Origin of the sequence: Dyella sp. C11 (assembly GCF_003121485.1) — a bacterium.
In the GTDB taxonomy this organism is placed as follows: Bacteria; Pseudomonadota; Gammaproteobacteria; order Xanthomonadales; family Rhodanobacteraceae; genus Dyella.
This window is the reverse complement of the sequence record NZ_QAVX01000010.1, coordinates 1-55,920: the sequence shown is the minus strand read 5'-3', so window position 1 is coordinate 55,920 and position 55,920 is coordinate 1. Positions and strand designations below refer to the sequence as shown.

General features: G+C 63.4%; 55 protein-coding genes and 5 tRNA genes (1 of these 60 only partly in view). 43 read left to right on the top strand and 17 right to left on the bottom strand.

Annotated elements, in window-relative coordinates; genetic code table 11:
- The 3 genes in view from DK366_RS11305 to DK366_RS11295 are tightly spaced (at most 60 nt apart) and all read right to left on the bottom strand, a layout consistent with a single transcriptional unit that may run on beyond the window.
- Nucleotides 1-264 carry the beginning of a DUF998 domain-containing protein gene (locus tag DK366_RS11305; protein ID WP_157956504.1) on the bottom strand. Its footprint begins 306 nt before the window's first position, so the window shows 264 of its 570 coding nt (coding positions 1-264); its start codon is at nt 262-264; its stop codon lies off the left edge, out of view.
- 60 nt (nt 265-324) lie between these two features.
- The gene (locus DK366_RS11300; protein WP_109125660.1) at nt 325-1,866 is read right to left on the bottom strand and encodes an MDR family MFS transporter; all 1,542 of its coding nucleotides are present in this window, start codon (nt 1,864-1,866) and stop codon (nt 325-327) included.
- Nucleotides 1,863-2,318: a MarR family transcriptional regulator gene (locus DK366_RS11295; protein WP_109125659.1), complete on the bottom strand. Its 456-nt coding sequence runs from the start codon at nt 2,316-2,318 to the stop codon at nt 1,863-1,865. The genes DK366_RS11300 and DK366_RS11295 overlap by 4 nt, the downstream gene beginning before the upstream one ends.
- Before the next feature lie 863 nt (nt 2,319-3,181).
- Here DK366_RS11295 and DK366_RS11290 point away from each other — a divergent pair.
- The 14 genes from DK366_RS11290 (at nt 3,182) to DK366_RS11225 (ending at nt 16,283) form a co-directional block, all read left to right on the top strand.
- Complete coding sequence (locus tag DK366_RS11290; RefSeq protein WP_109125658.1) at nt 3,182-3,517, top strand: YerC/YecD family TrpR-related protein; 336 nt, start codon at nt 3,182-3,184, stop codon at nt 3,515-3,517.
- Nucleotides 3,514-4,407 carry an ATP phosphoribosyltransferase gene (hisG, locus tag DK366_RS11285; RefSeq protein ID WP_109125657.1) on the top strand — a complete coding sequence of 298 codons (894 nt, stop codon included), beginning with the start codon at nt 3,514-3,516 and terminating at the stop codon, nt 4,405-4,407. Before DK366_RS11290 ends, hisG begins: the two co-directional genes overlap by 4 nt.
- 27 nt (nt 4,408-4,434) lie before the next feature.
- Nucleotides 4,435-5,742, top strand: coding sequence for a histidinol dehydrogenase (hisD, locus tag DK366_RS11280; RefSeq protein WP_109125656.1), 1,308 nt, complete (start codon nt 4,435-4,437; stop codon nt 5,740-5,742).
- Nucleotides 5,739-6,845, top strand: a complete 1,107-nt coding sequence (gene hisC / locus DK366_RS11275) for a histidinol-phosphate transaminase (protein ID WP_109125655.1) — start codon at nt 5,739-5,741, stop codon at nt 6,843-6,845. Before hisD ends, hisC begins: the two co-directional genes overlap by 4 nt.
- A complete protein-coding gene (gene hisB / locus DK366_RS11270; RefSeq protein WP_109125654.1) occupies nt 6,842-7,906 on the top strand; it encodes a bifunctional histidinol-phosphatase/imidazoleglycerol-phosphate dehydratase HisB in 1,065 nt (354 codons plus the stop codon). The genes hisC and hisB overlap by 4 nt, the downstream gene beginning before the upstream one ends.
- Complete coding sequence (gene hisH / locus DK366_RS11265) at nt 7,906-8,496, top strand: imidazole glycerol phosphate synthase subunit HisH (RefSeq protein WP_109125653.1); 591 nt, start codon at nt 7,906-7,908, stop codon at nt 8,494-8,496. The genes hisB and hisH overlap by 1 nt, the downstream gene beginning before the upstream one ends.
- On the top strand, nt 8,493-9,221 hold the full coding sequence (gene hisA, locus DK366_RS11260; RefSeq protein ID WP_109125652.1) for a 1-(5-phosphoribosyl)-5-[(5-phosphoribosylamino)methylideneamino]imidazole-4-carboxamide isomerase: 729 nt from the start codon (nt 8,493-8,495) through the stop codon (nt 9,219-9,221). The genes hisH and hisA overlap by 4 nt, the downstream gene beginning before the upstream one ends.
- Complete coding sequence (hisF, locus tag DK366_RS11255; RefSeq protein ID WP_109125651.1) at nt 9,215-9,985, top strand: imidazole glycerol phosphate synthase subunit HisF; 771 nt, start codon at nt 9,215-9,217, stop codon at nt 9,983-9,985. The genes hisA and hisF overlap by 7 nt, the downstream gene beginning before the upstream one ends.
- A 31-nt stretch (nt 9,986-10,016) precedes the next feature.
- Complete coding sequence (gene hisIE, locus DK366_RS11250; protein WP_109125650.1) at nt 10,017-10,649, top strand: bifunctional phosphoribosyl-AMP cyclohydrolase/phosphoribosyl-ATP diphosphatase HisIE; 633 nt, start codon at nt 10,017-10,019, stop codon at nt 10,647-10,649.
- Between the two features lie 294 nt (nt 10,650-10,943).
- A complete protein-coding gene (locus tag DK366_RS11245; protein ID WP_109125649.1) occupies nt 10,944-12,338 on the top strand; it encodes an FAD/NAD(P)-binding protein in 1,395 nt (464 codons plus the stop codon).
- A gap of 129 nt (nt 12,339-12,467) precedes the next feature.
- Complete coding sequence (locus tag DK366_RS11240) at nt 12,468-13,469, top strand: sulfate ABC transporter substrate-binding protein (protein ID WP_109125648.1); 1,002 nt, start codon at nt 12,468-12,470, stop codon at nt 13,467-13,469.
- Between the two features lie 3 nt (nt 13,470-13,472).
- Nucleotides 13,473-14,297 carry a sulfate ABC transporter permease subunit CysT gene (gene cysT / locus DK366_RS11235; protein WP_109125647.1) on the top strand — a complete coding sequence of 275 codons (825 nt, stop codon included), beginning with the start codon at nt 13,473-13,475 and terminating at the stop codon, nt 14,295-14,297.
- Nucleotides 14,294-15,175, top strand: coding sequence for a sulfate ABC transporter permease subunit CysW (gene cysW, locus DK366_RS11230; RefSeq protein ID WP_109125646.1), 882 nt, complete (start codon nt 14,294-14,296; stop codon nt 15,173-15,175). Before cysT ends, cysW begins: the two co-directional genes overlap by 4 nt.
- Nucleotides 15,165-16,283: a TOBE-like domain-containing protein gene (locus tag DK366_RS11225; protein ID WP_109125645.1), complete on the top strand. Its 1,119-nt coding sequence runs from the start codon at nt 15,165-15,167 to the stop codon at nt 16,281-16,283. The genes cysW and DK366_RS11225 overlap by 11 nt, the downstream gene beginning before the upstream one ends.
- A 15-nt stretch (nt 16,284-16,298) precedes the next feature.
- On the opposite strand, the gene DK366_RS11220 is transcribed toward DK366_RS11225, so the two are convergent.
- The 4 genes from DK366_RS11220 to DK366_RS11205 form a co-directional block, all read right to left on the bottom strand.
- The gene (locus DK366_RS11220) at nt 16,299-17,330 is read right to left on the bottom strand and encodes a C13 family peptidase (RefSeq protein ID WP_109125644.1); all 1,032 of its coding nucleotides are present in this window, start codon (nt 17,328-17,330) and stop codon (nt 16,299-16,301) included.
- A 20-nt stretch (nt 17,331-17,350) separates the two neighbouring features.
- The gene (mtnC, locus tag DK366_RS11215) at nt 17,351-18,037 is read right to left on the bottom strand and encodes an acireductone synthase (protein WP_109125747.1); all 687 of its coding nucleotides are present in this window, start codon (nt 18,035-18,037) and stop codon (nt 17,351-17,353) included.
- Between the two features lie 122 nt (nt 18,038-18,159).
- Nucleotides 18,160-18,726, bottom strand: a complete 567-nt coding sequence (locus DK366_RS11210) for an acireductone dioxygenase (RefSeq protein ID WP_109125643.1) — start codon at nt 18,724-18,726, stop codon at nt 18,160-18,162.
- Nucleotides 18,723-19,370, bottom strand: a complete 648-nt coding sequence (locus DK366_RS11205) for a methylthioribulose 1-phosphate dehydratase (protein WP_109125642.1) — start codon at nt 19,368-19,370, stop codon at nt 18,723-18,725. Before DK366_RS11205 ends, DK366_RS11210 begins: the two co-directional genes overlap by 4 nt.
- 163 nt (nt 19,371-19,533) lie before the next feature.
- On the opposite strand from DK366_RS11205, the gene DK366_RS11200 reads away from it, so the two are divergent.
- Nucleotides 19,534-19,866, top strand: coding sequence for a high-potential iron-sulfur protein (locus DK366_RS11200; RefSeq protein ID WP_109125746.1), 333 nt, complete (start codon nt 19,534-19,536; stop codon nt 19,864-19,866).
- Nucleotides 19,836-20,120, top strand: a complete 285-nt coding sequence (locus tag DK366_RS21205; RefSeq protein ID WP_157956503.1) for a hypothetical protein — start codon at nt 19,836-19,838, stop codon at nt 20,118-20,120. Before DK366_RS11200 ends, DK366_RS21205 begins: the two co-directional genes overlap by 31 nt.
- Nucleotides 20,121-20,329: 209 nt before the next feature.
- On the opposite strand, the gene DK366_RS11195 is transcribed toward DK366_RS21205, so the two are convergent.
- On the bottom strand, nt 20,330-21,781 hold the full coding sequence (locus DK366_RS11195; RefSeq protein ID WP_109125641.1) for an amino acid permease: 1,452 nt from the start codon (nt 21,779-21,781) through the stop codon (nt 20,330-20,332).
- A 59-nt stretch (nt 21,782-21,840) separates the two neighbouring features.
- The gene (locus DK366_RS11190; RefSeq protein WP_109125640.1) at nt 21,841-23,346 is read right to left on the bottom strand and encodes an amino acid permease; all 1,506 of its coding nucleotides are present in this window, start codon (nt 23,344-23,346) and stop codon (nt 21,841-21,843) included.
- Between the two features lie 252 nt (nt 23,347-23,598).
- Between DK366_RS11190 and DK366_RS11185 the strand changes: the two genes are divergently transcribed.
- Nucleotides 23,599-24,132: an NUDIX hydrolase gene (locus tag DK366_RS11185; RefSeq protein ID WP_109125639.1), complete on the top strand. Its 534-nt coding sequence runs from the start codon at nt 23,599-23,601 to the stop codon at nt 24,130-24,132.
- A gap of 113 nt (nt 24,133-24,245) precedes the next feature.
- Here the strand turns inward: DK366_RS11185 and DK366_RS11180 are convergent, their stop codons facing one another.
- From DK366_RS11180 to DK366_RS11170, 3 genes are all read right to left on the bottom strand, one after another.
- Complete coding sequence (locus DK366_RS11180; RefSeq protein WP_109125638.1) at nt 24,246-24,767, bottom strand: 3-hydroxyanthranilate 3,4-dioxygenase; 522 nt, start codon at nt 24,765-24,767, stop codon at nt 24,246-24,248.
- A gap of 145 nt (nt 24,768-24,912) precedes the next feature.
- Nucleotides 24,913-26,802 carry a DNA topoisomerase IV subunit B gene (gene parE / locus DK366_RS11175; RefSeq protein WP_109125637.1) on the bottom strand — a complete coding sequence of 630 codons (1,890 nt, stop codon included), beginning with the start codon at nt 26,800-26,802 and terminating at the stop codon, nt 24,913-24,915.
- A gap of 400 nt (nt 26,803-27,202) precedes the next feature.
- Nucleotides 27,203-29,002, bottom strand: a complete 1,800-nt coding sequence (locus DK366_RS11170; protein ID WP_109125636.1) for an aminopeptidase P family protein — start codon at nt 29,000-29,002, stop codon at nt 27,203-27,205.
- 222 nt (nt 29,003-29,224) lie between these two features.
- On the opposite strand from DK366_RS11170, the gene cyoA reads away from it, so the two are divergent.
- The 12 genes from cyoA to truD all read left to right on the top strand — a co-directional run bounded on the left by cyoA (nt 29,225) and on the right by truD (nt 41,628).
- Complete coding sequence (gene cyoA / locus DK366_RS11165) at nt 29,225-30,205, top strand: ubiquinol oxidase subunit II (RefSeq protein WP_109125635.1); 981 nt, start codon at nt 29,225-29,227, stop codon at nt 30,203-30,205.
- A 3-nt stretch (nt 30,206-30,208) separates the two neighbouring features.
- Nucleotides 30,209-32,233 (top strand): cytochrome o ubiquinol oxidase subunit I, encoded by a 2,025-nt coding sequence (gene cyoB / locus DK366_RS11160; RefSeq protein ID WP_109125634.1) that lies wholly within the window; start codon nt 30,209-30,211, stop codon nt 32,231-32,233.
- A 3-nt stretch (nt 32,234-32,236) separates the two neighbouring features.
- On the top strand, nt 32,237-32,869 hold the full coding sequence (cyoC, locus tag DK366_RS11155; RefSeq protein ID WP_109125633.1) for a cytochrome o ubiquinol oxidase subunit III: 633 nt from the start codon (nt 32,237-32,239) through the stop codon (nt 32,867-32,869).
- Nucleotides 32,869-33,243, top strand: coding sequence for a cytochrome o ubiquinol oxidase subunit IV (gene cyoD / locus DK366_RS11150; RefSeq protein ID WP_109125632.1), 375 nt, complete (start codon nt 32,869-32,871; stop codon nt 33,241-33,243). The genes cyoC and cyoD overlap by 1 nt, the downstream gene beginning before the upstream one ends.
- A 349-nt stretch (nt 33,244-33,592) precedes the next feature.
- A complete protein-coding gene (locus DK366_RS11145; protein ID WP_109125631.1) occupies nt 33,593-35,263 on the top strand; it encodes a CTP synthase in 1,671 nt (556 codons plus the stop codon).
- On the top strand, nt 35,260-36,093 hold the full coding sequence (gene kdsA, locus DK366_RS11140; protein WP_109125630.1) for a 3-deoxy-8-phosphooctulonate synthase: 834 nt from the start codon (nt 35,260-35,262) through the stop codon (nt 36,091-36,093). The genes DK366_RS11145 and kdsA overlap by 4 nt, the downstream gene beginning before the upstream one ends.
- Before the next feature lie 201 nt (nt 36,094-36,294).
- Nucleotides 36,295-37,608 carry a phosphopyruvate hydratase gene (gene eno, locus DK366_RS11135; RefSeq protein ID WP_109125629.1) on the top strand — a complete coding sequence of 438 codons (1,314 nt, stop codon included), beginning with the start codon at nt 36,295-36,297 and terminating at the stop codon, nt 37,606-37,608.
- 18 nt (nt 37,609-37,626) lie between these two features.
- The gene (gene ftsB / locus DK366_RS11130) at nt 37,627-37,953 is read left to right on the top strand and encodes a cell division protein FtsB (RefSeq protein WP_109125628.1); all 327 of its coding nucleotides are present in this window, start codon (nt 37,627-37,629) and stop codon (nt 37,951-37,953) included.
- Nucleotides 37,950-38,642, top strand: coding sequence for a 2-C-methyl-D-erythritol 4-phosphate cytidylyltransferase (gene ispD / locus DK366_RS11125; protein ID WP_109125627.1), 693 nt, complete (start codon nt 37,950-37,952; stop codon nt 38,640-38,642). Before ftsB ends, ispD begins: the two co-directional genes overlap by 4 nt.
- Nucleotides 38,643-38,674: 32 nt before the next feature.
- Entirely contained in the window at nt 38,675-39,148 is a 474-nt protein-coding gene (gene ispF / locus DK366_RS11120) for a 2-C-methyl-D-erythritol 2,4-cyclodiphosphate synthase (protein ID WP_109125745.1), read from the top strand.
- Nucleotides 39,145-40,563 carry a magnesium transporter gene (gene mgtE / locus DK366_RS11115; protein ID WP_109125626.1) on the top strand — a complete coding sequence of 473 codons (1,419 nt, stop codon included), beginning with the start codon at nt 39,145-39,147 and terminating at the stop codon, nt 40,561-40,563. The genes ispF and mgtE overlap by 4 nt, the downstream gene beginning before the upstream one ends.
- Nucleotides 40,564-40,611: 48 nt before the next feature.
- Nucleotides 40,612-41,628, top strand: coding sequence for a tRNA pseudouridine(13) synthase TruD (gene truD, locus DK366_RS11110; protein WP_109125625.1), 1,017 nt, complete (start codon nt 40,612-40,614; stop codon nt 41,626-41,628).
- A 148-nt stretch (nt 41,629-41,776) separates the two neighbouring features.
- Here the strand turns inward: truD and DK366_RS11105 are convergent, their stop codons facing one another.
- Complete coding sequence (locus DK366_RS11105; protein ID WP_109125624.1) at nt 41,777-42,325, bottom strand: Smr/MutS family protein; 549 nt, start codon at nt 42,323-42,325, stop codon at nt 41,777-41,779.
- 199 nt (nt 42,326-42,524) lie between these two features.
- Here DK366_RS11105 and surE point away from each other — a divergent pair, with 199 nt between their 5' ends.
- The 4 genes from surE (at nt 42,525) to DK366_RS11085 (ending at nt 45,705) form a co-directional block, all read left to right on the top strand.
- A complete protein-coding gene (gene surE, locus DK366_RS11100) occupies nt 42,525-43,319 on the top strand; it encodes a 5'/3'-nucleotidase SurE (protein ID WP_109125623.1) in 795 nt (264 codons plus the stop codon).
- A 4-nt stretch (nt 43,320-43,323) separates the two neighbouring features.
- Nucleotides 43,324-44,004: a protein-L-isoaspartate(D-aspartate) O-methyltransferase gene (locus tag DK366_RS11095; RefSeq protein ID WP_109125622.1), complete on the top strand. Its 681-nt coding sequence runs from the start codon at nt 43,324-43,326 to the stop codon at nt 44,002-44,004.
- Between the two features lie 31 nt (nt 44,005-44,035).
- Nucleotides 44,036-44,644: a VTT domain-containing protein gene (locus tag DK366_RS11090; protein ID WP_109125621.1), complete on the top strand. Its 609-nt coding sequence runs from the start codon at nt 44,036-44,038 to the stop codon at nt 44,642-44,644.
- A 77-nt stretch (nt 44,645-44,721) separates the two neighbouring features.
- Nucleotides 44,722-45,705, top strand: a complete 984-nt coding sequence (locus tag DK366_RS11085) for a peptidoglycan DD-metalloendopeptidase family protein (RefSeq protein WP_232821008.1) — start codon at nt 44,722-44,724, stop codon at nt 45,703-45,705.
- Nucleotides 45,706-45,746: 41 nt separating this feature from the next.
- Here DK366_RS11085 and DK366_RS11080 read toward each other — a convergent pair whose 3' ends face one another.
- On the bottom strand, nt 45,747-46,124 hold the full coding sequence (locus tag DK366_RS11080; RefSeq protein WP_109125619.1) for an Mth938-like domain-containing protein: 378 nt from the start codon (nt 46,122-46,124) through the stop codon (nt 45,747-45,749).
- 12 nt (nt 46,125-46,136) lie between these two features.
- Complete coding sequence (gene yhbY / locus DK366_RS11075; RefSeq protein ID WP_109125618.1) at nt 46,137-46,433, bottom strand: ribosome assembly RNA-binding protein YhbY; 297 nt, start codon at nt 46,431-46,433, stop codon at nt 46,137-46,139.
- Nucleotides 46,434-46,516: 83 nt separating this feature from the next.
- Between yhbY and rlmE the strand changes: the two genes are divergently transcribed.
- The 8 genes from rlmE (at nt 46,517) to DK366_RS11035 (ending at nt 51,480) form a co-directional block, all read left to right on the top strand.
- Complete coding sequence (rlmE, locus tag DK366_RS11070; protein ID WP_109125617.1) at nt 46,517-47,167, top strand: 23S rRNA (uridine(2552)-2'-O)-methyltransferase RlmE; 651 nt, start codon at nt 46,517-46,519, stop codon at nt 47,165-47,167.
- Nucleotides 47,164-49,113 (top strand): ATP-dependent zinc metalloprotease FtsH, encoded by a 1,950-nt coding sequence (ftsH, locus tag DK366_RS11065; RefSeq protein WP_198651516.1) that lies wholly within the window; start codon nt 47,164-47,166, stop codon nt 49,111-49,113. Before rlmE ends, ftsH begins: the two co-directional genes overlap by 4 nt.
- A gap of 388 nt (nt 49,114-49,501) precedes the next feature.
- Nucleotides 49,502-49,578 (top strand) — tRNA-Arg (locus tag DK366_RS11060).
- Nucleotides 49,579-49,751: 173 nt separating this feature from the next.
- A tRNA-Pro gene (locus DK366_RS11055) sits at nt 49,752-49,828 on the top strand.
- A gap of 27 nt (nt 49,829-49,855) precedes the next feature.
- A tRNA-Arg gene (locus tag DK366_RS11050) sits at nt 49,856-49,932 on the top strand.
- Nucleotides 49,933-49,945: 13 nt separating this feature from the next.
- A tRNA-His gene (locus DK366_RS11045) sits at nt 49,946-50,022 on the top strand.
- 28 nt (nt 50,023-50,050) lie between these two features.
- Nucleotides 50,051-50,126, top strand: a tRNA-Lys gene (locus tag DK366_RS11040).
- A gap of 241 nt (nt 50,127-50,367) precedes the next feature.
- Nucleotides 50,368-51,480, top strand: coding sequence for a helix-turn-helix transcriptional regulator (locus DK366_RS11035; protein WP_109125616.1), 1,113 nt, complete (start codon nt 50,368-50,370; stop codon nt 51,478-51,480).
- Nucleotides 51,481-51,484: 4 nt separating this feature from the next.
- Here DK366_RS11035 and DK366_RS11030 read toward each other — a convergent pair whose 3' ends face one another.
- Nucleotides 51,485-52,441, bottom strand: coding sequence for a class I SAM-dependent methyltransferase (locus DK366_RS11030; protein WP_109125615.1), 957 nt, complete (start codon nt 52,439-52,441; stop codon nt 51,485-51,487).
- A 119-nt stretch (nt 52,442-52,560) separates the two neighbouring features.
- Entirely contained in the window at nt 52,561-53,361 is an 801-nt protein-coding gene (locus DK366_RS11025; RefSeq protein WP_109125614.1) for a glucose 1-dehydrogenase, read from the bottom strand.
- A gap of 346 nt (nt 53,362-53,707) precedes the next feature.
- Between DK366_RS11025 and DK366_RS11020 the strand changes: the two genes are divergently transcribed.
- Complete coding sequence (locus tag DK366_RS11020) at nt 53,708-54,331, top strand: XrtA/PEP-CTERM system exopolysaccharide export protein (protein ID WP_109125613.1); 624 nt, start codon at nt 53,708-53,710, stop codon at nt 54,329-54,331.
- Nucleotides 54,332-54,362: 31 nt separating this feature from the next.
- Nucleotides 54,363-55,841: an XrtA system polysaccharide chain length determinant gene (locus DK366_RS11015; protein ID WP_232821007.1), complete on the top strand. Its 1,479-nt coding sequence runs from the start codon at nt 54,363-54,365 to the stop codon at nt 55,839-55,841.
- Nucleotides 55,842-55,920 lie beyond the last annotated feature (79 nt).

Below are 55,920 nucleotides of genomic sequence, written 5' to 3'. Positions count from 1 at the left end.
CGTAAGGGCAACGACGGGCAGCGCCATGGCGGCAACCAGAAACAGCGCGCTGGGCAGCATGCTTCGGCGCTCTGTTGTCGTGGTGTTGTACGCGAGCCACGCAAGGCAGGCCAAGGCACTGGCCATCAGGTAGTACGCGCTGCGCAACCCGATGCCGCCCGGGCCTCGCAAGTACGCACTCAAGGGTGCGAGCACGGGATCGAGATCCGTTCGCGTCCACTGCAAGGCGCACGCCGTCGTCGCAAACACGACGACGGCGAACATGATCCATGCCGACATCAGTACACGAGTTGGACTGCGCGGCACGGAATTCATCGACATCCTTCAGTCGGCGGCGGGCGCGGGTGCGGTGTGATGACGATCGCTCAGCGGAACTTCCGGCAGCAGCATGATCAACACGAAGGCGCACGCCACGATGCAGGCGCCCACCGTGAAGGTCGATGCGATGGCATGGCGATAGACCATCATCGCGGCGTCGGTGACGTGATGCAGCAGCGGACTCGCCATGGCGCCGCCTTCCGCTGACATGGCGCCCGCCGGGGCTTGCGCCTCACCGCCGCGCAACTGCCACGCGAGGATGGCGCCCGAACCCGCCACGCCGATCAGGCCGCCCAGCGAGCGGAAGAACGTAAGTGTCGCCGTGCCGACGCCGCGGTGGATGGGAGCCAGCGCACTCTGCACGGCGATGGTGACGTTGGGCATCACCAGGCCAAGACCCAGGCCCAGCACGAAGATCGAGGGCTCGATGATGTACAGGCTCTGCGATGTCGCCGCACTCCAGGCGAGCACGCCAAACGCTACGGTCGCCACGGCAAGTCCTGCCACCACGGTGGGCTTGTAGCGACCTGCGCGCATCAGCACGCGGCCGTTGAACAACGCGGTAAGCGCAATGCCGAGCATCATCGGCCCTGTCAGCAGGCCCGAGCGTGCCGGACTCACGCCCATCACCAGCTGGAAGAACAGCGGGAAGAACAGGCTGGCGCCCATCAAGCCCATGAAGGTCAGCGCCATGACGATGCTGGCGACGACAAACAGGCGGTTGTGAAACAGATCCAGCGGCAACACCGGCTCGGGCTCATGCTTCACGTGACGCACGAACAGCACACCTGTGACCAGCGCGAATGCCGCGAGCGACACGATAGGCATGGACGTCCACGCCCATTGTCCACCGCCCAGCGTCAGCACCAGCAGCAGCGCCACGGTGCTTACCGTCATCAGCAGCGAACCCAGGTAGTCGATGCGTCGCGCATGCAGCGGTGTGTACTGGCGCAGCGTCTTGCCGATGATCACCACCGCCACGGCACCCACGGGAAGGTTGATCAGGAAGATCCAGTGCCACGACAACATGTCGGTGATGATGCCGCCGATCACCGGACCCACCACGCTGCACAGGGCGAAAATGCCAGCCACCACGCCTTGGCGTTTGCCACGCTGCGTGGGCGGCACCATGTCGCCAATGATGATTTGCGCCAGCGGAAGCAAGCCACCGGCGCCCGCGCCCTGGATCGCGCGAAACACGATCAGTTCCACCAGATTGCGCGCCGCGCCGCACAGCACCGAGCCAAGCAGGAACGCGAAGATCGCGAAGTACAGCACCGGCTTGCGACCGTACTGATCGCTCAACTTGCCGTACAGCGGCATGGTGGCGGTGGACGCGAGCACATACGCCGTCACCACCCACGACAGATGGCTCATGCCACCCAGGTCGCTGACGATGCGGGGCAGGGCAGTCGCGACGATGCTCTGGTCGATGGCACCCAGCGCCAGCACGATCACCAGGCCCGCGAAGACGCGCCCGATTTCCTTTTCCGTGGGTGGGTGGATGGCGTGTGCCGTACTACTGAGGGTGGCGCTGGGGCTGCTCATGCGTCGAGATCGCCTAATTCAATGTCATTCAAAGCAGGGATGGCTGCGCTCAAGGCAGCACGGGATTCGGGGGAAAGCTGACTCAGCGCGCGGACCAACTGGTCAGTGCGGCGCTTGCGCCGGGACTCGACGTACGCATGCCCTTCGGGCGTCACCACAAGCCCGACGCGTCGTCGGTCGCCCTCGTTGGGCTCGGTACGCTCGACAAGTCCTGCGGCCACCATGCTGTTCACGTGTCCCGTCATCGTGGGACTTCGCAATCCTTCCAGCTGCGCCAGCTCGCCAACACCGATGCCGGGGTTTTCAAGGATGGTGACCAGCAGGGGGATGTGCAGCGGCGAAACCATGTCGTCGTCGGCGTGACGCCGAAGCTGCCGGAACAGGCGGCGAAGAGAGCCGCGAAGTTGTTCGGCGAGTTCGCGGGCTTCGGTGTCGGGGGCGGGGCGGGTCATGGGTGGTTGATAGGTAGGCTACCTATCTAGTTTATACCGATTGTTGGGGATCGGTGGGATCAAAGGGTTTGAGATTCGAGTGAAGCCCGGAAGTAACTAAGGCTAACCAAGGCAGGAGCCCGGCGATCGACCCGCGACGCGATGTGCAGCAAAGCTGCACGAGCCGTCCGCTCGCTCTTGATCTTGGGCCCCCTGTGCGGGCGGTGAGGGGTGGACGAGCAGGCCCCGCAGGGGTGCCTGGCAGGACGCCAGGCACTTTTCGCCCGGGCAGGAGCCCGGTCGAAAAGCCCGGCCGCCCCTCACGAACTGGCCGGCAGGGCCGGCCAGCGCCAAGTGGGGGTGCCTTTTCTTTTGGTTACTTTTCTTTGGGCAAGCAAAGAAAAGTAACCCGCCCTCCGGCAGGAGGGCGGAAGCCCGCCGCAGGCGAGCCAGGTCGCGGTATGCCCTCATAAAAGCCAACAATCGCAAGGCGACAATTCTGCGCAAAGTGACTGGATCCCGGCCTGCGCCGGGATGACGGCCAAATCAGACCGCGGCAGCAGTTTGGAAACCCGCGGCAAGCGAGCCAGGTCGCGGAGGCGCTTCAGTTGGGCGAAAGCGCAACGTCACTGGATGACCAGCCCTTCGGCCGTCGAAAAGCGCCTCCAGCTCTCGCTGGGATGACGGCCAAGCAAGACTGCGGCAGCAGTTCGGAAACCCGCCTCACGGGAGCCAGATCGCCCCAAGCCGTCGATCAGGCAAAGCGTTCCACTTTTGAGTGAGAGCGCAAGAAATCACCCCAAAAACCCAAATCCCATCACCGGTTGCCCCAACCTTGAACGGCGCGTATCATCCTCTCCACTGTATTAATGCATTAGTACATTATGAAGCGCCGATCAATCGACCCCGAAACCCCCGCCGAGTCCGCCGAACTCAGCCTTTGCGAAGCACTGCTCTCGCTCAAGAACGCCGAAGAGATGTCCGCGTTCCTGCACGACCTGTGCACGCCGGCCGAGCTGGAAGTCATGGTGGAGCGCTGGCGGGTGGTGCCGTACCTGCTCGATGGCACGTCGTATCGCGAAATCCACGAACGCACGGCCGTGAGCATCACCACCATCGGGCGCGTTGCGCGTTATCTCAACCAGGGCAGCGGCGGTTATCTGGCCGCCGCTGCCCGTGCCGCGCGTCGTCGCGCGGCCACCAAGAAGGCCAAGGCATGAAACCGCGCGATCGACTGCGCATTGCGATGCAGAAATCCGGTCGGCTCACCGAGCCGGCACTCGAATTGCTCAACCGTTGCGGGCTCACCTTTCGCCAGAGTCGCGACAAGCTCTTCTGTTTCGGTGAAGGCGAGCCTGTCGATCTGTTGCTGGTGCGCGACGACGACATCCCCGGGCTGATTGCGCAAGGTGTGTGCGACCTCGGCATCGTGGGGCGCAATGTGCTCAGCGAATACCAGCTGACAGGCGGTCTCGATGGCCCGGAGCTGGCCGAATGGCGTCCGCTGGGTTTCGGGCGTTGCCGTTTGTCGGTGGCCGTGCCGCAGGAGCTCGACTATCGCGATGCATCGCAACTGCAAGGTCAGCGCATCGCCACGTCGTACCCGGGATTGTTGGGCCAGTGGCTGCGCGAACGCGGCGTGGCTGCAGGCGTGGTGACGTTGGCCGGCTCGGTGGAAATCGCGCCGAGGCTGGGCACGGCCGATGCCATCTGCGATCTGGTACAGAGCGGCGGCACGCTGGTCGCCAACCAGTTGCGCGAAGCCGACGTGCTGCTGGAAAGCGAAGCCGTGCTCGCGGGCCCGAAGACGCTGCCCACCGACGAACGCGGCGACATGATCGATCTGCTGCTCAAGCGTCTCGACGGCGTGATCCAGGTACGCGAGTCGCGCCTGTTGCTGTTGCAGACCTCGCGCGGCGCACTCGATGCCGTCATTCGGTTGTTGCCGGGCGGACCGCAACCGACCTTGCTGCCGGTGGCAGGTCAGCCAGACCAGTTGATGCTGCAGGCGTTGTGCGCCGGCGAAGTGAGCTGGCGCCAGCTGGAAGAGATCAAGAAGGCCGGTGCGCGCGAAATGTTCGTGCTGCCGGTGGAGAAGATGCTTGCGTAATGCAGGCCCGAAGAACGAGTCGAACGAATGAACCGCCTTGACTGGAATGCTTTGGACACACAAGGACGCCGCGCGGCATTGGCGCGTCCCGCCCAATCGCGCGCCGAAAGCCTGCGCACGGGTGTCGAACAGATCATCGCCCGCGTGCGCGCGGACGGCGACACCGCCTTGCGCGAGCTCACGCTTCGCCTTGATCGCAGCACGCTTCATGCGATCGAAGTATCGGACAAGGAATGGCGTGAAGCCGAAACGCGCCTGTCGCTGGAATTGAAAGCCGCCATCGAGGAAGCAGCGTCACGCATCGAGGCCTTCCACCGCGCAGCGGCGCCACAACCGGTAACGCTCGATACGGCAAATGGTGTGCGCGTCGAGCGCATGTTGCGCCCGATCCAACGTGTGGGTCTTTACGTACCAGCGGGCAGCGCGCCATTGCCTTCCACCGCGCTGATGTTGGGCGTGCCCGCGCGCATTGCCGGCTGCACGGAAGTTGTGCTGTGTTCGCCGGTGCGTCCCGATGGTCGCTGTGATGACGCCGTGCTGTACGCCGCTCGCATCACGGGCGTGCACCGCGTATTCAAGCTCGGCGGTGCGCAGGCCATTGCGGCCATGGCATATGGCACCGAGTCCGTACCCAGCTGCGACAAGCTGTTTGGTCCCGGCAATTCGTGGGTCACGGAGGCAAAGCTGCAGGTGTCGGCCGATCCCGAAGGCGCCGCCATCGACATGCCCGCGGGCCCTTCCGAAGTGCTGGTGATTGCCGATGACAGCGCGAACCCGGCTTTCATTGCCGCTGATCTGCTTTCGCAGGCGGAACACGGACCGGATTCGCAGGTGATCCTGCTGAGCCCGTCCTCGGCGGTGCTCGATGCCGTGGAAGCGGAAGTGGAAAGCCAGTGCGCCGCATTGCCCCGCGCGGATATCGCCAGCCAGGCGCTCTCGCAGAGTCGTTTGATTGCGGTGTCATCACTGGAACAGGCTATCGAGGTCAGCAATCGCTACGCACCCGAACACTTGATTGTGCAGGTGAGCGAGCCACGCGCATGGCTCGGCGCCATTGAAAGTGCGGGTTCCGTGTTCCTTGGTGCGTGGACGCCCGAATCCGTGGGTGACTATTGCAGCGGCAGCAATCACGTGTTGCCCACCTACGGTTACGCGCGCAGTTACAGCGGCGTTTCCGTCGCCAGCTTCCAGAAGCAGATTACCGTGCAGGAACTGTCTCCCGATGGCTTGCGAGCGATTGGACCCTGCACGGCCACACTCGCTGCCGCCGAACAGCTGGAAGCCCACCGTCGCGCGGTGACGCTGCGGCTGGCAGCGCTGGAGGATGCAGCATGAGCGTGCTGGATCTGGCCCGCGCCGAGATTCGCGCACTGCAGCCGTATTCGTCCGCACGCATGGAAGCGAACGGTGGCCGCGTGATGCTCAACGCCAACGAATCTGCATGGGCTCCGCCTGGCGGCGATGCGCTGGCGTGCAACCGCTATCCCGATCCGCAGCCGGCGGCCTTGGTGGATGCGCTGGCGCGGTTGTACGGCGTGCGTTCGTCTCAACTTCTGGTGGGGCGCGGCAGCGACGAGGCGATCGATTTGCTGGTGCGCGCGTTCTGCCGTGCGGGCGAGGACGCGATTGCCATCCAGCCGCCGACGTTCGGCATGTATGCGGTCAGTGCGCATATTCAGAATGCCGCCGTGATCACCGTTCCACTGCGAAAGGACTTCACGCTCGACGTCGAATCCCTGCTTGCGGCGATCACGCCGGCGGTGAAGCTGGTGTTCGTGTGCACGCCCAACAATCCCACCGGACAGCTGGTTCCGCGCCGCGACGTCGAGCGATTGGCGCAGGCGCTGACGGATCGCGCGCTGCTGGTGGTCGATGAGGCGTATATCGAGTTCTCCGACGCGCCCAGCGCGACATCGCTGGTGAACCAGTACGAGAATCTCGCCGTGCTGCGCACCTTGTCCAAGGCATGGGCACTCGCCGGGGCGCGCATTGGCACGCTCGTGGCGAACGATGATGTGATTGCGTTGCTCAGGCGCATCATGGCGCCGTATCCGTTGCCGCGGCCGTGCGTGGCGCTGGCACTGGAGGCGTTGTGCGATGCGGGGCAGGCATCGGCTCGCGCACATGTCACCGTGGTGCGTGGGGAGCGCGAACGCGTGGCTCGGGAATTGATGAATGCGCCAGGCGTGAAGGAAGTGCTTCCCTCGCACGCGAACTTCCTCGCGGTCCGCTTCGACGATGCTGGTGCCACCTATCAGCGCCTGCTCGGTGCGGGCATCGTGGTGCGCGACATCCATCGCTACCCGCAACTGGGCGACGCATTGCGCATCACCATCGGCACGCCGGAGGAAAACGATCGCGTGCTGAACGTACTTGCCAGCTCGTCCAGGGAAGGGCGGGAATTCACCAGCGGAACAGCAGTGGGTAAACAGGCATGAGCCGCAAGATTCTCTTTATTGATCGCGACGGTTGCCTGATCGAAGAGCCGGAAGACTTCCAGATTGACAGCTACGAAAAGCTCGCGCTGCTGCCTGGCGTCATTGCCGCGTTGCAGCGCTTCGTGGCGGCGGGATACGAACTGGTGATGGTCACGAACCAGGATGGCCTGGGAACGGACAGTTTCCCCGAGGCGGATTTCATTGGGCCGCACGAGCTGCTCATGCGCATCCTGTCCTCGCAAGGCATCCCCATTCGCGAAGTGCTCATTGATCGCAGTTTCCTGCATGAGCGCAAGGACACGCGCAAGCCGGGCGTTGGCATGATGCGTCACTACCTGGCCGACGACGGCTGGAGTCGCGCGGCGTCCGCCATGGTGGGCGATCGCGAGACCGACCTGCAGTTTGCCGCCAACATGGGTGTGCGCGGCTTTCGCGTAGGTCCGCACGGCATGGGTTGGGGCGAAGTCGCACACCAGTTGCTGGATGCGCCGCGCATGGCCACGGTGGAACGAAACACGCGCGAAACGCGAATCAGCGTGAGCGTGAACCTGGATAAAGCCGTAGATCCGCAGATCCACACGGGCCTTGGCTTTTTCGATCACATGCTGGAGCAGATCGGCAAGCACGGCGGTTTTGCGCTGGCGTTGCGCTGCGACGGCGATACGCATATCGATGAACACCACACCATCGAGGATTGCGCACTTGCCCTGGGTCAGGCGCTGCGGCAGGCGCTGGGCGACAAGCGTGGCATCGGGCGATACGGTTTCGTGCTGCCCATGGACGAGTCGCAGGCAAGCGCCGCGCTCGATCTTTCCGGTCGCCCGTATTTCGTGTTCGAAGGTGAGTTTCCGCGCGAGCGCGTCGGCGATATTCCCACCGAACTGGTGCCGCACTTTTTCCGCTCGCTGTGCGAAACGCTGGGCGCCAATCTGCACCTGAGCGTGCGCGGCGAGAACGCGCATCACATGGTGGAGGGCTGTTTCAAGGTGGTGGCGCGCGCGCTGCGGCAAGCTATTCGCCGCGAAGGCAGCGAATTGCCCAGCACCAAGGGCGCGCTCTGATGGGCGTCGTGCTGGTCGATGCGGGTGGCACCAACATCGGATCAGTGCGTTATGCGCTGCAACGCCTGGGCGTGGACGCGGCGCTCACGTCCGATGCCGAGACCATTCGATCCGCCGACAAGGTGATCTTGCCCGGTGTGGGCGCGGCAGGTCCCGGCATGGCGCGTCTGCGCGAACTCGGACTCGAAGCGCTGATGCGGTCGCTTACACAGCCCGTGCTCGGCGTTTGCCTGGGCATGCAGCTTTTGTGCGAGCGTTCGGAAGAAGGTGACGTGGCGTGCCTTGGCCTGATTCCCGCGACGGTGCGCCGCTTCGAGGAGCAACCCGGCCTGCGTGTGCCGCACATGGGCTGGAATCAATTGCAGCGCCGCCGTGAGCATCGCCTTCTTGAAGGATTGGTCGATGGCGACTGGGCCTACTTTGTGCACAGTTACGCCGTTCCCTTGGGCGATCACGCCCTCGCGACCACGGACTTTGGCGGCGAGTTTGCTTCCGTCATCGCGCGTGACAACTTTCACGGCATGCAATTTCATCCCGAGCGCTCGGCCAAGGTTGGCGCGCGCCTGCTGAAGAATTTCCTTGAACTATGACCTTTACTGTCATTCCCGCCATCGACTTGCGCGCCGGCCGCGTGGTGCGCCTGAAGCAAGGCGACTACGCGCAGCAAACCACGTACGACGTTGACCCGCGCGCACTCGCTCGCGACTACGCGCAGGCAGGGGCGCGCTGGCTGCATCTGGTGGATCTCGACGGTGCGCGCGGTGGCAGCCTGGAAAACCTTGCGGTAATCGAAGCGATCGCAAGCGACGGCATGCACATTCAGGCAGGCGGTGGTGTGCGCGCGGAGGCGGATGTGCAACGCCTGTTCGATGCCGGCGTGTCGCGCGTGGTGCTGGGCAGCCTGGCCATTCGCGAACCCGTGATGGTGGAGGGCTGGTTGGCATCGCTTGGCGTGGATCGTTTCACGATTGCGCTGGATACGCTTCAACGCGATGGCGCTTGGACGCTTCCCAGTGCGGGCTGGACGGAAACGGAATCGGGCACGCTGGACGATCTGGCGCCGTGGTATGCGGAACGGGGCGCCAAGCACCTGCTGTGCACGGATATCGATCGCGACGGCATGCTCGCAGGCTTCAATCTTGATCTGTACCGGTACCTTTCGACCGCGGTGCCTTCGATGGCCGTGCAGGCGTCAGGCGGCGTGCGCTCGCTGGAGGATATCCGGGCAGCGCGTGATGCCGGCGCACGCGGCGTCATTCTAGGACGCGCCCTACTGGAAGGTCGCTTCAGCCTGAAGGATGCCCTGGCATGCTGAGTCGGCGCCTGGTTCCCTGCCTGGACGTGCGCGATGGCAAGGTCGTGAAGGGCGTGCGCTTCCGCGATCACGTGGTGATGGGCGAGATCGTGGATCTTGCATTGCGTTATCGCGATGAAGGTGCTGACGAACTGGTGTTCTACGACATCACGGCGAGCCCGGAAGGCCGCAGTGTGGATCGCGGCTGGGTTGAGCGCGTGGCACGCGAGATCGACATTCCCTTCTGCGTGGCCGGTGGCATTCGAAGCGTGGAAGACGCACGCGCCGTGCTGCATGCTGGCGCGGACAAGATTTCGGTCAATTCGCCCGCACTCGAACGTCCCAGTCTTATCGACGAGCTGGCTGCTGCGTTCGGCGTGCAGTGTGTGGTGGTCGGCGTGGACAGCCTGCGCGACGCCGATGGCGAATGGCGCGTGCGCCAATACACCGGCGATCCCACGCGCACGCAGGCGCTTGCGCGGCGCACGCTGGACTGGATCGTCGAAGCACAACAGCGCGGCGCCGGAGAAATCGTGCTCAATTGCATGGGCAGCGATGGCGTACGACAGGGCTACGACCTCGAGCAGCTGGCCGTCGTGCGCGCGCTATGCAACGTGCCGCTGATCGCATCGGGTGGCGCCGGTGCGCCGGAACATTTTTGCGATGCGTTCCTCGAGGCGGATGTCGATGGCGCGCTCGCGGCCAGCGTGTTCCATTCCGGTGCCATTGCCATTCCCGCGCTCAAGCAGTCACTCGCTGGCTGGGGCGTCGAGGTAAGAACCTGAGTCTTCTGTTGCAACATTGCCGGTGTCCACGATGAAAGCCTCCCAACTCGATCCAACGCAACTTGACTGGGCCAAGGGTGACGGCCTGCTGCCCGTCGTCGTCCAGCATTGGCTGACTGGCGAAGTGTTGATGCTCGGCTACATGAATGCCGAGGCGCTGGCCGTCACGCAGGCAAGCGGGCATGTCACGTTTTTCAGTCGCAGCAAGCAGCGTTTGTGGACGAAGGGCGAGACCTCGGGGAACGTGCTCTCATTCAAGTCCGCACGCATGGACTGCGATGCCGACACGCTGTTGGTATGGGCCGACCCTCATGGGCCGACGTGTCATACCGGTACGCACAGCTGCTTTGGCGATGACGTCAAGCCGCCGCTGGGTTTCCTTGCCGAACTGGATGCGCTGGTCACACAACGCCACGCCGAGCGCCCCGAAGGCAGTTACACCACCCAGCTTTTCGAAGGCGGCATTCGCCGGATGGCGCAAAAGGTGGGCGAGGAGGGCGTGGAGACGGCGCTCGCTGCGGTGGCGCAGGATGACCTCGCCCTGCTGGGCGAGGCCGCCGACCTGATCTTCCACCTTACCGTGGCCTTGCGCGCGCGTGGACTCGGATTGACCGATGTGGCCGCGGTGCTTGCGCAGCGTCATGCAAAACGGGCCGCGTCATAACCTCCAGGGAATGAGCTGCGCCTGAAGTGCACGGATGGCTAGCGCAGCCTTAACGGCTCCTGTGGTCTCTTGTTTCCCGGACAGGCCGACATGCCGGGGAAACATCATGCCGAACCGCTCCACGCCCACGTACGAACACGTCGTGCCGCCAGACGCAGCCGCGCCGGTTTGAGCGCACGCATGCCGTTGATGTGAAGACGGCTTTCACCTGGGACTTCTTTCAAAGGGACATCACGCGTTGTGACCTGCCGATGCAGATCGCGACAGCATCGTGCCTCATCGAGGATCGCGTTTATGGCGGATATCGCAGTGATTGGTGGTGGGGCGGCGGGTGCGGCGGCGTTTGGTGAGCTGCTCGCACGCTTCGATGGCGGCACGATCCACTGGATCGTGGGCCAGCATGCACCGGGACGAGGCGTGGCCTACGCCACCAGCGACGACCAGCACCTGCTCAATGTTCGTGCCTCGGCGATGGGTGTGTTCCAGGAGCATGCCGAAGATTTCATCCAGCATGCCTCGCGTCACCTGGGACAAGTGAAGGGCACGGACTTTCTGCCGCGACGTGTCTTCGGCGATTTCATCCAGGCACAGGTGGGCGTTCGCATCGATGCGGCGCGCCGTGCAGGCCGCAGTTTCCGCATTCACCCGGGCAGTGCACGCGAGATCGTGTCGCGAGGCGAACGTGGCTATGCGATACGTGTCGGCGCAGACCGCTGGCTCGAAGTGGAGCATGTCGTGCTCGCAGTGGGTGCGCTGTCACAGCGTCCCCTGCGCACGGTGTCGACGACGGCACTGGCCGGTGGCGCCTACGAACTCGATCCCTGGCGCCTGGATCGCCACCCGCAGGCGCCGCGTCGGGTGGTGGTGATCGGCACCGGGCTTACCGCCGTGGATACGCTGCTCTCCGCTGCCGTGAAATGGCCATATGCCGAGCTGGTGGCGGTGTCGCGCCACGGCCTGCTGCCCTTTACGCATTCGGCGCTGCCACTGGCGCCGTATGCGAAACAGGAAGAACTCAATCAGGCATTGCTCGCCTGCGACGACGCGGCAGCCATGTTCCGTCTCGTGCGCCGCGCCATGGACGACGCGGGTGACACCGACTGGCGCAGCATTATCGACGGCATGCGGCCGACCAACGCCAGGCTGTGGCAACACCTCACGCACGCGCGGCGCAAGCAGTTCCTGCGTCATGCGCGCTGGGTCTGGGAGGCTGCGCGCCATCGCATGGCGCCCGCCACGGGCGAGGCGATCTATCAGCTGCAGGAAGAGGGCCGCTTGCAGGTGCTGGCGGCGCGTGTGCTCGATGTGGATGGGAAGGCACCCTTGCAGGTGACACTGCGCGAACGCGCCACGCAATTGGTGAGCGTGCTCGAGGCGGATCTGGTGGTGCAGGCTACGGGGCTGGATACGGCCGTGGCCTATGGCGCACACGATTTGCTGTCCCAATTGTTGCGTGACGGCCTGGCCGTGGCCGATCCGCTACAGCTTGGCGTACTGGCGCAGCCTGATGGCCAGCTCACCGATGCCAACGGCAAGCCGCAACACGGACTTCACGCGGTAGGGTCACTGCTTCGCGGCAATCTGTGGGAATGCACGGCCATGCCGGAGATCCGGGCGGCCGCGCACCGGCTGGCGGTGCGGCTTTCACGGCCCGCTGCCGAAACGGTTCGCGAAAGCCTGGCCGACTAGCCAAAGGTGCAGATTTGCCCGGCGCGCGCTGATCCTGCGCAAGACCTGGCATGAGGTTATGACATAGGGTGATTTCGTCCGCCGGCGGGCCATGGTTAGTCTGCCGGTTCCCGTTCCGCAGGAGGCGTCATGAAGAAGATCATCCTCAGGTTGCTGGCGGCCTTGGGCGTGGCATGCGGCGGCGTGGTCTTCGCGAAGGATGTCTCGCTGCTCAACGTATCCTACGACCCCACCCGCGAGCTCTATCGCGACATCAACACGGCATTTGCCGCGCAGTGGAAATCGCAGCATGGCGACAACGTGACCATCCAGATGTCGCATGGCGGTTCGGGCAAGCAGGCGCGCTCCGTGGTGGAAGGACTTCCCGCGGACGTGGTGACACTCGCGCTGGCGTACGACATCGATGCCATCGCCGAACGCGGCCTGCTGGCCAAGGATTGGCAGAAGCGGTTACCCGACAACGCTTCGCCCTACACATCGACCATCGTGTTCCTTGTGCGCAAGGGCAATCCGAAAGGCATCAAGGATTGGCCCGATCTTGTTCGTTCCGGCGTGAAGGTGATTACGCCCAACCCGAAATCCTCCGGTGGCGCGCGCTGGAATTTCCTCGCGGCCTGGGGCTATGCCCTGAAGCAGCCGGGCGGCAACGAGGACAAGGCCAAAGCCTATGTCAGCGAGCTGTTCAAACATGTGCCCGTGCTCGACACCGGGGCGCGCGGCGCCACCAACACATTCGCGCAGCGTGGCATTGGCGACGTATTGATTGCCTGGGAAAACGAGGCCTTGCTTGCGCAGCGGCAGCTGGGCAACAACGCGTTCGAGATCGTGGTGCCGTCCATCACCATCCTGGCGGAGCCGCCGGTGGCCGTGGTGGATAGCAATGCAGACAAACATGGCACGCGCGACATCGCGCAGGCCTATGTGCAATTCCTGTATTCGCCGCAGGCGCAGGAGATTGCCGCGAAGAATTTCTATCGTCCGCGTTCCGCGGATATGGCCGCGCGTTACGCCAGCCAGTTTCCCGCGACCCACACCTTCACCATCCAGGAGGTATTCGGTGACTGGCACCAGGCGCAGGCGAAGTTCTTCAAGGATGGCGCCTTGTTCGATCAACTGGTCGAAGGCGAATAGCCCATGCGTCGGCGCGTGCTTCCCGGTTTTGGCATCAGCCTGGGGTATGCGCTGACCTATCTCGGCCTGATCGTGCTGCTGCCGTTGGCAGCGCTGGCGTGGAAGGCCACCGACATCGGATTCGAAGGACTGGTGCGCCTGCTGTCCGCACCCAGGACGCTGGCTGCGTTGCGCCTGAGCGTGGGTGGTGCGCTGGTTTCGGCGCTGATCAACGTGGTGATCGGCTTGCTGGTGAGCTGGGTCTTGGTGCGTTATCGGTTCCCGGGGCGTCGCCTGTTCGATGCGCTGGTGGATCTTCCGTTTGCACTGCCCACGGCGGTGGCGGGTATCGCACTCACCACACTCTACGCACCCAAGGGCTGGTTGGGGCGATGGCTGGAACCGCTGGGCATCCATGTGGCGTACACGCCACTGGGCGTGCTGGTGGCGATGATCTTCGTAGGGTTTCCATTCGTGGTGCGTACGCTTCAACCCGTGCTGGCATCGCTGGAACGCGATGTGGAAGAGGCCGCGGAAAGCCTGGGTGCGCAGCGTTGGCAGACGTTCTTCCGCGTGATCCTGCCCCTGCTGGCCCCCACCTTGCTTACGGGCTTTGCGCTGGCCCTGGCGCGGGCCGTGGGCGAGTACGGCTCGGTCATCTTCATCGCGGGCAACATGCCCAGGAAATCGGAAATCGCACCGCTGCTGATCGTGCAGAAGCTGGAGCAGTTCAACTACGCCGGTGCGGCTGCCCTGGGCGTCGCGTTGCTTTCGTTGTCGTTCGTGCTGCTGGTGCTGGTGGCGGTGCTGCAACGCTGGAGCAATCGCTGGACGGAGCAGGCGGCATGAATGCACACGCACGCACCCGTGCCATCGCATGGCCACGTCGTCTTGTGCACGTGGCGCTGATCGCGTTGGCGCTGGTGTTCCTCGTGATGTTCCTGGTGTTGCCTTTGGCGACGGTGTTTGTCGAGGCCTTTGACCAGGGCGTGAAACCGTATCTGGCAGCCATTGTTCAACCCGAAGCGCTGTCCGCCATTCGCCTCACCTTGCTGGTCGCGGTGATTGCCGTGCCCTTAAACCTGGTGTTCGGCGTGGCTGCCGCGTGGGCCATGACGCGTTTCGCGTTCCGGGGCAAGGCGTTGCTCGGTGCCATCATCGACCTGCCGTTTTCCGTCTCGCCGGTGGTGTCCGGTCTGGTGTACGTGCTGTTGTTCGGCGCGCAGGGTTGGTTCGGACCGTGGCTGGACCAGCATGGCATCAAGATCATCTTCGCCGTGCCCGGCCTGGTGCTGGCAACCATGTTTGTCACGCTGCCCTTTGTGGCGCGCGAACTCATTCCGCTGATGCAGGCGCAAGGCAGCGAGGAGGAAGAGGCCGCGCGTGTGCTTGGTGCCAGTGCGTGGCAAATGTTTTTCCGCGTCACCTTGCCCAACATCCGCTGGGCGCTGCTTTACGGCGTGCTGTTGTGCAACGCGCGCGCGATGGGCGAATTCGGCGCGGTCTCCGTGGTGTCCGGACATATTCGCGGATTGACCACCACCATGCCGCTGGAAGTGGAGATGCGATACAACGAATACGACTACGTGGGCGCGTTCGCCGTTGCCTCGCTGCTGGCCTTGCTCGCACTGCTCACGCTGGCGGTGAAGACGTTGCTGGAATGGCGCTATGGCGATGAAATTCCGCGCACGCGCCCGGTGGACACTAGGAAACGGCATGGCACTTGAACTGTCAGGGCTGTATCGCCGCTTCGCCGGATTCCAGGCGCTGGACAATGTGAGCCTGAGCATTGCGCCCGGCGAATTCCTCGCGTTGCTGGGACCTTCCGGTTCGGGCAAGACCACGTTGCTGCGCATTCTTGCAGGGCTCGACTATCCCGACAGCGGCAGCGCGCTGCATCAGGGAGAAGACTTTCTCGCGACGCCCGCACGTGAACGCCGTATCGGCATGGTGTTCCAGCACTACGCGCTGTTCCGCCACCTCACCGTGATCGAGAACATCGCATTCGGCCTGCGCGTGCGACCCTGGCGTTCGCGTCCATCGCGCACGGAGATCCGTGCACGGGTCGACCGGTTGTTGCGTCGCGTGCAACTGGAAGGCATGGGGGCGCGCTATCCGGCGCAACTCTCCGGCGGCCAGCGCCAGCGCGTGGCACTGGCTCGCGCGTTGGCCGTGGAGCCGGACATCCTGCTGCTGGACGAACCGTTCGGCGCGCTCGATGCGCAGGTTCGCGTGACGTTGCGTCGCTGGTTGCGCGAGCTTCACGAGGAACTGGAACTCACCACCATCTTCGTGACGCACGACCAGGAAGAGGCACTGGAGCTTGCCGACCGCGTGGCGGTGATGAACAACGGCCGCATCGAGCAGGTGGGCTCGCCTGAGGTGATCTACCAGCAACCTGCGACGCCGTTCGTGTGCGAGTTCATCGGCAAGGTGAACAAGTTCACCGTGCGAAGCGGCGGCGAGGGTTTCTCCGCCGGTGGCTGGGTGCTGGAAGACGCTCCCTGGCACGGACGCTTCACTTCGGCCGTGGCGTATGTGCGGCCCGAACAGCTGCGTCTGGCGGTGCCTTCGTCGTTGCCCGCATGGGAGGCGCGCTTGCGGCACATTTATCTCGCCGGTGGCGTGGCGCATCTGGATCTTCATGTCGCGTCGCTCGATCTGGCCATCGAGGCGGACGTGGCGACGGAAGATCTCTCGCGACTGGGTCTGCAGGCCGGCAACGTGCTGCGCGTGGCGCCGCGTAGCGCCGTGCTGTTTCCGCTGGATGCGCAGGGAACGCCGGTGAATGCCGAGCGATGGATTTGGCAGGCCCGCAGTCCGGTACCTGCCTGAGTTGACGCTGGCGCCTCAGTGGGAGGCGCTGGGACGATCGAGTACCGATGCCGGTGATGCGGGCTTGAACGCCACCACGGGGCCGGGCGTGATGTGCTTGCGCCACAACGCGAGCTGCTCGGCGATGCCGGAGCCCACGCTCATCTGCGGTTCCGAGGGCGTCAGCTTGTCGCGCGTTTCCCACTGCGAGATCTCGGCGGATGCCTGGCGGAAGGCTTCCATGAAATCCGGTGTGCGATTCAGGCCATCGACCAGCCAGGCGTGACCAAAGTAGGTGATGTCCGAGTCACTGCCGCAACCGAATGAGCTGCGATCCGAACGCGCCGCGGTAATCACCAGCGTGCCCGCACCTTGCAGTGACGGCACGAAGCCACCGGAGTAACAGGCGTTCACCACCACCACCTTCCACTTGAAGGGGCGCTTGGCGAGGATGTCGGAGAGATCGCCTGCACCAATCTGGTCGAGCGGCAGGGGATCCATGTCCACGAGCAGGTTGTGGTCTTCGTCGCCATGCGTGGTGAGGTAGAGCAGCAGGATGTCCTCGTCCGGCTTCATCAGGCTGGCGATGCCGTCGAGCGTTTCTTCCAGGTTGCTCCAGGAGGCGAGCGGATGCTTCTCCAGCGAACCGGGATTGTTCTCCAGCACCATCACGTGCGAATCCGGCCCGAAGCGCTGCGGAAACATGCGGGCTGCGTATTCCGCTTCATTGCGGAACACGTCTTCGCCACCGTCGGCACCGAACGCCACCACGTAGAGATTGGGACGACCCGGCGTGCGCGGGCCAAGTTCAGCCAATGCCTTGTGCACCATGGTGCGCTGCGAATACATCACCTGTTCGGGCGATGGGGCCTGCGCGGGCCAATTGTCGTTCGATGCGCTGTCGTCGTCCGTGGATGCCGTGCTGGCGGCCGCAGGCGCGCTCTCCGTCGCTGCCGGCGCCTGGTTTGCGGCGACGGCGATGGCCCCACGCGTCGCGTGATGGGACAGCCCCACCATGAGCAGTACACCGGCTGCAAAGGCGAGCAGGGCGGTCAGGGCAATACGCATGGCGGGAACCCGAAGGAAGCTCAGAGGACGATATCGTCGAACGAACGATACGCAGGGTGGCGAGGCGCTTCAGGCATGTCCAGGGGCTCGCGCAGCAGCCAGCCCGTGCGGAAGCCGGCCGCCTTCGCGGCGTCCAGTTCCTCGACGATGTCGGAAAGGAACAGCAGGTGCGCCGGCTGTTCGCCGATGGCCTCGGCAATGAGTTCGTAAGAGCGACGTTCGCGCTTCGGGCCCGTTTCCGTATCGAAATAACCGGAGAACAAAGGCTTCAGGTCGCCCGCTTCGCTGTAGCCGAAGAACAGCTTCTGCGCCGGTACCGAACCCGAGGAATAGACGTACAGGTGAAGGCCGTCGGCGCGCCACTGGTGCAGCTTGGCCGACACTTCGGGATAGAGGTGCGCCTGGTATTCGCCGCTTTCGTAGCCTTCCTGCCAGATCATGCCCTGCAGGGCTTTCAGCGCGGTGGACTTGCGGTCTTCCTCGATCCAGCGCAACAGCAGCTCAATGATGTCCTGACGCGGCGCCTCGACGATGCCGGCCTCTTCGGCGGCCTCGTGCAGCCAGAACTGGACCTCGGGCTTGTCGCCGTGCGTTTCGATGAAGGCGGGCAGACGCTTGTGGGCGAACGGGAACAGCACGTCCTTGACGAAGCTGATCGAGCTCGTGGTGCCTTCAATGTCGGTGACGATGGCGCGAATGACTGTCATGCGGGGAAGCTTGGCATACGGGGTACCCAAGCTTACCGGTGGCGGGCCCTCGCGGCGAGGGCTCGCCATGCGCTTCATGACCCGGTTCACCTGTCCCGCAGGCGGTGAGCCGGACTGTGCGTTCAGGCGGCCTTGGCGGACCCGTGCGGCACCATGCGGGGGAACTGCAAGGCAATGTCCTCGCCGGTGAACTGGGCCACCCAGCCTTCCTTGTTGGTGAACAGGCGAATGGCCACGAAATAGGGCGACTCGCTCATGTCGAACCAGTGCGGGGTGCCGTCCGGCACGCCGATCAGGTCGCCCTGTTCGCACAGCACGTCGTAAACCTTGCCGTCCACATGAAGGGTGAACTGGCCGGCGCCCGCCACGAAGAAGCGCACTTCGTCTTCGCTGTGGGTGTGTTCGCTGAGGAACTTCTGGCGGAGCGTGGCCCGATCCGGATGGTCGGGCTTGAGGCTGATCACGTCGACGGCCTGATAGCCCTCTTCGTTCATCAGGCGCTCGATGTCACCGCGATACGCGGCAATCACGTCTTCCTGGCTGGCGCCCGGTGCGATCGGCTGGTTGGCTTCCCATTGCTCGAAGCGCACGCCGATCTTCGACAGCTCACTGGAGATATCCGCGTGGTCGCTATGCACCGAGAGCGGGGCATCGGGGTGGGTGTCACTGAAAATGCGCAGACGGCTCATGCCGACAACCTCCGTAGATCCATTTCGCAAGCAAGCAGGAATTCCAGCGCCTCCAGGTGGCGGCGCGTTTCGGCCATGTCGCGGCCCCAGGTGTAGATGCCGTGGCCGTTGATGAGATACGCATGCAGCGGACGACCGCTGTCCAGCCATGCCTCGACCTGGGCGACCAGCTCCGGCATGTGCTGCGTGTTGGGGAACACCGGAATCGCCAGCTCGGCCTCGTGCGTGGTCTGGCCGGCAATGGCCTTCTGCAGTTCCCAGCCTTCCAGCTTCACGACGCCATCGCGTGCGAAGAACCGGGATGCCACGCTCTGCGTACGCGAGTGCGTGTGCAGCACCACGCCGATCTCCGGGAAGCGGCGGTAGATCTGCGTGTGCAGGTCGGTCTCGGCGCTTGGGCGCGCACTGGTGCCCACGGCTTTGCCGTGCATGTCGATCAACATGATGTCGTCGCGACCCAGCTTGCCCTTGTCGCGCCCGGAAATGGTGATCGCAGCGTGATCACCGTCCAGGCGCATCGAGAAATTGCTGCTGGTCGCCGGCGTCCAGCCTGCGTTGGCAAGTTCGCGCGCAGCATCGGCAATGGCGTCGGCGCGCTCGGCAAACAGCGCGGGCGAAATGGTGTCGGGAAGAACCTGGCTCATGATGTATGGACGTCCAAATGAGTAAGCACTATACCACGCCCGCTTTTTGCCAAAGGTCGAAAATGCGATCCATTCTCACGACTTATCGGCAGGGCGGGTAGTATCGCGCGCAGATTCGTCACGGGCGTGACGAAGATGAATGTTCCAGATGGAGGTTGGATCCATGTCGCACGAAAAAGATATCGAATCGCGCCGCCGCTTTCTCAAGGCTGCCGCTGGCACGGCCGTTGCGGCCGCGATGATCGGCACCTTGCCGCGCATGGCGCGTGCGGCCGACCTGCCTCACCTGGCCGATTCGGATCCGACCGCCAAGGCGCTGGGCTACGTCGAAGACGCCAGCAAGACGACCGATGCCAAGCACAAGGCCGGTGATGTGTGCTCCAACTGCCAGTTCTATTCCGGCGGCCCGACCGGCTACGGTCCGTGCCAGCTGTTCCCGGGCAAGGCGGTGAATGCGAAAGGTTGGTGCGTTTCGCATTCGCCGAAGAAAGCCTGAGCGTTCCAGGCATCAAAAACACGAAGGCCGGCTGCGATGCCGGCCTTTTCTTTTCTGACCATCTCGTCGTGATGCGCGCAACGCGCTTCTCGCGCGACGAATGTTTTGCATCACAAGGAAAACTCGAACCGAAGAACTTCGGTGAGAGAGAAGGTGCTGCCCAGACGCGTCAGGCCGAGGAGCTGACCCGCCTGACGCGCCGGGCGGCAATCCGGGGCCCACTGCCAAGTGATCAACCCACGGAGCACAGATGATACTCCTGGCCGGGCATTTTGGGGCCCGGGGGCGCCAAAATTTTCTCGAAAAAGTCTCGTTAAATTCTTTAATATCAATGACTTATTTGGATATTAAAGACTGGGCCTCACGAATGATCGCCCGAAGGCGACCATTCGTTCCCAGGGTGAGGGGTGTGCTGAAAAGGCGTTTTCGGCGACGTTGACGTCAGATCGCCGCCGAATGCCGATCAAGCCCCTTTGGGAGCCTTGTGAAGGCGGCTGTGACGGATGCCGTAGCCGAAGTAGATGGCCAGGCCGATGACCGTCCAGATGATCATCAAAAGCCAGTTGAACCAGCTCATGAAGGCCAGCAGGGCCAGGCAGCTGAGCACGCCGGCCGGGCAGATCACCCACGCCCAGGGCACCCGGAAGCCGCGGTGAAGTTGCGGCGCGGTGTAGCGAAGGATCAGTACGCCGGCACACACCGCAACGAAGGCGATCAGCGTGCCCATCGACGTGAGGTCGGCCAGCAGGTCGAGCGGGAACACGGCGGCGAGAACTGCGATGCCCAGGCCGGTGATCACCGTGTTGATATGCGGCGTGCGGTACTTCGGATGGATGCGGTTGAATACCGGCGGCAGCAGGCCGTCGCGCGACATGATCATGAAAATGCGCGGCTGCGCGATGATCATCACCAGGATCACGGACGACAGGCCGATCAGCGCGCCGATCTCCACCACCAGGCGCAGCCAGCCGAGCTGCGGATAATTCTTCACGGCCGTCACCACCGGCTCTGGCGTACCGAGCTGGGTGTAGGAGAGGAGGCCGGTGAGCACCGCTGCCATCGCCAGGTACAGCACGGTGCAGATGACCAGCGACACCAGCGTGCCGAAGGGCAGGTCGCGCTGCGGGTTCTTGCACTCCTGCGCCGCTGTCGATGTTGCTTCGAAGCCGATGTAGGCAAAGAACACCATCGCCGCGCCGCGCATGATGCCCGACCAGCCGTACTTGCCCGGACCTTCGTTGGCCGGAATGAACGGATGCCAGTTCGTCGGATCGATATAGCGATAGCCCGCCACCACCACGATGATGATCAGGCCCACCTTGAGGCCGACCATCAGCACGTTGAGGCCCGACGACTCCTTGATACCGACGTAGCACAGCGCGGTGAGCGCGAGCACGATAGCGACGGCCGGCAGATTCATCAGGTGGCCGGTGGCCACGAGATGACCATCGGTGAACGCCAATGGCGCTTCTGTCAGGGAGATGGGCAAGTGGATGCCGACACTGTCGAGCAGGCTGGTGAAATAGCCCGTCCAGCTTGCCGCGACCGCCGAGGCCGAGATGCCGTATTCCAGCACCATGTTCCAGCCGATGAACCACGCCACCAATTCACCCAGCGTGGCGTAGGCGTACGAATACGAGCTGCCGGAGATCGGAATCAGCGTGGCGAATTCGGCGTAGCACAACGCCGTAAAGCCGCTGCAGATGGCCGCAAGAATGAAAGAGATCAACACGGCCGGGCCGGCATGTTCTGCGGCGGCCTGTCCGGTAACCACGAAAATGCCGGTGCCGATGACGGCGCCGATGCCCAGCGCGGTAATGCCCCAGGGGCCTAACGTGCGGCGCAGGGTGGGGCCGTGCGACGGATCGTCGGCGTCGGAGAAGTCGGTCTTGCGGGCGAGTAACTGTTTGAGCATGCGTCGGCCTGGTGTTTCAAAACCAGAGGGCCGGCGCTGGGCCGGCCCTCCGTGTCAGGTTAGGAGTTTTGCTTGCGAAGCTTGCTATGGGAATACCCATAGAAGGCGTAGATGAGCATACCGAAGGTAGTCCAGCCCAGCATCAGCGGCCAGTTGGCGCGGAACGACTGCCAGAACAGGTACAGGCAGATCACCGAACCGAGCACGGCCACCAGCCAGACACCGGGCATGCCGCCCGGCACGCGGAACGCACGCGGCAGTTCCGGGCGCGTGTAGCGCAGGATCAGCACGCCGATGCACACCGTGGTGAACGCCAGCAGCGTGCCCATCGACACCAGTTCGCCGAGGATGCTCACGGGGAACAGGCCGGCGATCACCAGGGCGGACACGCCGGCCACGATCGTTGCCACGTGCGGCGTGCGGTGCTTGTTGTGCACGCGCGACATGCCCTTGGGAATCAGGCCGTCCTTCGCCATGCTGAAGAAGATGCGCGAAGTGCCCAGCAACATCACCAGGATCACCGACGAAAGGCCGGCCAGTGCGCCGAAGGACACGATCGCCTTCAACCAGTTGAGTTCCGGATGGAAGCTCAGCGCCGTGGCCACCGGTTCCGGCGTGCCCAGCAGGTGATACGGCGCGATGCCGGTCAGGGTCAGCGCCATGGCGATGTACAGCACAGTGCAGATCGCCAGCGAGCCGAGAATGCCGATGGGCATGTCGCGCTGCGGATTCTTCGCCTCGCCAGCGGCGGTGGACACCGCATCGAAGCCCACGTACGAGAAGAACACCAGCACGGCGGCGCGGAAAATGCCGCTGGTGCCGAAGCGGCCCGGGCCTTCTTCCGGCGGAATGAACGGATGCCAGTTGGACGGATCGATGAAGCGGAACGCAAAGATCAGGAACAGCGCGATCACCAGCACCTTGATGGTCACGATCAGCGAGTTGACGAAGGTCGACTGCGTGATGCCCACGTAGCACAGCCAGGTGAGTGCACTGACGATGAGCACGGCCGGCAGGTTGATCAGCGCGCCGGTGGTGACGATCTGATGCGTGTCGGTGAACTTCAGCGGCGCACTGGAAAGGTAGTCCGGCAACGCCAGTGACATCCCGGTCCAGTGGCCCAGGATGGAAAGGCATTCGTTGAAATAGCCGGACCAGCCTGCGGCAACCGTTGCGACGGCGAACAAGTATTCGAGGACAAGGTTCCAGCCGATGAACCAGGCGACGATTTCGCCCAGCGTGGCGTAGGAGTACGCATAGGCGCTGCCCGACACCGGAATCATCGCGGCGAATTCGGCGTAGCACAGGCCCGCGAGTGCGCAGGCGATGCCGGCGACGATGAAGCTGATGATGAGGGCGGGGCCGGCGTGTTCGGCAGCAGCCTGGCCCGTGATGACGATGATGCCGGCGCCGATTACTGCTCCGATGCCCAGCGTCAGCAGATGACGCGCGGTCAGTACGCGCTTGAGGCTGGCTTCGCCCTGGAGGCTGTCGTGCGGCAGTTCGCCCGCGTCGACGTGTGGCGACGCCTGAATCGGATGCGTCGCGAACAGGTTTTTCAGCATGTTTCTCCCCTACCGCCGGATCTGTCGTTTCTTAAGAGCTTCTTAAGAGCTTGGAGCGATGGCTTGCGCCATAGTTATTGCGCCGCTTCCCCTGCGACGACAGGGCACCATAGCCCAGTGCCCCTTGGCGGTACAAGCTGCATTGCGGTTGGCTTGGAGCGAGGCTGGAAACGGTGTCAGAGCCTGTCGCGTCTGGAATAATGCGCCCCTGCCGCGCCCCGCCTTGCGGCCTTTCTTTGCAGTGGACGAACCATGAGCACATTGCTCTCGCAGCTTCAGCATTACGGCCGGCAATGGCCCCATGAAAACGACGTCGCCCATTTCGTCGATGTCCTGGCGGAAGGCGACCGGGTGTTCTTTCGCGAAGCCCTGGAAGGGCACTTCACCGGATCGGCATGGCTGGTGAGCGCCGATGGCCAGCGCGTATTGCTGACGCACCACCGCAAGCTGGATCGCTGGCTGCAGCTGGGCGGTCACGCGGATGGTGACAACGACCTTGCCTCTGTCGCGCTGCGTGAGGCCGAAGAGGAATCGGGCCTGACCGGATTGAGCGTGGACGCCGAGCCGTTTGACCTGGATCGCCATCGCATTCCCGCGCGAGCGAACGAGCCGGAGCATTGGCACTACGACGTGCGCTATGTGGTGCGCGCGGGTGCGAGCGAAGCGTTCGAGGTCAGTGAGGAATCGCATGCGCTGGCGTGGCGATCCATTCGCGAGATTGCCGATGATCCGGCGAGCGACGAATCCTTGCGCCGCATGGCGGCCAAGTGGCTGCAGCGCGCCTGATTCGAGACGCAACCCTTACCTTTGTGGGAGCGCACCCTGTGCGCGACTATCACAGCTAGGATGACCGGGCAGTCGCGCACAGGGTGCGCTCCCACAGTGCAGCCAGGTTGCCGTCAGCTGTACTTTGCCGGCGCCGGATTCAGATGCCCGCATTCAACGCACGTGCGTGCATCAATGGAGCGATAAAAGCGTTCGAACACGGGCGGGAAATCGCGCTCGATGCTGTCGAGGGTGAAATATTCCTCGTACAGCTTGTGGTTGCATCGCTCGCAGTACCACATCAGGCCGTCTTTCTCGCCCGCGAGGCGGCGACGCTCGATCACCAGGCCGATGGAGTCGGGCATACGCTGCGGTGAGTGCGGCACGCAGGGCGGCAGATAGAACATCTGGCCGGCACGAATCGGGATGTCGCGCTGCTGGCCTTCGTCCTGCACCTTCAACACCATCTCGCCCTCGAGCTGGTAGAAGAATTCCGGGCCTTCGTCGTAGTGGTAGTCGGTGCGCGAGTTGGGACCGCCCACGATCATCACGATGAAGTCGCCATCCACGATGCACTTGTTGCCGACCGGCGGCTTGAGCAGGTGACGGTGTTCGTCGATCCAGCGTTGCAGGTCGATGGGCGGCGTAAGGGCCATGGGGCGGGCTTTCCGTGTCGGCAGTGCATGAAGATAGCGCTGCACATGGTTGCTAGGAAAGCTGCGGTGCGGGTGAAAACACAACCGAGGCTAGGTTGGCCCCTCACCCCAGCCCTCTCCCCGAAGGGGAGAGGGGGCTAAGAGCTTAGACTTCCAACGTGGCGAGGTCGCCCTTTTCTTCCAGCCAGGCCTTGCGGTCGCTGGCGCGCTTCTTGGCGAGCAGCATGTCCATCAGCTTGGTGGTGCCGTCGTCGGTATCCACGGTGAGCTGCACCAGGCGGCGAGTGTCCGGATGGATGGTGGACTCGCGCAGCTGGCCCGGATTCATTTCGCCCAGGCCCTTGAAGCGGGTAGTGCTGACGGCGCCCTTCATCTTTTCGCGCTGCACGCGTTCCAGCATGGCGTTCTTTTCGTTTTCGTCCAGGCAGTAGAACACCTGCTTGCCCACGTCCACGCGGAACAGCGGCGGCATGGCGACGAACACGTGGCCTTCGCGCACCAGCGCCGGGAAGTGCCGCAGGAACAGCGCGCTGAGCAAGGTGGCGATATGCAGGCCGTCCGAATCGGCGTCGGCCAGGATCACCACCTTGCCGTAGCGCAGGCCGGTCAGGTCGTCCTTGCCCGGATCGCAACCGATGGCGACGGCCAGGTTGTGCACTTCTTCGGAAGCGAGCACCGAGGTGGACTCGACTTCCCAGGTATTGAGGATCTTGCCGCGCAGCGGAAGGATCGCCTGGAATTCCTTGTCGCGTGCCTGCTTGGCGCTGCCGCCGGCCGAGTCACCTTCCACCAGGAAAAGCTCGGTGCGGGTGAGGTCGGTGGCGGTGCAGTCGGCGAGCTTCCCGGGCAGGGCCGGGCCTTGCGTGATCTTCTTGCGCACCACCTGCTTGGCGGCTTTCAGGCGCGCGCTGGCGCGTTCGATGGCGAGCTGCGCAATGCGCTCGCCCAGGTCGACGTGCTGGTTGAGCCACAGGCTGAAAGCATCATGGATCACGCCTTCCACCATGCCCGCGGCGTTGCGCGAGGAAAGGCGTTCTTTCGTCTGGCCGGCGAACTGCGGGTCCTGCAGCTTGGTCGACAGCACGAAAGCGAGGCGCTCCCACACGTCTTCCGGCGCCAGCTTCACGCCGCGCGGCAGCAGGTTGCGGATGTCGCAGAACTCGCGGATGGCATTGGTAAGGCCGGAGCGCAGGCCGTTGACGTGCGTGCCGCCTTGCGCCGTCGGAATAAGGTTGACGTAGCTTTCCTGCACCAGCTCGCCTTCCGGCAGCCAGGCCAGGGCGACATCGAGGCCGTCGGCCTCGCGCTGCACGTGATGCACGAACAACTCGGCCGGGATGGATTCGGCGCCGGAAAGTTCGTCGCGCAGGTAATCGCGCAGGCCGTCTTCGTAGTACCACTCGTTGACGTCGCCGGTGGCTTCGTCCACCAGCTTCACGCTGAGGCCGGCGCACAACACGGCCTTGGCACGCAACAGGTGGCGCAGCTTGCCCAGCGAGATCTTCGGCGAATCGAAGTACTTCGGATCGGCCCAGAAGCGCACGGTGGTGCCGGTCTTCTTCTTGGGCACCGAGCCGATGATTTCGAGTTCGCTGGCACGGTCGCCATTCTCGAATGCCATACGGTATTCGTTGCCGTCGCGGCGGATCGTGACTTCCACGCGATTGGACAACGCGTTCACCACCGACACGCCCACGCCGTGCAAGCCGCCGGAGAAGTTGTAGTTCTTGCCGGAGAATTTGCCGCCCGCGTGCAGGCGCGTGAGGATCAGCTCGACGCCGGGCACGCCTTCTTCTGGATGGATGTCCACCGGCATGCCGCGGCCGTCGTCCGTCACTTCCACCGAGCCATCGGTGTGGACGATGACTTCCAGCGTCTTGGCGTGGCCCGAGATGGCCTCGTCCACCGAGTTGTCGATGACTTCCTGCGCCAGATGGGTCGGGCGCGATGTATCCGTGTACATGCCGGGTCGGCGCTTGACCGGGTCAAGGCCAGAAAGGACTTCAATGTCGGCGGCGTTGTAGCGACTGCTCATGGGTAGGGTCGAAGCTCGGGAATCGGGGGAGGATGGCTGGGTGAGGTTGAGGGGTCAAGATGGCTGTGCGTACGCGTCGTTCGTGCCGGCCTTTGGCTCGTCATCCCGGCGCAGGCCGGGATCCAGCGCCTCGCTGCCAGGTTTCCGCCAAGCCTCGCATCGGCCGGCCTTCAACGAAAATCGCGCCGCGCCGTTACTGGATGACCGGCCCTTCGGCCGTTGAAAGGCGCCTCCGGCCTGCGCCGGGATGACGGTCAAAAGCAGGTGGATCAAGGCGGTCAATACCTTGTAGGAGCGCACTTGTGCGCGACCGCCCGTTGCGGACAGCGGTCACGTTGGGTCGCGCCCAGGTGCGCTCCTACATACAAAGGTGGCACCGGGCCATGTAAGTGGAACCGGGTCAGAGCGGGGCGCAGTGGCGTTCCAGCCACGCAAGGTCGGCGTCTTCCAGCAGCGGGGCCAGGGCCGCACGGACGGTGGCGTGGTAGTCGTCCAGCCAGGCCCGTTCCTCGGGGTTGAGCAGGCCCGGTTCCAGCGCGCGGCGGTCGAACGGGCACAGCGTCAGGGTCTCAAAGGCGTAGAACTCGCCGAATTCCGTCTTGTCCGCCTCGATCACCACGGCCAGGTTCTCGTGGCGGATGCCGTGGCGGCCGGGCTTGTACAGGCCTGGCTCGATGGACGTGATCATGCCGGGGTCCAGCGGCACCAGCGTGGCGCCGGAGGCGGGCGGGCGGATGCCGTGCGGGCCTTCGTGCACGTTCAGGAAGTAGCCGACGCCATGGCCGGTACCGTGGCCGTAATCCATGCCGCTGGCCCACAGTGGGGCCCGTGCCAGTGCATCCAGTTGCGGGCCGCTGGCGCCCTTGGGAAAGCGGGCGCGGCTGAGCGCGATCATGCCTTTCATGACCAGCGTGGCGTCGCGGCGCTGTTCGGCGGTGGTTTCGCCGAGGGCGAGCACGCGGGTGATGTCGGTGGTGCCGCCCAGGTACTGGCCACCGGAATCGATCAGCAGCAGGCCCTGGGGCTTCAGCGTGCTGTGCGCCTCCGGCGTGGCGCGGTAATGCGGCAACGCGCCGTTGGCCTGATAACCCGCAATGGTGGAAAAACTCTCGCCGATGAAATTGGGCTGGGTGGAGCGCTCTTCGCGAAGCAGGCTATCCACGTCCAGCTCGGTCTGGGTCATGCCCGCGCTGACGCGTTCTTCCAGGCGGCGGAAGGCGCGCGCCAGTGCAGCGCCGTCGCGACGCATCACGTCGCGGATGTTTTCCAGTTCCGCTTCGGTCTTGCGTGCCTTGAACAGCGTGGACGGATTGGCGGCCTCGATGCGCTGCGCCGTGCCGGGAACGGCCGATGCGATGGCGACCACGACGCGGTTGGCATCAAGCAGCAGCTTGTCCTGCGCGCCCAGCTCGGACAGTGCATCGGTCACGGTGGCGTAGTCGGCAACGCGGATCTGGTCAGCATTGAGCGCGGCAACCAGCGCATCGTTGAGCTTGCCCCGATCGACGAACAGCGTGGCGTGTCCCTCGGCCTGCACCAGCAGGTGGGCGAGAAACACCGGATTGCACTCCACATCGCTGCCACGCAGGTTGGTCAGCCATGCGATGTCGTCGAGGCTGGAAACCAGGTGGTGCGTGGCACCGAGCTTGCGCATCGCCGTGCGCAGGCGGTTGAGTTTGTCGCCGCGCGGCTGGGTGGCGTAGCGCGCCGGATGTTCGGTGACTGGCGCGGCGGGCAGTGCAGGGCGATCCGGCCAGATCTGCCCAGGCAAGTCCAGATCGGTCCGCAGATGCGCACCGATGCGTTCCAGTCGGCGCGCCAGCTGGCGGGCGCTGGCCAGCGGGAAGCTGTCGCCGGCAACGGCCAGCGTCTGGCCTTCACCCAGGTTGTCCAGCAACCAGTCGATGTGTTCCGGCGCGTGCGCCACGCGCTGCTTCATCAGCTCGATGCCGCTGCCGGCCAATTCCGCGGCGGCCTGGGCGAAATAGCGTCCATCCGTCCAGACGCCCGCATGGCTGGCCGTGACCACCAGCGTTCCCGCCGAGCCGGTGAATCCCGCCATCCATTCGCGGGCCTGCCAGTGCGCAGGCAAGTATTCGGAAAGATGGGGATCGGCGCTGGGAATCAGGCAGGCAGCGACATCGTGCTGCTGCATGGCTTGCCGCAGGGCGGCCAGTTTCGTGGGCGTGGTGTGGTCCATCGACGCATGGTAGCAGGGCGGTCGCGCATCGATTTTCGACAATTTTCTACCAAGGTCGACGATCAAAAGCGGGTGCGAGCACTTGCATTTTTTAGTCAAGTCGCCGCAGTCGTCTGCGCAAGAAAATTCAGCTGCGGCATTGTGTCTCAAAGCTGTATCAACGCGCAGGCAACATCGCTACCATGCCGCGTCCCCACGCTGCACCCCAGGTAGTCAGTGAACATGCAAGCCCTTTTTTCGCGCCTGCGCTACGCAGGCGTTGGCGCCGCCGTGTTGCTCAGCGGCTGCAACATGGAAGTCCTCATGCCCAAGGGCGATGTGGGTGCCCATGAAAAGTCCCTCATCCTGATCGCTCTCGGCCTGATGGCCATCGTGGCGATTCCGGTGATCGCGATGACGCTGTGGTTCCCCTGGCGCTATCGCCAGTCGAACAAGAAGGCTACCTACGCGCCGAACTGGTCGCACTCGAACAAGATCGAAGTGGTGGTGTGGACCATTCCGGCCATCATCGTCGCCATCCTGGCCGTGATCACCTGGACGAGCTCGCACGCGCTCGATCCGTACAAGCCGCTGGAATCGGAAGCCAAGCCAATCACCGTGCAAGTGGTGTCGATGGACTGGAAGTGGCTGTTCGTCTACCCGGAATACGGCGTGGCGTCGGTGAACGAGCTGGCTTTCCCGACCGACCGCCCGGTGAATTTCCAGATCACCTCCGATTCGGTGATGAACGCCTTCTTCATTCCGCAGCTGGGTAGCCAGATCTACGCCATGGCGGGCATGGAAACCAAGCTGCACCTGATCGCGCGCGAACCGGGCACGTACGCGGGCCTCTCGACCAACTTCAGTGGCGAGGGCTTCTCGGACATGCATTTCCAGGCTATCGCCACCTCCGAAGATGGCTTCAAGGACTGGATCGCCAAGGCCAAGGCCTCGCAGGCGAACCTGGATACCGACGGCTACAACGCGCTGGCCCAGCCCAGCGAGAAAACGCCGGTGACCTACTACGGCAACGTGGCGCCGAACCTGTTCGTCAACGTGGTCAACAAGCACATGGGCGAGATGTCGCATGACGCCGCCATGCACGGCGACATGATGCAGATGCATCACGACGCGCCGCAGGAAAGCATGCAGATGGACATGCACCCGCATCAGGACGGGGACGCGATGTCCTCGAACATCACCCCGGCCAAGGCAGAGAAGTAAGCCATGTTTGGAAAGCTCACCCTTGACGCGATCCCGTTTCACGAGCCGATCGTGATGGGCACGCTCGTCGCCGTCATCCTCGGTGGCCTGGCGACGCTCGCGCTGGTTACCAAGTTCCGTCTGTGGGGTTACCTGTGGAAGGAATGGTTCACCTCGGTGGACCACAAGAAGATCGGCATCATGTACATCATCGTGGCGCTGGTCATGCTGCTGCGTGGCTTCTCCGACGCCATCATGATGCGCGCGCAGCAGGCCATGGCCGCCGGTGAATCGGCCGGCTACCTGCCGCCGCACCACTTCGATCAGGTGTTCACCGCGCACGGTGTCATCATGATCTTCTTCGTGGCCATGCCGTTCATCACGGGCCTGATGAATATGGTGGTGCCGCTGCAGATCGGCGCGCGCGACGTGGCCTATCCGTTCCTGAACTCGCTCAGCTTCTGGCTGTTCATGTCGGGCGTGGTGCTGGTGATGGTGTCGCTGTTCGTCGGCGATTTCGCCGCCACCGGCTGGCTGGCCTATCCGCCGCTCTCGGGCATCAAGTACAGCCCGACCGTCGGCGTGGATTACTACATCTGGTCACTGCAGTTGTCGGGTCTCGGCACCACGCTGAGCGGCATCAACTTCATCGTCACCATCATGAAGATGCGTGCCCCCGGCATGACGCTGATGAAGATGCCGGTGTTCACCTGGACTGCGCTGGTCACCAACATCCTGATCGTGGCTGCGTTCCCGATCCTGACGGTGACGCTGGCGCTGCTCACGGCCGACCGTTACCTGGACATGCACTTCTTCACGAACGAGCTTGGCGGCAACGCCATGATGTACGTGAACATGATCTGGATCTGGGGTCACCCGGAGGTCTACATCCTGATCCTGCCGTGCTTCGGTGCGTACTCGGAAATTGTCGCTACCTTCTCGAAGAAGCCGCTGTTCGGCTACAAGTCGATGGTGTACGCCACCTCGTGCATCGGCGTGTTGAGTTTCGTGGTGTGGTTGCACCACTTCTTCACCATGGGCTCGGGCGCGAGCGTCAATGCCTTCTTCGGCATCACGACGATGATCATCTCGGTGCCCACCGGCGCCAAGCTGTTCAACTGGCTGTTCACCATGTATCGCGGCCGCGTGGAGTTCAACGTGCCGATGCTGTGGACGGTGGGCTTCATGGTCACCTTCGTCATCGGCGGCGTCACCGGCGTGCTGATGGCAGTGCCGGGTGCGGACTTCGTGCTGCACAACAGCGTGTTCCTGATCGCGCACTTCCACAACGTGATCATCGGCGGCGTGGTGTTCGGCGTGTTCGCGGCGATCAACTACTGGTTCCCGAAGGCCTTCGGCTTCCGCCTCAACGAGTTCTGGGGCAAGGCATCGTTCTGGTGCTGGCTGGTGGGTTTCTGGATGGCGTTCGCGCCGCTGTACGTGCTCGGCCTGAAGGGCATGACGCGTCGCATGAACCACTACGCCAATCCCGATTGGCAGCCGTTCCTGATCGTCGCTGCGCTCGGCGCCGCGGTGATCGCGGTGGGCATCCTGTGCACCCTGATCCAGTTCTACGTGAGCGTGCGCGACCGCAAGAAGCTCACCGATCCCAGCGGCGACCCGTGGGGTGGCCGCACCCTGGAGTGGGCCATCAGCTCGCCCGCGCCTTTCTACAACTTCGCCATCGTTCCCCAGATCAAAGAGCTCGACCAATTCTGGGAAGACAAACAAAACGGAGTCGCCTACGTGCAGCCTGCCAAGTACGAAGACATTCACATGCCCCGTAACACCGGCGTCGGTGTGGTGATGGGCGCGTTCGGTACGGTCCTGGGTTTTGCCCTGGTGTGGCACATCTGGTGGATGGCCGCCCTGGGCCTGGTCGGCATGGTTGCCGCCTTCATCGTCCGCGCCTACGACCGTGACATCGATTACTGGGTGCCGGCGGCCGAGGTCGAGAAGATCGAACGTTCGCGTCATGCCCAGCTCAAGCAGTTCCAGACCACGCAGGTGGCTCCGGTGGCCGCGCCGCAGCGTCAGAAGGTGGCGTAACCCATGAGCAGTCCTGCAGTAAGCGCCACCCACGGCGCGTTCGACGGCGCGTCCCACGACGGACACGACCATCACCACGACGATGGATCCAAGACCCTGCTGGGGTTCTGGATCTATCTGATGAGCGACTGCCTGATCTTCTCGGGCCTGTTCGCAGCCTTCGCCGTGCTGGGCAACAGCACGGCCGGCGGCCCCACCGCCAAGGAACTGTTCGAGCTGCCGTACGTGCTCGGCGAGACCATGCTGCTGCTGATCTCGTCGGTCACCTTCGGCATGGCCATGCTCAACATGCACGCCGGCAAGAAGGGCGGCGTGGTGGCGTGGCTCGCGGTCACGTTCCTGTTCGGTGCCGGCTTCATCGGCATGGAAGTGTATGAGTTCGCCAAGCTCGTCCATGAGGGCGCGGGCCCCAGCCACAGCGCGTTCCTGTCCAGCTACTTCACGCTGGTGGGCACGCACGGCCTGCACGTCACCTGCGGCCTGATCTGGCTGGTGGTGATGATGGATCAGATCCGCCGCTTCGGCCTGACCGACGCCACCCAGCGTCGCCTGTCGTGCCTGAGCCTGTTCTGGCACTTCCTGGACATCGTCTGGATCTGCGTCTTCACCTTTGTGTACCTGCGGGGAGCCATCTGATGTCCGGCAACCACCATTCCCACGACGCCCACCACGGCGCCGACCACGCGGACCACGGCACGACCAAGTCCTACATCGTCGGCTTCGTGCTGTCGGTGGCGCTGACCCTGGCCTCGTTCGGCGTGGTCATGAGCGGCAAGGTTCCGCACGACCTGATGATGCCCGGCGTGATCGTGTTCGGCGTGGCGCAGCTCATCGTCCAGCTGAAGTACTTCCTGCACATGGGGCTGTCCCCGGCCCAGCGCAGCAACTTCGCCATCATGCTGTTCACCCTGCTGATCCTGGCCATCGTGGTGGTCGGCTCGCTGTGGGTGATCCACAACATGAACGCGAACATGATGCACCCGACCTCGCAGATGGTGCCGGTGGAATAAGCCGGCTCATCAGGGTTCGCGACAGGGCGCCTTCGGGCGCCCTTGTTGTTTGGGGTGGGGCATTTCAGTCCGCTGGCCCGTCATTCCGGCGCAGGCCGGAATCCCGTGGCCGCAGGCTTCGGCTTTCGCGCCTTCGTTGGGCATCGGTGCCGGCCGCCGCGAAAACCGAACGTGGCCGGCACGGGATTCCGTGCCTGCGCCGGAATGACGGGCAAAGAGCGGAACCGGTCGCGCCATACAGGGACGACTGCGGCCCCAACTTGAACGCGCCAGTCATTTAGACCCCGCAAGCCCTCGCGGTGAAACCGATCTTCCTCTAAAATACAAATTTCCAGCACGGCTGCATCCCATGACCCCCCTGATTTTCGTCACCGGCCGTGTGGTGTCCTCTCTCGGCAAGGGCATCGCCGCGGCGTCGCTGGCTTCCATCCTGGAAGCGCGTGGCCTCTCGGTCACCATGATGAAGCTGGACCCGTACATCAACGTGGATCCCGGCACCATGAGTCCCTTCCAGCACGGCGAGGTCTACGTGACCGACGACGGCGCTGAGACCGACCTTGACCTGGGCCACTACGAGCGCTTCGTCAATACCCGCCTTACGGGCAAGAACTCCATCACCACGGGCAAGATCTACGAATCGGTGATCCGCAAGGAACGCCGCGGCGACTACCTGGGCGCCACCGTGCAGGTGATCCCGCACATCACCGACGAGATCAAGCACTGCATCCACGAAGCCACCCGCGGCTACGACGTGGCCATGGTGGAGATTGGCGGCACGGTGGGCGATATCGAATCGCTGCCGTTCCTTGAAGCCATTCGCCAGCTGCGCATCGAGCACGGCCCGGAAAAGGTGATGTTCATGCACCTGACCCTGGTGCCGTACATCAAGGCCGCCGGCGAAATCAAAACCAAGCCCACGCAGCACTCCGTGAAGGAGCTGCGCTCCATCGGTATCCAGCCGGACGTGCTGCTGTGCCGCTGCGAGCAGCCGCTGCCGGACGGGGAGCGTCGCAAGATCGCCCTGTTCACCAATGTTCCCGAGAACGCGGTGATCAGCGCGGCCGACGTGGACATCATCTACAAGCAGCCGCTGTGGCTGCACAAGCAGGGCCTCGACGAAATCGTCGTGAAGCGCCTGGGCTTGCAGGCCGGTCCGGCGGACCTGTCGTCGTGGCAGCGCACGGTCGATGCCGTGGAGCATCCGAAGGACGAGGTCAACGTGGCCATCGTCGGCAAGTACGTCGAGCACAAGGACGCCTACAAGTCCCTGGGCGAGGCGTTGCGCCATGGCGGCATCAAGCAGCTCACGCGCGTCAATCTCAACTGGGTTGATTCCGAGCAGGTGGAAGCCGACGGCGCCGCCAAGGTGCTGGGCAACGCCGACGCCATCCTGGTGCCGGGCGGCTTCGGCAAGCGCGGCTTCGAAGGCAAGGTGCTGGCGGCCAAGTACGCCCGCGAAAAGGGCGTGCCGTATTTCGGCATCTGCTACGGCATGCATGCGGCGGTGGTGGACTTTGCCCGTCACGTGGCCAACTTGCCCGAAGCCGATTCCAGCGAAAACGACCGCAACAGCCCCGATCCCGTCATCGCGCTGATCACCGAGTGGACTACTGCCACCGGCGAAGTCGAGACGCGCACCGAGCGCTCGGATCTGGGCGGCACCATGCGCCTGGGTGCGCAGGAATGCCGCCTCAAGTCCGGCACGCTCGCGCGTGAACTGTACGGCCAGGATGTGGTGCGCGAGCGCCATCGCCACCGTTACGAGTTCAACAACCGCTACCGCCAGACGTTTGAAGACCTGGGCCTGGTGATCTCCGGCAAGTCGATGGACGACCTGCTGGTCGAAATCGTCGAGCTGCCGCAGCAGAAGCACCCGTGGTTCCTCGGCTGCCAGGCGCATCCGGAATTCACCTCCACCCCGCGCGACGGCCACCCGCTGTTCATCGGCTTCGTGCAGGCCGCCCGCGAGTTCAAGGCGGTGCGCGAAGGCGAGCGTCTTGCGAAGGAGTCCGTCGCATGAAGTTGTGTGGCTTCGACATCGGCCTGGACAAGCCGCTGTTCCTGATCGCCGGACCCTGCGTGGTCGAATCCGAACAGCTGCAGATGGACACCGCCGGCAAGCTCAAGGAGATCACTTCCAAGCTCGGCATCAACTTCATCTTCAAGTCGAGCTTCGACAAGGCCAACCGTTCGTCGGGCACCAGCTTCCGTGGTCCCGGCATGGAAGCGGGCCTGAAGATTCTTGGTGAAGTGAAGCGCCAGCTCGGCGTGCCCGTGCTCACCGACGTGCACGAATACACGCCGATGAACGAAGTGGCGTCGGTGGTCGATGTGCTGCAGACGCCGGCCTTCCTGTGCCGCCAGACGGATTTCATCCAGAACGTGGCGCGCGCCGGCATTCCGGTGAACATCAAGAAGGGCCAGTTCCTGGCGCCGTGGGACATGAAGAACGTTGTCGAAAAGGCCAAGGCCGTCGGCAACGACAACATCATGGTCTGCGAACGTGGCGCCAGCTTCGGCTACAACAACCTGGTGTCCGACATGCGCTCGTTGAGCGTGATGCGCGACACCGGCTGCCCGGTGGTGTTCGACGCCACGCACTCGGTGCAGTTGCCGGGCGGCCAGGGCACCAGCTCGGGCGGTCAGCGCGAATTCGTGCCGGTGCTGGCGCGTGCGGCAGTGGCCGTGGGCGTGTCGGGCCTGTTTGCCGAAACGCACCCCGATCCTTCCAAGGCGTTGAGCGACGGCCCGAACGCGTGGCCGCTCGACAAGATGGAAGCGCTGCTGGAAACCCTGCTCGAACTCGACCAGGTGACCAAGCGGCACACCTTTCTGGAACACACGCTGTAAAAAGGCTCAAAAAAACCGTCATTCCAGCGAAAGCTGGAATCCAGTGCCTCTCGGCACCGTGCCAAGGCGCTGGATCCCGGCTTTCGCTGGGATGACGAGCAAGAAATCGGTCCGTGCCCAGTAGCGAGGGAGGCGCATCCCCCGCAAATCAGGCAGGATGTTTCCCCCTCGCTTCATTCACCTCATCAAGCTACGGACCCCATGAGCACAGAAATCCCCCGCATCCACGCACGTGAAATCCTCGATTCCCGCGGCAACCCCACGCTTGAAGCGGAAGTGACGCTTGCCGGCGGCGGCTTTGGCCGTGCGGCCGTGCCGAGCGGTGCATCGACGGGTTCGCGCGAAGCGGTGGAACTGCGCGACGGTGACAAGGCGCGCTATCTGGGCAAGGGCGTGAAGAACGCCGTGGGCAACGTCAACGGCGCCATCGCCAGCGCGCTGAAGGGTTTCGACGCGGCCAACCAGGGCGGCCTCGACGCCAAGCTGGTCAACCTCGACGGCACGCCGAACAAGGGCAAGCTGGGCGCCAATGCGCTGCTGGGCGTTTCCATGGCTGCCGCGCACGCCGTGGCTGCGCAGAACCATCAGCCGCTGTGGCAGTACCTGGCCAGCATCAATGGCACCACCGGCAAGCCCGGCGCGCTGCCGGTGCCGATGATGAACATCATCAACGGCGGTGCACATGCCGACAACAACGTCGACGTGCAGGAATTCATGGTGCTGCCGGTCGGCCTGCCGACCTTCGCCGAAGCGCTGCGCGCCGGCACGGAAATCTTCCACGCCCTCAAGAGCGTGCTGAAGGGCAAGGGCCTCAACACGGCGGTGGGCGACGAAGGCGGCTTTGCGCCGAACCTGCGTTCCAACATCGAAGCGCTGGATACCATCCTCGAAGCGATCAACAAGACCGGCTTCAAGGTGGGCAGCGAAATCCTGCTGGGCCTGGATGTGGCCAGCTCCGAGTTCTTCAAGGACGGCAAGTACGACCTGGAAGGCGAGGGCAAGGTCTACACGCCGGAACAGTGGGTGGACGTGCTGGCCAGCTGGGCCAAGCAGTACCCCATCGTCACCATCGAAGACGGCATGGGCGAGGGCGACTGGGACGGCTGGAAGCACCTCACCGACAAGCTTGGCCAGAACGTGCAGCTGGTGGGCGACGATCTGTTCGTCACCAACCCGACGATCTTCAAGGAAGGCATCGACAAGAAGATCGCCAATGCCATCCTGATCAAGGTCAACCAGATCGGCACGCTCAGCGAAACGCTGGAAGCCATCGCCATGGCCGATGCTGCCAAGTACGCCGCCATCGTGTCGCACCGCTCGGGCGAAACGGAAGACACCACCATCTCCGACATCGCCGTGGCCACCACGGCCACGCAGATCAAGACCGGTTCGCTGTGCCGTACCGACCGCGTGGCCAAGTACAACCAGCTGCTGCGCATTGAAGAAGCGCTGGGCTCGGCGGCCGTCTACGCCGGTCGCAACGCGTTCCCGAACCTGGCCAAGCTGCCGGGCTGACAGGAGCGCACCTAGCCCATGCTGCGTTGGGTCGCCCTGATCCTGGTCCTCGTGCTGATCGCCCTGCAGGTGAAACTGTGGGGCGGCAACGGTGGCGTGCACAGCGTGGAAACGCTGCGCGCCGCCGTGAAGAAGCAAGGCGAAGACAACGACAGGCTGACCCAGCGCAACCAGGCACTCGGCGCCGACGTCAGCGACCTCAAGCATGGCGAGCAAGCCGTCGAGGCCCGTGCACGCGCCGAGCTTGGCTTGATCAAGCCAGGCGAAACGTTCTACCAGGTCGTTGAAAAGCCGGGCGCCTCGCAGGCGCCTGCAGCTTCCACGTCAAGCAACGGCAGCCCATGAGCGCGACGCTCTGGTGCGTGGTGCCGGCGGCGGGGCGCGGCACGCGCGTAGGTGGAAGCATCCCCAAGCAATACCTGCCCCTGGCGGGTCGTCCGCTGATCCTGCACACGCTGGAACGGTTGGCTGCGCATCCTCGCATTGCCGGCCTGATGGTGGTGCTGGGCGAAGGCGACAGCCATTGGCCCCAGGTCGATCGTCTCTACGGCAAGCCCGTGCTCACCACGCTGGGCGGCGCGGAGCGTTGCGACTCGGTGCTCGCCGGCGTGCGTGCCTTGCCAGCGGACGTCACCGAAAACACTTTCGTGCTGGTGCACGACGCCGCGCGTCCTTGCGTGCGCGAGGCTGACATCACGCGGCTCATCGATATCGGTGCTCCTGCTGGTGGCGGCCTGCTGGGTGCGCCGCTGCGCGATACGCTGAAACGCGCCAGCGACAGTGGTCGAAGCGAGGTCACGGAACCGCGCGATCATCGCTGGCGTGCCTTCACGCCGCAGATGTTTCGCCGCGGCGAACTGGCGGCGGCGCTGCAGGCCGCGCATGCGGCCGGCATCACCGTCAGCGACGAAGCCATGGCGATGGAGCGCGCAGGGTTCGCGCCGTTGCTGGTGGAAGGCGCCGAAGACAATATCAAGGTCACCACGGCAACGGATTTCGCGCTCGCGGAATTCCTGTTGTCGCGAATGAAGTAAGAGCCCCGCGCGGGCATCGAGGAGTACCCATGATGCGGATCGGACAGGGCTTCGACGTCCATATTTTCGGCGAAGGCGACCACGTGATGCTGGGTGGCGTACGCGTGCCGCATACGCACGGCATCGTGGCCCACTCCGACGGCGACGTCGTTATCCATGCGCTGTGCGATGCCATTTTCGGCGCGCTGGCACTGGGCGATATCGGCCGGCACTTCCCGCCCAGCCAGGAACAATGGCGCAATGCCAATAGCCGCATCTTCCTTCGTCACGCCGCCAAGCTGATGCGCGAACAAGGCTATGCGCTGGGCAACGCCGACATCACCGTGATCTGCGAAGCGCCGAAAGTCGGACCGCACTCGCTGGCCATGCGCCAGGCCGTGGCCGACGAACTTGGCACCGAACTGGGCCGCATCAGCATCAAGGCCACCACGACCGAAAAGCTCGGCTTCACCGGGCGTGGCGAGGGCATTGCGGCGCAAGCCGTGGTGTTGCTGGTCCTGGCATGAGCGAGGCAGGGGCCCGCGGTTCGGCCTCGCGTCTGCACGATCAGCTGGACACCATCGGCGAGTTGCTCCGGCGTCTTCGTAGCCTTGGTCGATTGCCAGAGCCGGACACCGATCCGGCCTTTCGCGAGTCGCAAGTAGAGTTGCAGGCCTTGCTCGATGCCTTGCATCCGGCGGATATCGCGTACGTCCTCGAAGCGTTGCCGCTGGTCGATCGACTGGCGATATGGCATCGCGTGCGGTCCGATCGCGACGGCGAGATTCTGCTTGAAGTGTCCGATGCGGTGCGCGAATCGCTCATCGCGGACATGGACGAGCGCGAGATTCTCGCGGCTGTCGAACCGCTGGACGCGGATGAGCTCGCCGACCTGGTCGACGACCTGCCGACCGAAGTGCTGCCGGAACTCATGGCCAGCCTGGACGCGCAGCGGCGTGAACGGGTACAGGCGGCGCTGTCGTATCCGGAGGATCAGGTCGGCGCGTTGATGGATTTCGAGATGGTCACCATCCGTGACGACATCAGCCTCGAAACCGTGTTGCGCTATCTGCGCCGCTTCGACGAGTTGCCCGAACAGACCGACAAGCTGTTTGTCGTCAATCGCGACAACCTGCTCACGGGCGTGTTGCCGCTGCACTGGCTGCTGGTCAATTCGCCGGAGAAACAGGTGAGCGAGGTGATGGCGCCCGACGTCAACACCTTTCATCCCGATGACGACGCCTACGAAGTCGCGCAGGCGTTCGAACGCTACGACCTCGTCACGGCGCCCGTGGTGGACGGCAACGGGCACCTCATCGGCCGCATCACCATCGATGCGATGGTGGATGTGCTGCGCGAGGAAAGCGAAAGCGAGGCATTGAGCCGCGGTGGCCTGCGCGAAGAGGAAGACGTCTTTGCGTCGGTGTGGAAATCCATCCGCAACCGCTGGGCATGGCTGGCGATCAACCTGGTGACGGCATTCATCGCGTCGCGCGTCATCGGCCTGTTTGAGGGCTCCATCCAGCACCTCGTGGCGCTGGCCGCGCTCATGCCCATCGTCGCCGGCATCGGCGGCAATTCGGGCAACCAGACCATCACCATGATCGTGCGCGCGCTGGCGCTGGATCAGATCACGCCGGCCAGTGCGCGGCGGTTGTGGCGCAAGGAAATCGCTGTTGCCCTGATCAATGGCATTGTCTGGGGAAGCGTGATCGGCGCTGTGGCCTGGTTGCTGTACGACAACTTCCCGCTGGGCGTGGTGATGACGGCCGCGATGACGCTCAACCTTGTGCTCGCCGCGTTCTGCGGTGTCGCCATTCCCTTGATGATGATGCGCATGGGACGCGACCCCGCCCTCGGTTCCAGTGTCCTGATTACCGCCATGACCGATTCAGGCGGTTTCTTCATCTTTCTCGGTCTCGCCACGCTGTTCCTGATGTAATACGTGGTTGATGCACCCCTTTGTTGCCGGCGCTGCCGGTGGAGTCCCATGTCCGATCTTGAATTGCCCTATGCCTATGGCAACCCGTCCCTGACCGCCGTATTGCGCAGCACGCCCGAGGATTTCCAGGTTGAGGAAATTCTCGGCTACGACGCTGACGGCGAGGGTGAGCACGCCTTGCTGTGGGTGGAAAAGCGCGGCGCCAATACCGATTGGGTGGCACGCGAACTGGCGAAATTTGCGGGCATTCCCCCGCTCAACGTGGGCTACGCGGGCCTCAAGGATCGTCATGCGGTCACGCGCCAGACCTTTTCCGTGCAATTGGCAGGCAAGCCTGACCCCGACTGGACGACGCTTTCCGCAGAAGGTGTGAAAGTGCTGGCGGTGACGCGTCACAAGCGCAAGCTGAAGCGCGGTGCGTTGCGTGGCAATCGCTTCGTGATCACCCTGCGCCAGGTCGACGGCGACCGTGCCGTCACCGAGCAGGTACTCAAGCAGATTGCACTGCGCGGCGTGCCCAACTATTTCGGCGAGCAGCGTTTCGGCCGCGAGGGCAGCAACGTGGCGCAGGCACGCGCCATGTTTGCCGGTCGACGCGTGGATCGCGACAAGCGTCATTTCCTGCTGTCCGCGGCACGCTCGCACATCTTCAACGCCGTGCTCGCGGCGCGCATTGAACGCGATGCATGGGATTCGCCGATGGAAGGCGAGATCTGGTCGCTGGCCGGCTCCCGCTCGTGGTTCGGTCCCGAGCCGTTCGACGCCACGCTGTCGCAGCGACTGGCGACGGGTGACATTCATCCGTCGGGTCCGTTGTGGGGACGTGGCGAGACGCCGGCACAGGGAGAGGTGGCTTCGCTCGAAAACGCGATTGCCGCCGCCAATGCCGACCTGGCCGATGGTCTGGTGGCCGCCAAGATGGATCAGGAACGCCGCGCGCTGCGCATGATTCCGCAGAACCTCGCATGGCGTTGGCTGGAAGACGGTTCCCTGGAACTGAGCTTTGAGCTGCAAGCGGGAGCGTACGCAACCACGGTAGTGCGAGAGCTCGCCATCACGAGTTGAACTCCACTTCTCCCTCTCCCCTCCGGGGAGAGGGCCGGGGTGAGGGGAGGGTGCTCGCGGAAAGATTTGCCACAGAGCGAGGGAAGTCGCCCCATCAACGTAAGAAGCGCCGGATACGCATCACATCCACTAACGGCGCCGAACCACCTCACTGCCCCTTCAACAACACCACGACAGCCCCCGCCCCACCCTGCATCGGCCGCGCCGACGCAAACGCCACCACGTCGTCGCGACGACGAAGCAAGCGATCCGTCAGCACCTTCAGCACGGGTCCCGCCGCACGCGAACGCAAACCCTTGCCGTGCACGATGCGCACGCAGCGAATGCCATGGTGTTTTGCCTCGGCCAGAAAATCGGCAATGCACGCCTGCGCCGTCGCCGCGTTCATCTGGTGAAGGTCGATCTCGTCCTGGACGCTGAACTGGCCGCGCTTGAGTTGGCGCAGCAGCTTGGGTGGATAACCGTCCCTGAGATAGCTCAGCTCTTCGCCGACCTCCAGCAAGGTGGGGTCGAACGCCATGTCCAGCAGCTCGCCCGGTACGGCGGCCTCGTCGGCGTCAAGCATGTGCGGGTGTGGCTCGGGCTTGGGCGCAGCGGGTGCTGGCGCCACCGGATCGAACGGCGTCACGTCGCCGATGGCGTCCCGGAACAGGCGGGCATCGGCGTCGGAAACCGGGGAGGGCGGGCGTTGTTTCATGGCCTGAATCCTAATGCACCGGCGTCACGGCGGCGTCGCGTCCGGGTTGAGCCGGGCAGCTCGAATGGCCTGCAAAACCGCGGTCGGAAACGTGAGCCGGCGTGATGTGAAACCGCCGCGCCGGTCCGGTAGACTTCAGGCTTCACCCGGCGTGCGCTGCCTCTGCGGCGTCGCTGTGACAGGCTTTGAACGGATCATCATGCGAGTTCTTGTAAGCAACGACGATGGCGTGGATGCACCGGGCATCCGCGTGCTCGCCGAGCGCCTTGGCGCCGTCGGCCAGGTGACTGTAGTGGCGCCCGACCGCGACCGTTCCGGTGCCAGCAATTCCCTCACGCTGGATGCACCCATCCGCGCACTGCGCATGGACAACGGTTACTACCGTGTTGCCGGTACGCCCACCGACTGCGTCCATCTGGCGCTGGCCGGCATGCTGGATTACGAGCCGGACATGGTGGTTTCAGGCATCAACAATTCTGCCAACCTGGGTGACGATGTCATCTACTCGGGCACGGTGTCGGCGGCGATGGAAGGGCGTTTTCTCGGCCTTCCCGCCATCGCGGTGTCGTTGGTGAGCAAGGATCACAAGGGCGAGCACTACGATTCGGCGGCCAATGCCGTGCTGTTGCTGATGGAGCGCCTGCGGGTCGATCCGTTGCCGGCGGACACCATCCTCAACGTCAACGTGCCGGACCTGCCGTGGGATCAGATCCGGGGTTTCGAAGTCACGCGCCTGGGCAAGCGCCATCGTTCGGAGCCGTGCATCAAGCAGACCGATCCGCGCGGCAAGGAAATCTGGTGGATTGGCCCGGCGGGCGACGTCGATGACGCCGGCCCGGGTACGGACTTCAATGCCGTACGTCGCGGCTATGTGTCGGTGACGCCGATCCATGTCGATCTCCCCCGCTTCCAGGCGCTGGAAAAGGTCAGCAGCTGGGTAGGTGCGCTGAACCAGGGCGTGACGGGCGGCAAGTCGGCCGACGAGGCAGCGTGAGGGCATGAACGTGCATCCGTTGCCACCATCGGCATTGAAAGGCGAGGGCATGACCTCGCAGCGCGCGCGCGATCGCCTGGCGGTAAAGCTGAAGGAAGAAGGCATCCGCGACCAGCGCGTGATCGATGTGATCCGCAATACACCGCGTCATCACTTCATCGACCAGGCGCTGCATTCACGCGCCTACGAAAACACCGCACTGCCGATCGGCCACGGCCAGACCATTTCCCAGCCGTGGGTGGTGGCGCGCATGACCGAGGCGCTGCTCGAGTTCGGCACGCCGCAGAAGGTGCTGGAGATCGGCACCGGCTCGGGCTATCAGGCCGTGGTGCTCGCGCAGGTGGTGCCACAGGTGTTTACGGTCGAACGCATCGAAGAACTGCTGCGCCAGGCGCGACGCCGCTTTCGCCAGCTGGGTCTGGCGAACATCCGTTCGCGCCATGACGACGGCAAGCTGGGCTGGGCCGACGAAGCACCGTTCGACGCCATCATCCTGACGGCCGCCGGTGACGCGATTCCGCACGCGGTGCTCGATCAGCTAAGCCCGACGGGCGTGCTGGTGGCTCCGGTCGGTTCGCCCAGCAACCAGACACTGATTCGCATGCGCGGCGACGGGCAGGGCGATTTCATCCAGGAAGAACTGGCCGCGGTCAGTTTCGTCCCCCTGCTCGGCGGCATCGGCTGATGCGCCTCGTCCACCAAGGAAGTTAACGAGAATGCGCCTGTTCGGACCGCTTTACGCGCGTGCACTCACGTGGGCGCGCCACCCCAGGGCTGTGTACTACCTGTGCGGATTGAGCTTCGTCGAAGCCTTCATTTTTCCGATCATGCCGGAGGTGATGCTGGCGCCGATGATGCTCGGCAAGCGTCACAAGGCCTTCTTCTACGCCAACATCAGCCTGCTGTTCTCGTTGCTCGGCTCGCTGGTGGGTTACGCGCTGGGCCATTGGGCGTTCCACGCGCTGTCGCCGTTGCTCGATAGCCTGCATCTGCTTGCGCCCATCGAAAAGGGCGTGGACAACCTGCGCCTGCAAATGAACGAGCACTGGCTTGGTCTGATGCTCGTGCTGGCACTGGCCGCTTTGCAGCCGGTGGTGCCGATGAAGTTCGTCACGTGGGCGGCGGGCATTGTCGGTGTACCGATCATCCCGTTCCTGGTGTGCATGGCGGTGGGGCGTGGCAAGCGCGTGTGGCTGCTGGCCTTGCTTATTCGTATTTTCGGCGAGCGCGCCGAACGCATTCTGCACAAGCACATCGAGCGCATTGGCTGGGCTGCACTGGTGATATTGGCGGCGCTGGCAGCCTGGTGGGTCTTCTCGCGCTGAACGTTGTCCCGCAGGCTGACGCGTCGAACTGCCAGGTACGCATGAAAATAGAGCGGCGCCTCGTTATGCTGACCGACATGAATGGATATCTCCGGTCACTGTTGCTGACCCCCGTCATCCTGCTGGCTGCCTGTGGCACCCAGCGGTCCGTGGTTGTCGAACCTGCGGCAGGCAGCTCGCCGCGCGTCGTTGCGCCTGCGCAGCGACCGGCGCCGGGTGGCACCTATAAAGTGGTGAAGGGCGACACGCTGTATTCGATCGCGTTCCGCAATGGCGTGGATTTCCGCGATCTGGCGAGCTGGAACCACATCGATTCGCCGTACACGATCTGGCCGGGGCAGGACTTGCAGCTGCAATCGCCCGCCGCCGGTCGGCCGCCGGCAAGCGCGGCGATGCATACCGCACCTGTCGTGGCGACAACCAAGCCTCCTTCGTCGGCACATGTCGTAACGCCAGCGCCGGAATCGCAGCCGGGATTCCAGCCCGCAGCGACGTCTTCCGCGGATACGGCCTCGCCGGTGGCTTCGGCGCCGCCTGCAGTGGCCGCACCGGCTCACCCGGCAACATCCGCACCGGCGGCCGTCACCACGCCCGTGGTCCCGGTCGCGGGCGCCCCTGCCGCGACTGCCAGCAACACGCCCCCGCCGGCTCCGCCAACCCCTGCCGCGCCGGGCGCCACGCGCAGCAACGGTGGCGTGACCTGGCGCTGGCCGGCTGACGGCACGTTGATCAAGCGGTTCCAGTCCGGCGACGCCATTCCGGGCATCGAGATTGGCGGCAAGTCCGGCGATCCAGTGCGCGCTGCTGCCGACGGCGTCGTGGTGTACAGCGGCAATGGCCTGGTGGGCTACGGCGAACTGGTCATCGTGAAGCACAACGACAGCTACCTGTCGGCCTATGGCCACAACAGCAAGCGCCTGGTGAAGGAAGGCCAGCGCGTCACGGCAGGCCAGCAGATCGCGGAAATGGGTTCGACGGGCGCATCGCGCGACGAGCTGCAGTTCCAGATCCGCAAGGACGGCAACCCGGTCGACCCCATGGGTTACCTGCCGTCGCGTTGATCGATGGCGTCATCCCGTGTCGGGGTGACGCCTGGTGCCGTTCAGTGATTCGGCAGAATGAAGGCGCCCACCACGCGGCGACTTTCGCCAGCCAGCAGGTCGTAAGTGCGGGCAGCCGCAGCGTTGTCCATGACCTCCACGCCCACGCCCTTGCGCAGCAGGCCGGCCATGAAGGCGGGCGCGGGGAAGACCTGGCGTTCGCCAGTGCCAAGAAGAACGACTTCCGGCTTCAGTTCCAGAATGGCATCGACATGGCTGGCATCCAGCTCGGTCGAGGCGCCGACTGGCCAGTTCTCCACGACGCGATCAGGCGACAGCAGGAAGCTGGTGGTCAGCTCGCGGTCGACCACGACGATGCCACTGGCGCTCACGCGGCGCACGAACAGGTATTGGCCAGGATGGTCGAGCGACAGATCCATCGGCAGAGGCCCTTAGCGGGGCAGGGCGAGCTTGGGCTCGTCCTCGTTGCGACGGAACAGCACCACGATGTGGCCGATCTGCTGCACGCTTTCCGACTGGGTGCCCTCAACCAGGAAGTCGATCTGCTCCTGGCGCTCTTCCTTGTCCCCGCCCGAAAGCTTCACCTTGACCAGCTCGTGGTGGGACAGGGCGAGATCCAGTTCCTTGAGCACGGCCTCGGTCGCGCCCTTGGCGCCCATCATGATGACGGGGTGCAGATCATGCGCAAGGCTACGCAGGTAGCGGCGCTGCGAAGGGGAAAGTGCCATGCGTTCAGTCTCGGATTCACTGCGATAGGACCGCAAAGGTTATCATGCGGGCATCTCCCCCGTATTGTGGCCGTTGCCGACCCATGTCTCGCAGCAAAAGCAGTTCCCGCTGGCTGCGGGAACATTTCGATGATGTCTATGTGAAGAAGGCCCAGGCCGAGGGCCTGCGGTCGCGCGCCGTTTTCAAGCTGGAAGAGCTGATCGACAAGGATCGCTTGCTCAAGCCCAACATGCGCGTGGTCGACCTTGGCGCTGCCCCGGGCGGCTGGTCCCAGCTGGTTCGCCAGCGCCTGGGCGATACCGGCCATGTGGTCGCCATGGATATTCTCCCCATGCAGGGCATCGGCGGCGTCGACTTCCTCCAGGGCGATTTCCGCGAAGAGTCCGTCCTGCGGGAGCTGGAAGCCCGTCTACAGGGCCAGCAAGTCGATCTTGTGCTGTCTGATATGGCCCCCAATATGAGTGGTGTGGCCCTGGCCGATCAGATCCGGGCGATGGACCTGGCTGAGCTGGCGCTGGATTTCAGCCGGCAGTGGCTGAAGCCGGGTGGGTCGTTCCTGATCAAGCTGTTCCAGGGGACAGGCTTTGACGAATACATACGCAGCTTGCGCGCAGACTTCACCCGCGTAACGATGCGTAAACCTAAGGCCTCCCGCGCACGTTCGCGGGAGGTGTATGCATTGGCCGTAGGGCGAAAGGTCCGCGGCGGGCAATCGGGCGAGAACCGTGCATGAATGAAATGGCGAAAAACCTGCTGCTCTGGCTGATCATCGCAGTGGTCCTGCTGATGGTGTTCCAGAGCTTTAATCCGCACGGTGGTGCTTCCTCGGATCTGCCCTACAGCAGCTTCGTGCAAAGCGTGGACAACGGTAACGTGTCCTCCGCCACCATCAGCGCCGATCAGCCGGCCACCATCAGCGGCAAGCTGAAGGATGGCAGCTCGTTCCGCACGGTCGCGCCGGTCCTCGGCTGGTCCACCAACTCGGTGGTCAAGCAGATGCAGGACAAGGGCGTGGAGGTGCGCCAGGAGCCTTCCAACAACGGCTTCTCGCTGTTGGGGCTGTTGCTCAACTGGTTGCCCATCATCCTTATCGTTGGTGTCTTCATCTGGTTCATGCGGCAGATGCAGGCCGGCGCGGGTGGTCGCGGCGCCATGAGCTTTGGTCGCTCACGCGCCAAGCTGCAGGGTGAGGACCAGATCAAGGTCAACTTCAGCGACGTCGCCGGTTGCGACGAAGCGAAGGAAGAAGTCGGCGAACTGGTCGAATTCCTGCGTGACCCGGGCAAGTTCCAGAAGCTGGGTGGCAAGATTCCGCGCGGCGTGCTGATGGTGGGCCCGCCGGGTACCGGTAAGACGCTGCTGGCCAAGGCCATCGCTGGCGAAGCCAAGGTGCCGTTCTTCTCGATCTCCGGTTCGGACTTCGTGGAAATGTTCGTGGGCGTGGGCGCCAGCCGCGTGCGCGACATGTTCGAGCAGGCGAAGAAGCATGCACCGTGCATCATCTTCATCGACGAAATCGACGCCGTCGGCCGCCACCGTGGCGCCGGCCTGGGCGGCGGTCATGACGAGCGCGAGCAGACGCTGAACCAGCTGCTGGTGGAAATGGACGGTTTCGAAGGCACGGAAGGTGTCATCGTCATCGCCGCCACCAACCGCCCTGACGTGCTCGATCCCGCGCTGCTGCGTCCGGGTCGTTTTGATCGCCAGGTCGTGGTTGGCCTGCCGGACGTGAAGGGTCGCGAACAAATCCTCAAGGTGCATCTGCGCCGCGTGCCGACCGCACCGGACGTGGACGCCATGACCATTGCGCGTGGTACGCCGGGCTTCTCGGGTGCCGACCTGGCCAACCTGGTCAACGAAGCCGCGCTGTTCGCTGCACGCGAAAACGCCCGCGATGTGCGCATGATTCACATGGACAAGGCGCGCGACAAGATCCTGATGGGCACCGAGCGTCGCTCGATGGCCATGAGCGAAGACGAGAAGAAGCTGACGGCCTATCACGAAGCCGGTCACGCCATCGTCGGTCGCCTCGTGCCCGAGCACGATCCCGTCTACAAGGTCACCATCATCCCGCGCGGTCGTGCGCTGGGCGTGACCATGTACCTGCCCGAAGGCGACAAATACAGCATGAACCGCGTGGCGATCGAATCGCAGCTGTGCTCGCTGTACGGCGGTCGAGTTGCTGAAGCGCTGATCTTCGGCGAGGACAAGGTCACCACCGGTGCGTCGAACGATATCGAGCGCGCCACCAAGATGGCTCGCAACATGGCCACCAAGTGGGGCCTGTCCGACAAGCTGGGCCCGGTGACCTACGGTGAAGAAGAGGACGAAGTGTTCCTTGGCCGCGCCGTGACGCAGCACAAGAACGTCTCCAACGAGACGGCGCGCAAGATCGACGAAGAAGTGCGCGCTATCCTCGATCGCAACTACGCGCGTACCAAGCAGCTGCTGACCGACAACATCGACAAGCTGCATGTGATGGCCGACGCGTTGCTGCAATACGAAACCATTGATGCGCGACAGATCGACGACATCATGGCTGGCCGCGTGCCAGGGCCGCCGGCGGATTGGTCGAAGAACTCGAGCACGGGTTCCACGCCGCCGCCTCCGCCGCCGCGTGGCGATGCGGGTGCGAAGGTGGGCGATCCTGCAACGCAGAGTCGAGTCGCGGATCGCTGATACCGATGCGTTGATCAAGAAAAAGGCGGCCATGTGCCGCCTTTTTCTTTGCCGGAAATTCTCGTGCGCGAGTGCGGGCAACGAACATCAAGTGCGTGCGTTGAACCCTCGGATGTGCGTGATGGCAGCTTCGCGCTGCGATTGGTTTCCCGCATCGTTCGATCAACTGCAATTTCTTTGCAAGAAGGTCTAGCCGAATGTGAAACAGATGGCTAAACTAGCTGGCTCGGGTGCAGTGCACTCGTCGCCGAATGTGAAGAATCTCAGACGGCGATGAAAAAAAACTGAAAAAAAGTATTGACGCACTGCCCTCGAATCTGAATAATTCCGCTTCTGGCTTCGGCGCTTTCCACCTCGGTGGTTAAGCGAAGAGGCAAAAGTTAAAAACGCGCCCGTAGCTCAGTTGGATAGAGTACCAGGCTACGAACTTGGTGGTCGGGAGTTCGAATCTCTCCGGGCGCGCCATTTAACAGCAAGGTGTGATGTTCGCATCACGGCTTGCGCCGCAAGGCAGTGAATCGCCAAGTGGACCGGACGTAACGTTTAGTGTGTTCGGTGCTTTGATACGGATTGACTAGGCTAGGTGTCACCCGTAGCATTTCAAAGCTTCGGCCCGAGAAGGTTGAAGGTTTCGAAATCGGGGTATAGCTCAGCCTGGTAGAGCGCCAGCTTTGGGAGCTGGATGTCGGGGGTTCGAATCCCTCTGCCCCGACCATGCAGATGCTATGCACAATGTGCACAAGCGCCTGTAGCTCAACCGGATAGAGCATCGGCCTTCTAAGCCGACGGTTGCAGGTTCGATTCCTGTCGGGCGCGCCAGTTCAACAATGCGGTGGATGTAGCTCAGCTGGTTAGAGCATCGGATTGTGATTCCGAGGGTCGTGGGTTCGAGTCCCATCTTCCACCCCAGTTGATCAAGTAAGAAAAATCAGTTTCAGGGCCGTTAGCTCAGTTGGTAGAGCAGTTGACTCTTAATCAATTGGTCGAAAGTTCGAATCTTTCACGGCCCACCAATTGAAAAAGCGCTTAGAGAAATCTAAGCGCTTTTTCTTTGCCCGCTGTTTGGCCCGGATTTCCCATTGGGCTGTCTTTCGGTTTTGGATAGGCAGTACGTCAACGCGATTATCCTGCCTTCGCCGGCCCGTTGACGCCTCGCAGCCGGACGCAGCATTTGGGGCGGGCATTGCCTAAGTTGTATTGCCTCCTCACTGGATTGGCGAGAGCCTGAAACCGGGGGACATCGAGGGCAAGCCAATGGCGCAGCTTGCGTTGTCGGGGCTGCTTGATCGCCTGTACGACATGAGTCCGACGGCTGCCGACTGGCGGCCGTTCCTCAGTGCAGTGGGAGATGCCTTTCGCTCCCACGCCGTCGCCTTTCATTCCCATGACGTGTTGCACCAACAAGGTGTGATTGATAAGTCGGTGGGCGTCGATACGGATCTGGCCGTTCGCTTCAAGAACCTCGCGCACGAACATCCGTGGTACATCCATGGTGGCGAACAGTTGTTTCGTGAGGGGCTCGCTGACGACAAAGGTTTGCTTCCACCCCGAGCCTTGTATTCGTCGCGCTTCTATTCCGAGGTACTCAAACCCTTGGGAATCGAGCACGGCATGGCACTGTTGCTCAGGCATGACGGGCTGTCGCAAATGACGGTGCTGTCCATCAATCGCCAGAGCAAAGAGGGGTACTTCAAGCCGGCAGAGCGGCAGCAAGCTCAATCCTTGTTGCCGCACTTGCGTACCGCCTATTTGTTACAGCAACGCCTGGGATGGATGGAAACCTTGGCGCGTACTTTTCGCGCGTCGCTCGATCGTCTTGAAGATGGCGTGATCATCCTGGACCGACGCGGCGTCATTCGATTCGCCAACACGTCGGCCGAGCGACTCGAGGCCCGGGCGATTTATCAGCGCAGCCTGGATGGTCGGTTGAGTCTGCCCACTCGTGCTCAATCGAATCAATTGCACGCTTACGTGCGCACAGCGTCGATCGCATGCCCCCAGCCCTTTTCCATGCGAGTGCATGACCCTGTCGGGCGTTGGCAGGCCTCCCTGAAAGCCTGTCCCATTGATCAGGTGGCTGACGCGCAGTGGGGCGAGCCGGATGCCGGGATCATGCTGTTCATTTCGGAAACGCAGACTTGTGTGCTGTCGAACCACCGCGCGCACTGGCAGGAGCTTTGGGGTTTTACTTCGGCAGAAGCCTGTCTGGCCCAGCGATTAGCTGCGGGGAATTCATTGCAAGAAGCGGCTGAGGATTCCAGCGTCTCCCTCAATACAGTCAGAACGCACTTGCGTGCCTTGTTTGCCAAGACAAATACCAGGCGACAGTCTGATCTGGTGCGTGTGTTGATTCTTTCTCGGGGCTAAGCCGTCAACCATCTTCCACCTCTTGAGGTGAGCTGGGCGCTTTGACCAGTTCAACAAACGCCATCGTGTTCAGAGGGTCAGTCCAAAGCTTGCGGTCGGAGAGTTCGGTGATGCTGACGCCATGAGCCAAATCCAGTGTTTCGAACTTGGTTCGGAAGAGCAGGTGCCAATCCATGAAAGTTTCCATGTATCCGCAGTCTTCGATCTCCGGGACAAAATTGGCGTAGAGCAATCGTCCTCCAGGATTAAGGGCCTGGAACAAACGCACGATGAGAGGGCGTGCGACTTCATCGGGAAGGTAGTCGAATAGGCCTGCTGCATAAATGAGGTCGAAGTTTCTGAGGTCGATGCGACCTTTTAAGATCTCGCGCACGCCGGCATGGAGAATTTGAACTCCATAAGACCCGTAGTCGCGTTCTACCTGGTCAAGACTGAGTTTGTCCTGGTCCATGGCGACGATCTCAAGGTTGCGCTTCATGGCGAATGCCCGACACGAACTAAGTTCGCGCAAATGGCCGCATGCCAAAGCGAGAATTCTTGGTGAATCTACGTCTACCGCTGCCCTGTCGATGGCAATGGCGAGTTGGTCTCGCCGGTATCGAACCCCTTGGCAGGAGTGTGAGTTGGTGCTGTAGAGGTACAAGCGCTGTGCGGCTTGGCTGGGGCAGGGAGGGTTCGCAAACTGCGGGCCGTAGATGTAGTCCAGCATCACCGCATCCCCTGCGTAGCCGCGCGGCTTGTCATAGGTGCGCCAAGTGAAGGGATCGGAATGCATCAAGGCCTTGACGGGATGACGCATCACCGCGTCAGCAACCTCCTTGAATCGGCTCGGTCCCAGCTCGACGAAATAGTCACGAAGCGCTCGTACGTACCGTGTCATTTCCGAAGCGAAACTCGGGTGCTGCTCATTGGCTGCGTTCAATACTTTCGCGGCATAGGTATCAAGGATGGCTGCGGACATGGTCGGCCCCTCAATGTCGTGGTCGACACAATCTAGGTCGATTTGAGCAAAGAGGCCTCATTCATTTGGATGAGATCGTTCATGGCACGATGACCTGGAGGGGCATTCGGTCAATGCGCTTACTCGTACTGCATCTTCACCGTCATGCCTCCATCCACCACAAAGTGCTGCCCTGTAACAAACGACGACTGCGAAGACAGCAAATAGACGGCCAGGGCACCGATATCTTCCGGCGTGCCAACCCGGCCTGCCGGATGTTGCGCGTGATCGCGCTTGCTGAGCTTCGGCGCGGATCGCTCGGAAGGTTTGCGCCAGGCGTCGGTGGCGATCCAGCCTGGAAGAATGACGTTGCTGCGCACCTCGGGCCCGGCGCTGATGGCCAATGCATGCGTGAATGCGAGTAGCCCGCCTTTGGTGGCGGCATAGGCTTCCGAGTCTGGTTCTGATTGCAGTGCACGGGTGGAAGCGATGTTGACGATGGCGCCTTGGCGCTCGCGCAAATGCGGCAGTGCGTGTTTGCTGCAGAGGAAGGGTCCGGTGAGGTTGGTCGCGAGGTAGCGGTTCCAGTCTTCGAGTGCCAATTCACTCAATGGAGCGGCGTGCGGGTTGGCGATGCCGGCGTTGTTCACCAGGCCGTCGATATGGCCGAAGTGCTTTAGTGCAGCCGCCGTCCACCGCTTGATGCTGGTTTCACGGGATACGTCGAGCGTCGTGAACCCCGCGCGTTTTCCTGCGTTCCATTCCTCGATGCATGCGTTGCCGGCTTCCACATCGAGATCGCCGATGAAAACGTTGCCGCCCGCACCAAGCACGGCCTGCGCGATGCCACGGCCGATGCCTTGCGCGCCTCCGGTGACTAGAACCGTGCGCCCTTCCAAGGGCGTGGCATTGAAGGGAGTGATGGCGGGCGTCGTGGTCACGGGGTGTATTCCTCGATTCGTGGGTGAAGGCCTGGCTGTCTAGGCTGGACGGCTGGGCGTGATTGGCAAGTAGCGGTCGCGTGGTCGCGGTGCCCGGTGTCATCCATCGGCCAAACGGTCTAAATCCGCCGGAGCTGGCTTGGCGACCTGGCGATGACACAAGGCCTGTTCGTTGAGGGGTCGCCGGTTGCCGATGCCTTGCTGTCCGATGGCTTGCTGCGCGACGGCGGTTTTCCCTAAATCCATGTGCGGCAAGACATAGAACTAATGGTTTTGTCAAGTTTTCTGGGGGCGTGGATATACTCGAAGGCGACGCAGTTCACACTTTGTGGGCAGGGGGCTCGCCATGAAACTTCTTCCTGTGTTGTTTGCTGTTTGCGTATCTGCATTGCTGACCGCCTGCGCTACGGGCCGCGGTTCCACTGAAGCACCGAAGATCGACCCCACCGCCCAGGCGGTAACCACATACAAGATCGGTGTGGATGACCAGTTGCAGGTCACGGTCTGGCAGAACCAGGACCTCAGTGTGAGCGTGCCGGTAAGGCCGGACGGCAAGATCACGGTGCCACTGATTGGCGATGTGGTCGCCGGTGGCAAGACGCCGGAAGAGGTTGCCGCGGAGATCAAGGACAAATTACAGTCCTACGTTCGCGACCCGCAGGTCGCGGTGATCCTGACAGCCCTGCGCAGCCACGAATACCTTTCCCGCGTACGCGTGACGGGCGCCGTACGCACACCTGTATCGCTTCCTTATCGCCAGGGCATGACGGTGCTGGACGCCGTGCTTGCCGCGGGCGGTACGACCGAATTTGCCGCGCCTGATCGCACCGAGCTGTATCGCGAAGGCAAGGACGGCGTGACCACGCCTTATGCGGTACGCCTGGACAAGGTGCTGCAGAAGGGCGATCTCGCCACCAATTACCCGGTGCAGCCGGGGGATGTTGTCACCGTACCAATGCGGTCGTTCTAAGACCGCCAGCAGGGGAAGGGAGGGCGTCGCCATGAGCGGAGAACTCAGGCCGATGGCAAGCCTGGTGCCGGCGTTGATCAACGAAGCACGCCGTCGCCGTCTGGCATTGGGAGTTGCGTTTGCACTGATCGCGTTGGCTGCACTGACTGCCGGCATGTTGTGGCCGCGCAAGTACATGGCATCCACCACGATCCTTGCGCAGGAAAGCAGCATCATCACGCCGTTGATGGAAGGCGCGGCAGCGCCGACCGCCAACAAGAACCGCGCGAACATGGCGCGTGACGTGATCTTCAGCCGCAAGGTGATGGGCAAGATCCTCGAAGCGGGTGGCTGGATGGTCGATCATCCGACGCCGGTGGAGCAGGACCGCATTGCCGAGGGCATCAAGGCGCGCACCCTGGTGCAGATCACGCATGACAACCTGATCACCATCACCTACAGCGACAACAATGCCAAGCGCACCTACGAGGTGGCGCGCGCATTCGCGCAACTGTTCATCAGCGAAAGCCTGGCATCGAAGCAGCGCGAAAGTCGCGAAGCCTACGAATTCATCAATAGCCAGGTCGAGGCGTATCGCGCCAAGCTCACCGACGCCGAAGACAAGCTGAAGGCTTATCGCGACGCCAATGCCGATGCGCGTCCCGGCACCGAAGCCGACACGGCGGCACGCATCAGCCAGCTGCGCACGCAAATTGAATCGGCGCGCATGGACATGATGGAGCGCCGCTCGCAGGAAGGTTCGCTGGCATCGCAGCTGAGTGGCGAATCGGAAGTCAGCACGGTGCAGACCGCCGATGGCGTGCTGCAGGCCCAGCTGGGCGAGCAGCAGGCGCAACTCAACAAGCTGCTGCTGACGTATACGGACTCGTATCCAGATGTCGTGCGCCTGCGTCACCAGATCGAGGACCTGAAGAAGCAGCTGGCGGACTCCGACCAGCGCAAGCAGGCCGCGCAACTGGCAGGAACGCCGACGGCGCTGGACAACAACGTGTCCTTCAACCCGGCCTACCAGCAGATGAAGTCGCAGCTGGTGTCGGCGCGCGCGGCGAGTGCTGCCGCGGCGGCGCGCATGGGTGCGAGTGAATCCATGTTGCAGTCGGAATTGCAGCGCAGTGCCCGCATTGCCAATTCCGAAAACGTCGTTGCCGAATTGACGCGTGACTACAACGTCAACCGTGACGTGTACCAGGATCTGCTCAAGCGCCGTGAAAACGCCCGTGTGTCGATGAATCTCGATGCGGAGCAGCGCGGCCTGACCTTCCTGGTGCAGAACCCGGCGGTGATGCCGCTGGCGCCGTCGGGCCTGCGCTTCATGCATTTCGGCCTGGCAGGCATGGGCCTGTCGGTCTTCCTGCCACTGGGCCTGCTGTTCGCGCTGGTGTGGTTCGATCCGCGCGCACGCTCGGTATGGCAGGTGGAGCAGGCCATCGGTGGTCCGGTGCTGGCGTCCATTCCGTTCTATCCGACACCGAGCGATCGCCGTCGCGACCGCATGCGGAACATGACCTGACTCACTTACACAACTAACCCTCCCTCCCAACCTACCCGTGTCGAGGTCGGGGCTCGCGGGAAAAGTAAGAAAACTAGGG

Coding starts and splice junctions, on each gene's coding strand:
- hisF (WP_109125651.1), top strand. CDS start 9,215: ATGCTGAGTCGGCGCCTGGTTCCCTGCCTGGACGTGCGCGATGGCAAG.
- cyoA (WP_109125635.1), top strand. CDS start 29,225: ATGCAAGCCCTTTTTTCGCGCCTGCGCTACGCAGGCGTTGGCGCCGCC.
- DK366_RS11210 (WP_109125643.1), bottom strand. CDS start 18,726: ATGAGCCGTCTGCGCATTTTCAGTGACACCCACCCCGATGCCCCGCTC.
- DK366_RS11105 (WP_109125624.1), bottom strand. CDS start 42,325: ATGAAACAACGCCCGCCCTCCCCGGTTTCCGACGCCGATGCCCGCCTG.
- mtnC (WP_109125747.1), bottom strand. CDS start 18,037: ATGACAGTCATTCGCGCCATCGTCACCGACATTGAAGGCACCACGAGC.
- hisB (WP_109125654.1), top strand. CDS start 6,842: ATGAGCCGCAAGATTCTCTTTATTGATCGCGACGGTTGCCTGATCGAA.
- DK366_RS11145 (WP_109125631.1), top strand. CDS start 33,593: ATGACCCCCCTGATTTTCGTCACCGGCCGTGTGGTGTCCTCTCTCGGC.
- cysW (WP_109125646.1), top strand. CDS start 14,294: ATGAATGCACACGCACGCACCCGTGCCATCGCATGGCCACGTCGTCTT.
- DK366_RS11245 (WP_109125649.1), top strand. CDS start 10,944: ATGGCGGATATCGCAGTGATTGGTGGTGGGGCGGCGGGTGCGGCGGCG.
- ispF (WP_109125745.1), top strand. CDS start 38,675: ATGCGGATCGGACAGGGCTTCGACGTCCATATTTTCGGCGAAGGCGAC.
- DK366_RS11180 (WP_109125638.1), bottom strand. CDS start 24,767: ATGGCCCTTACGCCGCCCATCGACCTGCAACGCTGGATCGACGAACAC.
- DK366_RS11190 (WP_109125640.1), bottom strand. CDS start 23,346: ATGCTGAAAAACCTGTTCGCGACGCATCCGATTCAGGCGTCGCCACAC.
- DK366_RS11200 (WP_109125746.1), top strand. CDS start 19,534: ATGTCGCACGAAAAAGATATCGAATCGCGCCGCCGCTTTCTCAAGGCT.
- DK366_RS11240 (WP_109125648.1), top strand. CDS start 12,468: ATGAAGAAGATCATCCTCAGGTTGCTGGCGGCCTTGGGCGTGGCATGC.
- hisG (WP_109125657.1), top strand. CDS start 3,514: ATGAAACCGCGCGATCGACTGCGCATTGCGATGCAGAAATCCGGTCGG.
- parE (WP_109125637.1), bottom strand. CDS start 26,802: ATGAGCAGTCGCTACAACGCCGCCGACATTGAAGTCCTTTCTGGCCTT.
- ispD (WP_109125627.1), top strand. CDS start 37,950: ATGAGCGCGACGCTCTGGTGCGTGGTGCCGGCGGCGGGGCGCGGCACG.
- DK366_RS11195 (WP_109125641.1), bottom strand. CDS start 21,781: ATGCTCAAACAGTTACTCGCCCGCAAGACCGACTTCTCCGACGCCGAC.
- rlmE (WP_109125617.1), top strand. CDS start 46,517: ATGTCTCGCAGCAAAAGCAGTTCCCGCTGGCTGCGGGAACATTTCGAT.
- DK366_RS11030 (WP_109125615.1), bottom strand. CDS start 52,441: ATGTCCGCAGCCATCCTTGATACCTATGCCGCGAAAGTATTGAACGCA.
- cyoC (WP_109125633.1), top strand. CDS start 32,237: ATGAGCAGTCCTGCAGTAAGCGCCACCCACGGCGCGTTCGACGGCGCG.
- DK366_RS11290 (WP_109125658.1), top strand. CDS start 3,182: ATGAAGCGCCGATCAATCGACCCCGAAACCCCCGCCGAGTCCGCCGAA.
- DK366_RS11090 (WP_109125621.1), top strand. CDS start 44,036: ATGCGCCTGTTCGGACCGCTTTACGCGCGTGCACTCACGTGGGCGCGC.
- hisA (WP_109125652.1), top strand. CDS start 8,493: ATGACCTTTACTGTCATTCCCGCCATCGACTTGCGCGCCGGCCGCGTG.
- eno (WP_109125629.1), top strand. CDS start 36,295: ATGAGCACAGAAATCCCCCGCATCCACGCACGTGAAATCCTCGATTCC.
- hisH (WP_109125653.1), top strand. CDS start 7,906: ATGGGCGTCGTGCTGGTCGATGCGGGTGGCACCAACATCGGATCAGTG.
- surE (WP_109125623.1), top strand. CDS start 42,525: ATGCGAGTTCTTGTAAGCAACGACGATGGCGTGGATGCACCGGGCATC.
- DK366_RS11205 (WP_109125642.1), bottom strand. CDS start 19,370: ATGAGCCAGGTTCTTCCCGACACCATTTCGCCCGCGCTGTTTGCCGAG.
- DK366_RS11085 (WP_232821008.1), top strand. CDS start 44,722: ATGAATGGATATCTCCGGTCACTGTTGCTGACCCCCGTCATCCTGCTG.
- mgtE (WP_109125626.1), top strand. CDS start 39,145: ATGAGCGAGGCAGGGGCCCGCGGTTCGGCCTCGCGTCTGCACGATCAG.
- DK366_RS11080 (WP_109125619.1), bottom strand. CDS start 46,124: ATGGATCTGTCGCTCGACCATCCTGGCCAATACCTGTTCGTGCGCCGC.
- DK366_RS11225 (WP_109125645.1), top strand. CDS start 15,165: ATGGCACTTGAACTGTCAGGGCTGTATCGCCGCTTCGCCGGATTCCAG.
- truD (WP_109125625.1), top strand. CDS start 40,612: ATGTCCGATCTTGAATTGCCCTATGCCTATGGCAACCCGTCCCTGACC.
- DK366_RS11170 (WP_109125636.1), bottom strand. CDS start 29,002: ATGGACCACACCACGCCCACGAAACTGGCCGCCCTGCGGCAAGCCATG.
- hisD (WP_109125656.1), top strand. CDS start 4,435: ATGAACCGCCTTGACTGGAATGCTTTGGACACACAAGGACGCCGCGCG.
- ftsB (WP_109125628.1), top strand. CDS start 37,627: ATGCTGCGTTGGGTCGCCCTGATCCTGGTCCTCGTGCTGATCGCCCTG.
- DK366_RS11015 (WP_232821007.1), top strand. CDS start 54,363: ATGAGCGGAGAACTCAGGCCGATGGCAAGCCTGGTGCCGGCGTTGATC.
- yhbY (WP_109125618.1), bottom strand. CDS start 46,433: ATGGCACTTTCCCCTTCGCAGCGCCGCTACCTGCGTAGCCTTGCGCAT.
- DK366_RS11185 (WP_109125639.1), top strand. CDS start 23,599: ATGAGCACATTGCTCTCGCAGCTTCAGCATTACGGCCGGCAATGGCCC.
- ftsH (WP_198651516.1), top strand. CDS start 47,164: ATGAATGAAATGGCGAAAAACCTGCTGCTCTGGCTGATCATCGCAGTG.
- cyoD (WP_109125632.1), top strand. CDS start 32,869: ATGTCCGGCAACCACCATTCCCACGACGCCCACCACGGCGCCGACCAC.
- cyoB (WP_109125634.1), top strand. CDS start 30,209: ATGTTTGGAAAGCTCACCCTTGACGCGATCCCGTTTCACGAGCCGATC.
- DK366_RS11300 (WP_109125660.1), bottom strand. CDS start 1,866: ATGAGCAGCCCCAGCGCCACCCTCAGTAGTACGGCACACGCCATCCAC.
- cysT (WP_109125647.1), top strand. CDS start 13,473: ATGCGTCGGCGCGTGCTTCCCGGTTTTGGCATCAGCCTGGGGTATGCG.
- DK366_RS11035 (WP_109125616.1), top strand. CDS start 50,368: ATGGCGCAGCTTGCGTTGTCGGGGCTGCTTGATCGCCTGTACGACATG.
- hisIE (WP_109125650.1), top strand. CDS start 10,017: ATGAAAGCCTCCCAACTCGATCCAACGCAACTTGACTGGGCCAAGGGT.
- DK366_RS11020 (WP_109125613.1), top strand. CDS start 53,708: ATGAAACTTCTTCCTGTGTTGTTTGCTGTTTGCGTATCTGCATTGCTG.
- kdsA (WP_109125630.1), top strand. CDS start 35,260: ATGAAGTTGTGTGGCTTCGACATCGGCCTGGACAAGCCGCTGTTCCTG.
- DK366_RS11095 (WP_109125622.1), top strand. CDS start 43,324: ATGAACGTGCATCCGTTGCCACCATCGGCATTGAAAGGCGAGGGCATG.
- hisC (WP_109125655.1), top strand. CDS start 5,739: ATGAGCGTGCTGGATCTGGCCCGCGCCGAGATTCGCGCACTGCAGCCG.
- DK366_RS11295 (WP_109125659.1), bottom strand. CDS start 2,318: ATGACCCGCCCCGCCCCCGACACCGAAGCCCGCGAACTCGCCGAACAA.
- DK366_RS11220 (WP_109125644.1), bottom strand. CDS start 17,330: ATGCGTATTGCCCTGACCGCCCTGCTCGCCTTTGCAGCCGGTGTACTG.